Genomic DNA, 53,825 nt, shown 5'->3' with positions numbered 1-53,825 from the left:
GTGCCGGCGCGGCGGATGGCGTCGTCCATGGTCCGCTGCCACAGCTTCCGGGCGATGCCGCGGCCGTGGTAGCGCGTGCCGACGAAGAGCTGCACCAGGTGGCTGTCGTCGCGCATGCCCGATACACCGACCAGCACCGGCCCCAGGAAGGCCAGGTGGAAGCGCTGCCCCGCCAGCATCCGCTCGCGGAAACCGCGGGCGCTGAAGCGCGCCAGCATTGCCCGCCCTACCGCCTCCGGCTGGTCCGGCACCACCCAGCGGCGCGCCACCCGGCGCACCAGCAGGCCGATCGCGCGGGCGTCGCCGGGGCGCCCCAGGCGCAGGCGCAATGGATGGACTTCGCCGGACATGCCGCTCTCCCAGAACACCCCGCACAGTCTGGCAGCGCCGGCGCCGGAAACAAAAAAGCGGCGGACACCGCGAGGTGCCGCCGCTGCTCTTGCGGGCGATGCCGGTCAGACGTTGAACAGGAAGTGCAGCACGTCGCCGTCCTTCACCACGTAGTCCTTGCCTTCCTTGCGCAGGCGGCCCGCCGCGGCGGCGCCGGCCTCACCCTTGAACTGGATGAAGTCGTCGTACGACACCGTCTCGGCACGGATGAAGCCGCGCTCGAAATCGGTGTGGATCACGCCCGCCGCCTGCGGCGCGGTGAAGCCGCGCTTGATCGTCCAGGCGCGCACCTCCTTTACGCCGGCGGTGAAATAGGTCTGCAGCTTGAGCAGGGTGTAGCCGGCGCGGATCACGCGGTTCAGGCCCGGCTCTTCCAGGCCCAGGTCCTTGAGGAATTCGTCGCGGTCGGCGTCGTCGAGCTGCGAGAGCTCCTCTTCGATGGCGGCGCATACCGGCACCACTTCGGCACCTTCCTGCACGGCGCGGGCGCGCACGGCATCGAGGTGCGGATTGTTATCGAAGCCGTCCTCGCGCACGTTGGCGATGTACATCAGCGGCTTCAAGGTGAGCAGGAACAGGTCGCGCACCAGCGCCTTTTCATCCTCGTCCAGGCCCAGGCTGCGCGCGCTCCTGCCTTCGTTGAGGCCGGCGGCGAGCTTCTGCAGCACCGGCTTCCTGGCCAGGGCCTCCTTGTCGTTGGCCTTGGCCGCGCGCTCGGCGCGGTTCAGCGCTTTCTCCACCGAATCGAGGTCGGCCAGGGCCAGCTCGGTGTCGATGGTTTCGATGTCGGCGATCGGGTCGACCTTGCCGGCCACGTGGATGATGTCGGTGTGCTCGAAACAGCGCACCACGTGGGCGATCGCATCCACCTCGCGGATATGCGCCAGGAACTTGTTGCCCAGGCCCTCGCCCTTGGAGGCGCCGGCGACCAGGCCCGCGATGTCGACGAATTCGACCGCGGTGGGAATCACCTTCTGCGGATTGACGATGTCCGACAGCGCCTGCAGGCGCGCATCCGGCACCGGCACCACGCCGACGTTCGGCTCGATCGTGCAGAACGGGAAGTTGGCGGCGGCGATGCCGGCCTTGGTCAGCGCGTTGAACAGGGTGGACTTGCCGACGTTAGGCAGGCCGACGATGCCGCATTTGATGCCCATGGATGGATCCGGGAATAGGGAGTGGAGAATAGGGAATAGTAAAACCAGCAAGAGGCGAAACGCTTTAGCGATTCCCTATTCCCGATTCCCTATTCCCAGGTGTATGCAGCTGCTGCATCGCCTTGTCGAACTGCCCGTCGACCGCCAGCGGCAGCACGTTGAGCGCGCGCGCGATGCCATCCAGGATGGCGTCCTCGTCCTTGGCGGAGGGGCGGCCCAGCACCCACGGCGTGACCTGGTCCCGGTGCCCGGGATGGCCGATGCCGATGCGCAGGCGATGGAACCTGGCGTGGCCGAGGTGGGCGATGGTGTCGCGCAGGCCGTTCTGGCCGCCGTGGCCGCCGTCGAACTTCAGGCGCACGGTGCCGGCGTCCAGGTCCAGTTCGTCATGGGCGACCAGGCATTCGGCCGGTTCGATCTTGTAGTAGCGCAGCGCCGCCGTGACGGCGAGGCCGCTCTTGTTCATGAAGGTGGCGGGCTTGAGCAGCCACACCGGCTCGCCGCCGATGCGCACCTTGCAGGTTTCGCCATGCAGCTTGCCGTCGAAGCCCCAGCGCTCGCCCTGCCCCGCCGCGAGGGCGTCAACAAACCAGAACCCGGCGTTATGCCGGGTTCGGAGATATTCGGCACCGGGATTACCCAGCCCGACAACGAGGCGCAGACCCGCCATGGATAGCCGGCAAGCACGCGGCGGCGACCCGCGCCGGAAAGGCGCGGATCGCCGTGCGACTTACTTCTTGGCGTCCTTGCCGGCGTCGGCGGCCGGAGCGGCCTCGCCTTCGGCCGGAGCCTCTTCGACTTCTTCCTTCACCGTGTTGGCGGTGACCACGGCGATGTCGTGATCGGCGCCCAGGTGCAGGGCCGGGATTTCCACGCCCTTCGGCAGCGACAGCTGCGACAGGTGGACGATCTCGCCCGGCTTCAGGCTGGCCAGGTCGAGTTCGATGAACTCCGGCAGGTCCTTCGGCAGGCAGGAGACTTCCACTTCGGTCAGGTTGTGCGAGATCACCACGCCGGAGGTCTTGCCGGCCGGGGACTTTTCCTGGTTAAGGAAGTGCAGCGGCACGTTGACGCGAACGGCTTCGTTCTCATTGATGCGCAGGAAGTCCATGTGCAGCATCTGCTGCTTGAACGGATGCTTCTGCCAGTCGCGCACCAGCACCTTCTGCACTTTGCCGTCGACGTTCAGGTCGAGCACCGAGGAGAAGAACCACTCATGCTTGGCGGCAAGCAGGATGGTGTTGTGGAAGATCTGGATGCTCTGCGGGGGCTGGCCCGCACCGTAGACGACGGCCGGCACGAAGTCCGCACGACGCAGGCGGCGGCTCGCACCTTTCCCCTCGTCCTTGCGGCTCTCGGCCTTGATTTCATGAATCTGTGCCATGTTGGCGATTCCTACTTCAGGTTGTGATCCGCCTCGCGGCGGTTTGAGTGACTCCCTCGCGACCAAGGGAGTCGGTTTTTTTTGAGTAAATTAGGGAATAGGGAATAGGGAATCGAGGTTGCGCTTCGGCTTTTTCCGATTCCCTATTCCCTATTCCCGATTCCCGCCCCAATCAATCCACGTAGAGCGAGCTGACCGATTCGCCGAACGCGATGCGGCGGATGGTCTCCGCCAGCAGCTCGGCCACCGAAAGCTGGCGGATCTTGGCGCAGGCCTGGGCTTCCGGGCGCAGCGGCAAGGTGTTGGTCACCACCAGCTGGTCGAGCTGGGAGTTCTCCACATTGCTGATCGCCGCACCGGACAGCACCGGGTGCACGCAGTACGCCACCACCTTGCGGGCGCCGCGCTCCTTCAGAGCCGCAGCAGCCGCGCACAGGGTGCCGGCGGTGTCGACGATGTCGTCGACCAGCACGCAGGTCTTGCCGTCCACGTCGCCGATGATGTTCATCACCGTGGCCACGTTCGCCTTCGGGCGGCGCTTGTCGATGATGGCCAGGTCCGCGTCGTCCAGGCGCTTGGCCAGGGCGCGGGCGCGCACCACGCCGCCGACGTCCGGGCTGACCACGATCAGGTTGTCCATCGAGTGGTTGCGCCAGATGTCCGCCAGCAGCAGCGGCGAGGCGTAGACGTTGTCCACCGGGATGTCGAAGAAGCCCTGGATCTGGTCCGCGTGCAGGTCCACCGTGAGCACGCGGTCGACGCCGACGGTGCCGATCATCTTGGCCACCATCTTGGCGGTGATCGGCACGCGCGCCGAACGCGGGCGGCGGTCCTGGCGGGCGTAGCCGAAGTACGGCATCACCGCGGTCACGCTGGCCGCCGAGGCGCGCTTGAGCGCGTCCACCAGGGTCAGCAGCTCGAACAGGTTCTCCGCGCTGGGCGCGCCCGTCGGCTGGATCACGAACACTTCCTGCCGGCGGACGTTCTCTTCGATCTCGATCTGCGTCTCGCCGTCGCTGAAGCGGCCGACCAGCGCCTTGCCCAGCGGCACGCCCAGACGCGTGGCGACATCCTCGGCGAGGGCGCGGTGCGCGTTGCCGGTGAAGAGCATCGGGGTGGACGTGTCCACGGTCATTGCAGTGAGCCTTTGGCCATCTCGGTTTCGAAGTGGCTGGGGCGGCAGGATTCGAACCTGCGCATGCGGGAATCAAAATCCCGTGCCTTAACCAGCTTGGCGACGCCCCAGTGAATTTTTTTGTCCCGGCCCCGCCTCGCGGCGGGCCGGGACCTGTCTCTTGCGGCTCAGGCGGCGCCGCGATGGCGCGCCAGAGCTTCCAGCAACGGGGAGCGCTCCACGCCGAAGGCCACATGGGCCGAGCATGAAGGCGGGCACTGACCGGCGACGAATTCCGCCCGTTCCTGCGACTTGGTCTCGATGAAGATGCAACCGCCGCTGCCGGAAAGCCTTGCCCAGCCGAACTTGTTCAGCCAGCCCAGCGCCGCAGCCACCCGGGGGTGGCGCGCGCGTACGACCGGCTCGAAGGCGTTCTCGGCTGTTTCGCCCGAAGCAAAGGATGAAATTGTGGCTGGCTGAGCATTTCGTGTCAATTCAGACGCTTGAAAAAGCTCGCCGGTGGGCACGTGTTCGTGCGGATCGACCACCACGTACCAGCGCTGCGGCAGCGCGATCGGCTGCAGCCGGTCGCCCACCCCCTCGGCCCAGGCCGAACGTCCGCGCACGAAGACCGGCACGTCGGCGCCGAGCTGGCGGCCCAGTTCGGCCAGCGCGTCCTCGGTCAGGCCGGTGCCCCAGAGATGGTTGAGCGCGACCAGCACCGTCGCCGCATCCGAACTGCCGCCGCCCAGGCCGCCGCCCATCGGGATGCGCTTCTCCAGCTCGATATCCACCCCGGCACCGGCCGGCGCATGCGGCTGCAGCAGGCGGGCGGCGCGGACCGCCAGGTCCTGTTCTTCCGGCACCCCGGGGACGTCCGTGAGGCGCCGCACCAGGCCGTCGCGGCGGGGGCGCAGGCGGATCTCGTCGCCCCAGTCCAGCAGCCGGAACACTGTCTGCAGCTCGTGGTAGCTGTCGGGACGCCGCCCGGTGATGCGCAGGAACAGGTTCAGCTTGGCCGGCGCCGGCCAGACCGTCCAATCCTCCGCCCCCGGCGCCTCGAAGGTACGGCTCATGAACACGCGCAGGTCGTCGGGGAAACCGTTCTCCAAGTCGCGCTCGCGCGCGAAGGCAAAGGCCGGATCGCGCTTGTCGACCTCGACAAAGCCATGCCTGGCATAGAACGGCGCATTCCACGGCACGTCGGCCAGGGTGCCCAGGGTGATCCGCCGATAGCCGGCGGCGCGGGCCCAGGCGCAGGCGTGCTCCAGCAGCGCCGCGCCGATGCCCTGGCCGCCCCAGCCCGGCAGCACGTCGATCTCGGCCAGGCCGATGCCGGCCTCGTCCTCGGTGTCCAGCCAGACAAAGCCCACCGGCTCGCCGCTCGCGTCGCTCAGCGCAACCCATACCAGGCCACGCTCGATCGCCAGCCGCAGCAGGTCGGGCGGCATCACCACCGGCGCGTAGAAGCGCCAGGCGCGATGGCCGCGGAACAGTTCCATGGCCTCGCGTTCGATGGCGCACAGCGCCTCCACCTGCTCCGGCAGCGCGCGCTGGATGCTATAGCTCATGTCGATTCCGGCTGACGGCGCCCGGCCGCGGGGGCGCCAAGCCTAACCGCGGAGCGGTCTTACTGAAACGTCCAGGAGTCGATCGACAGGCGCACCCGGTACGGCGGCTTTTCCGCGAATACCTTCTTCGGCACCGGCGGCTGCCGGGTGGCGTCCCATTCGCGGTAGTCGACATTCCAGCCGTCCTGCTGCAGCAGGGACGGCAGGCGGTCGGTGCCGAAGCTCAGTTCCGCCGGGCCGCCGTCGGCGCGCAGGCCGAGCACCCAGGCGCGCAGTTCGCGCAGCGGCACGTCCCAGCCCAGCGCCTTGAGCATCAGCGATTCGGCGTCCGGCCCGCGGATCGGGCCGCCGTCCACGCCTTCCAGCAGGGCACCGTCGGGGCCGCCGCTGAGGCGGAAGCTCTTGCCGACCACCGGAGAGCGCACGGTGAATTCGTAGCGCTCGCCGTCCTGCGACCAGCTCAAGCTGCCGCTGCCGCCGTCCTTGCCGTCGGAAATGCCCAGCTTGCCCTGCAGCACCCAATGATCGGTGCCGGCCAGGGCGTGCTCGCGCGCTTCCTGCTCGTTGAGCAGGGCGGCATCGCCCTTCATGCGCACGGCCGGCGCGGACACGCAGGCGGCGAGCAGCAGCGGCAGGGCCGCCGCCGCGATACGCAGAAAAGTCCTCATGGATTCAGTCGCTTGAGCGTGTCGTGGAGGGTGCTGCTGTGCGGATCGATGCGGCGCACTTCGTCGAACACGCGGCGCGCGTCGGCCTGGCGCCCCTGCTTCCACAGCACCTCGCCCAGGTGCACGCCGACGTCGGCGTCCTTGCGCGCCTGCCAGGCGGTGCGCAGGGTCTGCTCGGCCTGGTCCAGGTGGCCCAGCCGGTACTGCAGCCAGCCCCAGGAGTCGGCGATGGCCGGGTCGTTCGGCTTGGCGCTGCGCGCGGTCTGGATCAGCTGCTCGGCTTCCGGCAGGTCGCGGTTGGCGTCGGCCAGGGTGTAGCCCAGTGCATTGGTGGCGTCGATGTCGTCCGGCTTGAGCTGCAGCAGGCGGCGGAAATCGGCCACCGCCTTGTCCGTGTCGCCGGTCTCGGCATAGGCCAGGCCGCGGCCGTAGAGCAGCTCCGGATCGTCCGGCACCACCTGCAGCGCGCGGCTGAACGCCGCCTCGGCCTGGGCGAACTTCTGGTCGGCCATGTACAGGCTGGCGTCGGCCTCGTAGGCGCGGCGCAGCTGGGCCGGCTGGTCGAGGTAGTCGGTCTGCATCTGGGTCAGCAGCTCGTGGGATTCCGAAGCCCGGCCCATCTTGTGCAGCAGGATGGCGCTGCGCAGGTCGGCTTCGAAGGCGTGGTCGTCCTCGTCCGGCACCTGGTTGTACCAGTCCAGCGCTTCCTCGTTCTTGTCCAGCATTTCGGCCAGGGTGCCGAGCAGGAAGTTGTTGCTGTCGCGCACGTCGCGCGGCGCGCGCTGCAGCTGGGCGTAGATGCGGGCGATCGCCTTGCTGTCGTTGGCGCGCGCGGCCAGGGTGGCGCGCAGGGCGTAGGTCTCGGTGTTCTGCGGACCGTTGTCGAGCACCTTGGTCGCCCCGGCATAGTCGCCGGCCTGGCCCAGCAGGGTGGCGTAGGCCATGCGCAGGCCGGCGTTCTTAGGCTCGCGGCCCAGCGCCTTCTGGAACATGGCCTGCGCGCCGGCGCGGTCGCCGTTGCGGTACTTCAGCTGGGCGGCCCAGGCGTAGGTCTCGGCGCTGTTGAAGCGCTTGATCGCGGCGTCGACCAACTGCTGCGCGTAGGCGTGGCGGCCGAGCTTGTCGCCCAGCTCGCTCATGGCCAGCCAGGCCTGCGGGTCGGACGGCAGGCGTTTCGGGGTGGCCAGGGCTTCCAGCAGGCGGGCGGAAACGGCGGTATCGCGGCTGCCGAGCAGCACGCGGCCGAACTGGCGCCAGGCGTCCGGATCGCCGCTGGAGATCAGCGCGTCCAGCTGCTTCTGCGCTTCGCCGGTGTCGCCCCGGTCCAGCGCCAGCTGGGCGCGGACCGTGGCCAGGTCGCCCGGCTTGGCGCCCAGCTGCTGCCAGCGCTCGATGGCACGTCCGGCCAGCACGGGATCGTGGATGGCCGTGGCCAGCTCGGTCGCCTGCTGGGCCACGCGCGGGTCGTTGCTCAGCCCCATGGCCTTGGCGTAGGCCGCGGCAGCGGACTTGAGGTCGGTGCGGACGATCGCCATCTCGCCGGCCAGCAGCTGGGCGGTGAGGTCGTGGTCTTCATCGGGAGTGACCACCGCCAGGTGATCCAGCGGCTGCGCGGACGCCGGCTTGGCGGCCTGCTGGCCCGGTACCGTGGCGCATCCGGCCAATACGGCCAGGCCGATGGCGCCGATCGCAAAATGCCGCAGTTGCTTGAACTTGGCCCACCTGCTCAGCACACTATTCTCCGTTCATCCGTCATATAGCCGCCGCTCCCCGGGAACGGCCAGTATCGCGGCCTAGTTTACGCCGCGGATGCCTGCCGCTCCCAAACGATCCTCACCATGCCGCTGATCGCCCTCGGGCTCAATCACCTCACCGCGCCGGTCCAGCTGCGCGAGCAAGTGGCGTTCGACGAGTCGAACGCCGGCGCCGCGTTGCAGGAGCTGACCAGCCAGCCCGGCGTGGAAGAGGCGATGATCCTGTCCACCTGCAACCGCACCGAGCTCTACGTCAGCGTCGCCGCGGGCGCCGAGGCGGTGCCGGAGGCATGGCTGAGCCGGCACCATCAGCTGACTCCCGGCAAGCTCGACGAGTTCCTCTACCGCCACGACGAGGACGACGCCGTCCGCCACATGTTCCGCGTGGCCACCGGCCTGGACTCGATGGTGCTGGGCGAGCCGCAGATCCTCGGCCAGGTGAAGGACGCCTACCAGGTGGCGCGCGACGCGCAGACCCTGCGCGCGCCGATGGACCGCCTGCTGCAGCACACCTTCGCCGTGGCCAAGCGCGTGCGCACGGACACCCGCATCGGCGCGCATACCGTGTCGGTGGCCTTCACCGCGGTGCGCCTGGCCGAGCAGGTGTTCACCGACCTGAAACAGGCCTGCGTGCTGCTGATCGGCGCCGGCGACACCATCGAGCTGGCCGCGCGGCATCTGGCCGACAAGAAAGTGCGGCGCCTGATCGTGGCCAACCGCACGCTGGAAAACGCGCAGGAACTGGCCAGCCGCCACGGCGGCTACGCCATCGGCCTGCACGACCTGCCGCAGCACCTGGCCGAAGCCGACATCGTGATTTCCTCCACCGCCGCGCGGCTGCCGATCGTGACGCGGCCGATGGTGGAGAAAGCCATCGGCGCGCGCCGGCGCAAGCCGATGTTCATGGTGGACATCGCCGTGCCGCGCGACATCGAGCCGGCGGTGGGCGAACTGGAAGACGTGTTCCTCTACGGCATCGACGACCTGCGCCAGGTGATCGACGACAACCGCCGCTCGCGCGAGGCCGCGGCCCGCGAGGCGGACGCCATCATCGACCTGCAGGTCGACCGCTACATGGCCTGGCGCCGCGCGCTCACGCTGCGCAATCCGGCGGTGGACATGCGCCAGCACGCCGAGGCGCACCGCGACGAAGTGCTGGAGAAGGCGCGCGCCATGCTCGCCCGCGGCAGGTCGCCGGACGAGGCGCTGGCCTTCCTCGCCAACACCCTCACCAACAAGCTGCTGCACCATCCCAGCGCCCGCCTGCGCGAAGCCGCGCTGGCCGGCGACATGGACCTGCTGCACGCGGCCGGGCGCCTCTACGGGCTGGACGAGAAGGAACCGGACGCCGAAGGCTAGCGGGCCTGTCCAACGCCGCTGCTTCCTGGCCGTACCGGCCGCGTCCCTTCCCTCCTCCGCGCCCGCCCATGACTCCTTCGATCCGCCGCAAACTCGAATCCCTCGCCGAACGCCACGAAGAAGTCGGCCTGCTGCTCGCGCAGCCGGACGTGCTCGCCGATGGCGGCCGCTTCCGCGATCTGTCGCGCGAATACGCGCAGCTGGAACCGGTGGTCGGCGCGCTGCGCGAGCACGAGCAGGCGCAGCGCGAACTGGACGAATCGCGCGCCATGCTGGCCGATCCGGACATGCGCGAACTGGCGGCCGACGACGTCGCTCGCCTGGAAACGCGCCTGGCCGAACTCGACGCCGAACTGCAGATCCTGCTGCTGCCGAAAGACCCGCGCGACGACGCCAACCTGTTCCTGGAAGTGCGCGCCGGCGCGGGCGGCGACGAGGCGGCGATCTTCGCCGGCGACGTGTTCCGCATGTACGCGCGCTACGCCGAGCGCCAGGGCTGGCGCGTGGAGATCCTGAGCGAGCATGCCGGCGAGCATGGCGGCTACAAGGAGATCGTGGCGCGCGTGGAAGGCCCGATCGTCAACGGCGTGGGCGTGTACTCGCGGCTCAAGTTCGAATCCGGCGTGCACTGCGTGAAGCGCGTGCCGGCCACCGAAGCGCAGGGCCGCGTGCACACCTCCACCGCCACCGTGGCGGTACTGCCGGAGCTGGACGGCATCGAAGAGATCCAGATCGCGCCGGCCGACCTGAAAGTGGACACCTTCCGCGCCTCCGGCGCCGGCGGCCAGCACGTCAACAAGACCGACTCGGCCATCCGCATCACCCACCTGCCCAGCGGCATCGTGGTCGAGTGCCAGGACGAGCGCAGCCAGCACAAGAACCGCGCCCGCGCGATGAGCCTGCTCAAGGCACGCCTGCTCGACGAGGCGCAGTCCAAGCAGACCGCCGAGCAAGCCGAGTCGCGCCGCCTGCAGGTGGGCAGCGGCGACCGCAGCCAGCGCATCCGCACCTACCGCTACAAGGACAACCTGGTCACCGACCACCGCATCGGCCTGGACCTGTACCGCCTGCCCGAGATCATGCAGGGCGACCTGGACGAACTGGTCGCGGCGCTGCTGCGCGAGCACCAGGCGGACCAGCTCAAGGCCTTGGCCTGAGCCTGCTTACGGTGTCACGCACCCGGCGATTGGCAGTGCCCGCAGCGTGGGTTAGCGTGCGCGGATGAAGCAGGCTTCACGATCCGAACTCCTCGCCCTCCATCACCAGCTGGCCCGTCTGCTCGACCGCGCTGACGCGGCCGGCGCCGAGGCGCTGGCGGCGCGCGCGCGCGCGGCATCGCCGCAGGACGTCGAGCTCGCCCGCCTGCATGGCCTGGCCCTGCTCCAGCTGGGCCGCGCCGACGAGGCGCGCGCCGCGCTGGAAGCCGCGGCGGAACTGGCGCCGGACAGCGTCGAAGTGCAATGCAACCTGGCCGGCGTGGAGCTGGAGCAGGGCGATGCCGAAGGCGCCATCGCGCGCCTGCGCGCCGCGCTGCGCAAGCAGCCCGGCCACGCCGCCATCCTGCTGGCGCTGGGCAATGCGCTGATGGCGGTGGGGCGCTACGCGCAGGCGCGCGAGTCCTACGCCATGGCCACGCACGGCGCGCCCCAGCATGCCGGGCTGCGGCTCAATCTCGCCGCGGCCGAACTGGAACTGGGCAATCTCGACCAGGCTGCGCAGCACACCGACGAAGGCCTGCAGCTGGCGCCCGACTACGACGGCGCCTACGCCATGCGCGCCCGCGTGCTGCACGCCATGGGCCGCGTCGACGAAGCGGCCGAGGCCTGGCTGCAGGCCGAACGCTGCGCGCCGGAACAAGCGCTCTACCCGTTCCACGCCGGCCTGCTGCTGGACGACGCCGGCAACCTGCCCGCCGCCGCCGAAGCGTTCGAGCGCGCGCTGCGCCTGGACGCCGCCGCCGGCGCCGCGCTCGCCATGCTGGTCTTCGCCAAGCGCCGCCTGTGCGACTGGCGCGGTCTCGATGAACTGAGCGAACGCCTGCATCGCGCGGTGGCCGAAGGCCGCGACGGCGTCATGCCGTTCGCGTTTCTCGCCGAGGAGGCCAGCGCCGCCGAACAGCGCCGCTGCGCCGCGACCTTTGCCGCAGGCGTGGAAAAGATCGCCGCGCCGTGGCGCAATGTGCTCGCCTTCGAACCCGCGCAGCGCACCGCCATCGACCCGCTGCGCGTGGGCTTCGTCTCCAACGGCTTCGGCGAGCGGCCGATCGGCCAGCTGCTTACCGGCGTGCTGGAAAAACTCGGCGACGAACGGCTCCAGGTCCACGTGTTCTGCTTGGTGCCCGACGATGGCGGCCCGATCCGCCAGCGCCTGGCCGCAAGCACCACCGTGCACGACGTCACCGGCCTGGCCCCGATGGAAGTGGCGCGCCGCGTGCACGCCGCCGGCATCGAGGTGCTGTTCGACCTGCGCAGCTACGGCGGCGGCGCCAACAGCGACCTGTTCGAATTCCGCCCCGCGCCGGTGCAGGTGAACTGGCTGGCCTATCCGGCCACCGCCGGCGCGGCCTGGACCGATTACCTGCTGACCGACGCCGTGGCCCTGCCCGCACCGCTGCGCGAAGGCTTCAGCGAGAAGATCGTGCGGCTGTCGCGCTGCGCGCTGCCGTTCGACGACCGCACGCCGATTGCCGCGCCGCCTTCGCGCGCCGACTGCGGCCTGCCCGAAAGCGGCACCGTGTTCGCCAGCTTCAATGGCCACCACAAGCTCAACCCCGCCAGCTTCGCGCGCTTCATGCTGATCCTGCAGCAGGTGCCGGACAGCGTGCTGTGGCTGTATTCCGGCAACGACGGCACCGACCAGCGCCTGCGCCAGGCCGCCGGCCTGATGGAGGTGGATCCGGACCGCCTGGTCTTCATGCCGCGCCTGCCGCATGCCGAGCACCTGGCGCGGCTGGCGCATGCCGACCTGTTCCTGGACACCCTGCCCTGCAATGCGCAGTCCACCGCGGCCGACGCGCTGTGGGCCGGTTGTCCGGTACTCACCTGGATCGGCCGCACCCTGGCCGGCCGCCAGGGCGCCAGCCTGCTGTTCCATGCCGGCCTGCCCGAGCTGGTGGCCGACGACGAGGACTCGTTCGTCTCCATGGCCGTGCACCTGGGCAAGGACCGCGAGGCGCTGGACACCTTGCGCCGCCATCTGCAGGACGCGCGTGCCGACAGCCCGGTGTTCGATACGGCCGGCTTCGCCAACGACCTGCGCCGCGCCATCCAGGCCATGGGCGCGCGCCATCGCATCGGGCGTCCGCCGGCCGACCTGGATCTTTGATGCCCCGTTGTAGGTTGGGGTGAGCCACAGGCGAACCCCAACGGTGCGAGACTCTTGAAGTTGGCCATATCGGGGTCAGCCCGCGGCTCATCCCAATCTACGCCCCGCACTGCCGGAGACCGACATGAGCAAGAAGGACAAGGGCTACCGCAAAACCATGGAGGAACTGCAGCTGGAGCTGGCCGGCCTGCACCGCTGGCTCAAGCGCAGCGGCCATCGCGTGGTGGTGCTGTTCGAAGGGCGCGACGCGGCCGGCAAGGGCGGCACCATCAAGGCCATCACCGAGTCGATGGATACGCGCGGCTATCGCGTCGCCGCACTGGGCAAGCCCAGCGAGGCGGAGTCGACGCAGTGGTATTTCCAGCGCTACGTCGAACACCTGCCCGCCGCCGGCGAACTCGTGCTGTTCGACCGCAGCTGGTACAACCGCGCGGTGGTGGAGCCGGCCATGGGCTTCTGCACCGAGCAGCAGCGCGAGGACTTCCTGCACGCCGTGCCGCACTTCGAGAAGCTGCTGGCCGACGACGGCATCGTCCTGATCAAGTACTGGCTGGCGGTGGACCAGAAGAAGCAGGAAGAACGCTTCGCCGAACGCGCCGAGGACCCGCTCAAGCGCTGGAAGCTCTCGCCGGTGGACCTGGCCTCGCGCAACAAGTACGCGGAAATGGGCCACCTGCGCGACCAGATGATCGAACGCACCAACCGGCCGTACGCGCCGTGGTTCGTGGTCGACTACAACGACCAGAAGCGCGGCCGCGTCAACCTGATCCGTCACTTGCTGGAACATATCCCGCGCAAGGAGACCAGCATTCCGGAAGTGAAGCTGCCCAAGCTCAAGGGCAAGCCGCGGCGCGAGCACGTCACCGACAAGGCGCAGTGGGTGCCGGATACCTTCGCGGACGAGTAAGCCGCACGGGCGCTCAGCCCGTGCGGAAATCTTCCGGCTCTTCGCCGTTCCACTCGCTGCGCGCGACCTCATCGACCCGCGCCGCCGGCGGCCCCTTGCGCAGCCATTGCTCCAGCGCATCGATGGCGACGGGGCTGCCGCAGGCCAGCACCTCGACGCCGCCGTCCGGCAGGTTCCTGGCATAGCCGGCCAGCCCGCGCACCAGGGCCTGCTCGCGGGTGCAGGCGCGGAAGCAGACGCCCTGCACCTTGCCGCTCACCCGGAACAAGGCCGCGGCCATGGCCTTATTTCCCCGCCTTCGGCAGGCCGACCGCCTCGCCCAGCGAGGCTTCGGTGACCGGGCCGACAAAGCGCTTGGCCACCTTGCCGTCCGGCCCGATCAGCCAGGTGGTGGGCAGGCCGCGCGGTTCGTCGAAATCCTTCGGCGGCTGGTCCAGGGTGACCTGGGCGATCGGGTAGCTGACCGGATGCTTGGCCAGGAAGGCCTGGATATCGGCCTTGTCGGTGTCCTCGTAGGCCAGGCCGATGGCGGCGACCTTGTCCTTGTGCGTGGCGACGAAGCGCGAGATGTCCGGCATCTCCTTGATGCAGGGCACGCACCAGGTGGCCCAGTAATTGACGATCACGTACTTGCCGCGCTGCTGCGCGAGATCGTACGGCTTGCCCTCGAGCGTGCTGATCTTCAGCGTGGGCTGCGCCGGCATGGCGGCCTGCGCGGCGGGCACGCCGGCGGCCAGGGCCGCGGCGAGGACGATGGCGGTGAAACGATTCATGCGACCACTTCCTTCGAAGTTTCTTGCGTAGCGGGGAAAACCTGATCGAGCTTGGCGTCCAGCTTCTCGCGCAGCAGCTTGGCCGTGGAACACAGCAGCTGGAGCAGCTCGTCCGGCAACTTGATGCCGAGCGATTGCGCCTCGCCGGCCGGGTCCAGCGGCAGACGATAACCCGCATATTGGTAAACGCGCAGCAGGTCGGTGGCATCCAGGCTGCGGCTGAGCAGCCAGCCGCCGGATTCGCTGCGCTGGACCAGGTCGGCGCGCTGCAGGTCTTCGAAGAAGGCGGCGATGGAACCGCTGCGCAGGTACGGTTCTTCCAGGCGCACGATCGCCGGGTCGACGCTGTAGCCCTTGCGCTGCGCATCGACGAAATGCCGCAGCACCACCATCAGGCCGAGGAATTCCGAACCCTCGGGCAGGCATTCGGTCGGTATCTGGTATTCGTAGGCCGAGATCGACGCGGCGATCGACGCGCCGAGGATCACGATGATCCACGAAAGATAGATCCACAGCAGGAAGATCGGCAGCGCCGCCAGCGCCGCGCCGTAGATCTGCTGGTAAGTCTGCGCGTGATGCACGAACAGCGCGAAACCCCAGCGCGCCAGCTCGAACAGCACCGCGCCGAGCAGCGCGCCGATCGCCGCGTGCTTCAGCGACACGCGCCGGTTCGGCACCACCACGTAGAGCAGCCACAGCGTCACGAAGGTCACCACGAACGGCAGCGCGCTGAGCAGATAGGTGCCGAAGTTGAAGCTGGCCGCGCTCTTGATCAGCGGCAGCGCGGTGACATACGAGCTTGCGGCCAGTCCACCCACCACCAGGACCGGCCCCAGGGTCAGCGCGGCCCAGTACAGCAGCAGGCGCGAGCCCCAGGCGCGCGGGCGGTGCACGCGCCAGATGCGGTTGAGGCGGTCCTCGATGCTCACCATCATCGACACCGCGCTGAACAGCATCACGATCACGCTGATGCCGGTGAGCTTGCTGGCGTTGTCGGCGAAGGCCAGCAGCGCGTTCTTCACCGTCTCGGCCGCGGCCGGCACCATGTTGAAGACGAAATTGATCAGCGTATTGCGCCATTCGGCGAATACCGGAAACGCCGAGAACATCGCCAGCACCGCCACCACCAGGGGCACCAGCGATACCAGGGTGGTGTAGGACAGCGCACCGGCCGTCTCGAAGCACTTGTCGTCGATGAAGCGCTGCCACAGGAAGCGGCTGAAGCTGGTGGTGCGGTCGCGGTCGATGCGCCAGGCCATGCGGGTCCTCGTCGGCTGCCGCCGCCAGGGGCGCGGCGGCTACATGGGCGGAACGGAACGGTACACTAACCGATCCGCAGCGAACGCCCCAACCCAAGGCGCAAGGCATGAGCCGAGACATCCTGGTCCTCTACTACAGCCGCAGCGGCCATACCGCGCGCCTGGCGCGGCTGGTCGCGCGCGGCGTGGAAGAAGCCGGCCTGCAGGCGCGCCTGCGCCAGGTGCCGCCGGTGGCGCCGGTGACCGAGACCGCGCAGCCGCCGGAACCGGAAGAAGGCGCGCCCTACGCCAGCCGCCAGGACCTGCTCGAATGCGCGGGCCTGGCGCTGGGCAGCCCCACGCGCTTCGGCAACATGGCCGCGCCGCTGAAGTACTTCCTCGACAACACCGGCGCCGAATGGGCCAGCGGCGCGCTCGCCGGCAAGCCCGCCGCGGTGTTCACCTCCACCAGCACCATGCACGGCGGGCAGGAATCCACCTTGCTGAGCATGGCTTTGCCGCTGCTGCACCATGGCATGTTGCTGGTCGGCGTGCCGTATACGGAGCCTGCGCTCACCGCCACGCAGAGCGGCGGCACGCCGTACGGCGCCAGCCATGTGTCCGGCGCGCAGGGCGACAACGCCATCAGCGAACACGAGCGCGAACTGGCGCGTGCGCTGGGGCGGCGACTGGCCGACGTGGCGCGCCGGCTGGCGGACAGCAACTCGTGAGCGCGCCGGTTCCGCGCGCGTACCGCATCGGCCTGGCCGCGTGGGCCGCGCTGGTGCTGCTGCAGTTCGCCTGGCACGGCTGGTTGTTTCCGGCGCAGCTGATGCCGGTGTGGCTGGTGCTGCTGATCACCGTACTGCCGCTGCTGCTGCCCTTGCTGGCGCTGCGCCGCGACGTGCGCCGCGCGCTGCTGTGGGTGGGCATCCTGGCGCTGTTCTATTTCTGCCACGGCATCGCCGAGGGCTGGAGTTCGTCGAGCGAGCGCTGGCTGGCGCTGGTGGAGATCGTGCTGACCTTGCTGCTGATCGGCGCGCTGGGCGCGGGTGTGCAGCGCAGGCCGGCGCGCTGACGAAGGCCGAACAAGCGCCGGCCTATACTCCGCGGGCATTCTCAAGCCCAGGGAGGGCCGCATGGGATTCCTGCAAGAAGCGCCGCAGCTGGCGCATCCGTACCGCGACGACCGCCTGCTGGTCGACCTGCTCGACCGCGTGCTGCCGGCGGAGCGCCGCGCCGCCATCGAAACCGACCTCGACGCTCTAGGCGACTACGCGCGCCTGGCCTGGCGCCGCGTCTGCAGCACCACGCGGCGCAAGCCGGTGCTCACGCAGTGGGACGCCTGGGGCCGCCGCGTCGACCGCATCGAGCTGACGCCCGCCTGGCAGGAAGGCCCGCTGCTGACCACGCGCCACGCGGTGCTCGCCGCCGGCCACGAAGCGCATCCGGAAGCGCGCGTGGAGGAATTCGCCCGCGTCTATCTCTATCACCTGGCCAGCGAGTTCTATACCTGCCCGCTGGCGATGACCGACGGCGCCGCCACCGCGCTGAAGGCTTCCGGCAATGCGCAGCTGATCGAACGCGCGCTGCCGCATTTCCTCAGCCGCGACCCGGCGAACTTCTGGCTCAGCGGCCAGTGGATGACCGAGAACGCCGGCGGCTCCGACGTGGGCAACACCGAAACCGTCGCGCGCCGCGATGCGGACGGCCAGTGGCGGCTGTACGGGCGCAAGTGGTTCAGTTCCGCGGTGGTCGGCGAAGCCGCCCTGGCGCTGGCCCGCCCCGAAGGCGCCGGCAGCGGCGCGGGTGCGCTGGCGCTGTTCTATGTGGAGACCATGGACGATGGCCAGCGCAAACCCGAGCTGGTCATCGACCGCCTCAAGGACAAGCTCGGCACGCACGAGCTGCCCACCGCCGAGATCCATCTCGACGGCCTGCCCGCCTGGCCGGTAGGCGAACTGGAACACGGCGTGCGCCAGGTGGCGCCGATGCTCAACGTCACGCGCAGCTGGAACGCGATCTGCGCGGTGGCCAGCATGGCGCGCGCGCTGCAGCTGGCGCGCGACTACGCGCGCCGCCGCCAGGCCTTCGGCCGCAGCCTCGCCGAGCAGCCGCTGCACGCGCAGACGCTGGCCGGCATGCAGGCGGAATTCGAGGCCGCGTTCGCGCTCGGCTTCGAAGTGGCGCATCTGCTCGGCCGCGCCGAACACCGCGCCGCCACGCCGGACGAAGCCGCGCTGCTGCGCCTGCTCACGCCGCTGGCCAAGCTGTGGACCGGCAAGCTGGCCATAAGCATCTGCTCGGAAGCGCTGGAGTGCTTCGGCGGCGCCGGCTATATCGAGGACACCGGCCTGCCCCAGCTGCTGCGCGATGCGCAGGTGTATGCGATCTGGGAAGGCACCACGAACGTACTATCGCTGGACTCGCTGCGCGCGCTGGCCGGCAAGTCGCCCGAGGCCCTGCGCGCATGCATCGCCCATTGGCTGGCCGACAGCGACGACATGCACGCCGCCAGCGCCGTGCAGCACACGCTCGACGCGGCCATGCGCTGGCTGGACACGCACGGCGCGCAGCGCGACGCGCTGGAAGCAGGCGCGCGCGGCCTGGCCTTGACCCTGGCCCGCTGCGCGGCGGCGGCGCTGCTGGCGCGGCAGGCGACCTGGGCCAAGCGCCAGCGCGGCGACCTGCGGCCAGGGGCGGCGCTGCGGCGCTTCGTCAGCCACGGGCTGGACCGGCTGGATACGCTGGATGCGGCGGATACCGCGCTGCTGGCGTAGGCCAGGGTGAGCCGCAGGCAAACCCCAACATGACCACGTTCAAACGCCTCGCCTCGTTGGGGTTCGCCTATGGCTCACCCCAACCTACACTAATGCCCTTCCTCCACCACGGCCTTTCCCCATGCAGCACCTGACCATCGTCACCACCGGCGGCACCATCGACAAGATCTACTTCGACGACAAGTCGGACTACAAGATCGGCGCGCCGCAGATCGGCGAGATCCTCGGCCAGCTCGGCGTCGCCTTCCAGTTCGACGTGATCCCGATCCTGCGCAAGGACAGCCTGCACATGGGCGCCGAGGACCGCGCCCTGGTGCGTTCCGCCATCGAGGCGCAGCCGCACCGCCACGTGCTGGTCACGCACGGCACCGACACCATGGTGGAGACCGCGCGCGAACTGGCCCAGATCAAGGGCAAGGTGATCGTGCTCACCGGCGCGCTCAATCCGGCGCGCTTCCAGGGCTCGGACGCGGTGTTCAACATCGGCTGCGCGGTGGGCGCGGTGCAGACCCTGCCGGACGGCGTGTACATCGCCATGAACGGCCGCATCTGGGACCCGGCCAAGGTGCGCAAGAACCGCGACGCCAACCGCTTCGAGGAAGCGTAAGCATCCATGTAGGTTGGGGTGAGCCGCAGGCGAACCCCAACAGACGTACGATTGTCGCGATGTTGGGGTTGGCCTCCGGCTCACCCCAACCTACGTGGAAAAAGAAACGGGCCCGGTCTTGCGACCGGGCCCGTTTCATTTTTCTCACTGCACGTTGAGGTTGACGTCGTCCAGCACGAACGAGGTCTGCAGCGAGCTGTCCTCGGTGCCCGTGAACTTGATGGTCACGGTCTGGCCGATGTACGCGCTCAGGTCGAAGGTCTTCAGCGAGTAGCCCGAAGCCTTGTTGAGGTTCGAGTACGTCGCCAGCGTCTTCAGCACGGTGCCGCTGCTGTTGAGCACCTGCACGTTGAGCTTGTCGTACGCGGTCGAGGTGGTGGTCTCGGCGGTGTCGACGTGCAGGTAGAACGTCAGCGAAGCCGAGGTCTTGCCGGCCGGGATGGCCACGCTCTGCGAGACGGTGTCGGTATGGCTGCTGCCATAGCCGTCCAGCCAGGTGAACCAGGTGCCGCCATGGGCGGTCTGGCCGCTGCAGCTGGAGTTGCTGCACAGCGCGCCGGAGCTGATCGACCACGGCGAGGCCGTGCCGGTCTCGAAGCCCGGATTGCCGAGCAGCTGGCTGGAACCGCCGCCGCCGCCGCTGGACACCGTGACCGACGAGCTCTTCGAGCTGGTCTTGCCGCTGGTGCCGTCGGTCACCGTCTCGGTGACGGTGTAGGTGCCGGCCGCCGCGTAGGTGTGGCTGGGGCTGGTCGCGGTGGAGGTGCCGCCGTCGCCGAAGGTCCAGGCGTGCGACGAAATGGTGCCGCCGGTATCCGTGGAGCTGTCGGTGAAGTTGGCCACCAGGCCGCTGGTGGTGAAGCTGAAGTTGGCCGTGGGCGTGCCGCCGGTGCTGCCGCCGCCGGAGACCCAGTTCGCCGCCGCGAAGGCGTTGACCTTGGAGATGTCCAGGCTGCCGAAGCCGGTGGTGTAGTCCCAGCCCGCCGCGGCGTTGTAGCCGTGGCCGCTGTAGCCGTTGTTGCCCGAGGTCACGTCATGCAGCAGCTCGGGGTGGTTCGGGAAGTCGCCGTAGAACTTCGAGGTCGGGAACGGCAGCGCATTGCCGTTGTTCGACTGCAGGCGCGCCCACACGCCGACGAAGATCGGCGAAGCCAGGCTGGTGCCGCCGATGGCGTAGGTGCTGCCCTGGTAGACGATCTGCGCGCCGCTGGACTGCGCCGCGTCGAAGGCCACGTCGGGCAGCACGCGCTTGGTCACCGAGGAACCGAGCGCGGCGGTCTGCCAGCTCGGCGCGGTCTCGAACGAGCTGACGCCGCCGCCGGTGGCCCACAGGCGCTTGCGCGTGTCGGTGGAGCTGACGTTGGCCAGGCCTTCGTTCCACACCGTCTCGCCGGCCCAGGTGGTGCCGTTGGTCGACAGCGTGGTGCCGCCCACCGCGACCACGTACGGCGAAGCCGCCGGCTCGCTCACCGAGTAAGCGGTGAGGTCGGCCGTGACGGTGCCCGAGGAATTGGTCAGCACGCCGCCCTGCGACTCGTACACGCCTTCGTCGCCGGAGGAGATCGAGAAGGTCTGGCCCTGCGCGACGGCCTGCTGGAACACGTTGTCGTCGGCCTGCTGGGTGCCGGCGTTGTGCGCGGCAGTCTCGTCTTCGCCCAGCGACACGTTGACCACCTTGGCCACGTTGTCGGTCACGGCCTTGTTGTAGGCGGCGGTGATGCCGGCGTCGGTCAGCGAGGCGTTGTTGGTGCCGTTGGCCGCCGTGTAGAAGATCAGCTTCTGCACGCCGCCGGTGGTGCCGACGATGGTCTGGCTGTCCAGGTTCCACTCGCCGTCGCCGTCGGTGTCGTCCCACAGCGCGGCCGTGCCCACTTTCACCGTCTGCACGTTGGTGGTCGGCAGGCCGGCGTTGCTGGTGAAGGTGTTGAGGTCGTTGATGGTGGTGGTGGTGGCGCCCCAGGTCACGATGCCGACCGTGGTGTTGGTGGCCGCCGGCACGCTGCCGACGTCGTAGATCGCCGGGAAGTCCTTCGGGTTGTGGCTGGCGACGGTGGCACTGGTCGCGTTCGGGTGGATCTCGGCCGGGGTCAGCTGCTTCAGCACGTGGTGCATGGTGTGCTTGACGCTGACGTCCTGCAGGCCCAGCACCGCCTCGACGGTGTCGGCTAGCGAGGACGGCACCTGCACTTCGCCGTCGTTGGCCACGCGCTGGCGGCCGCGGAACTGGAAGGTCTTCATGGTGGTGCGGAACGCGGCCTGCACGTGGCCGGCATTGCCGTCGGCCTCGACCAGCAGGTTGTTCGGCGACACGGTGACGTTGCCGAAGCCGGCGGCGCGCAGATGCGCGATCACCGCCTGCACCTGCTGCTCGGTCGGCGCATAGGCCGCCTTGAACTGCTCAGGCGTGAGGTACTTGCCGTAGTGCGCGCTGCCCGGCGTGGCCAGCTCGTGCAGGAACTGCTGCAGCTGGTCGGCGTTGCGCAGCTTCAGGCTGACCGCGATGTGCAGCGGCTTGCTCTGCTCCAGCGGGGTGACCAACGCGTTGTCCACGGTGGGATTGCCGCGCATGCGGATGGTCCACTGCGCGGCGCCGCCGGCGGTGGACAGGGTGGAAACGCCGGCGCCGGCGCGGTCGATCGCCGGATGGGTCTTGGTGCCGACCCAGCTGTCGGCGGCCTGCGCCGAACCGGCCAGCATCGCCAGCGAAACGGCGGCCGGCAGAAGAGCCTTGCGATACAGCTTGTTGGTGATGCTCCGCGAGTGATTCAGACTGCTCATTCCGTGACTCCCCAGACATTTTTCAGGCACGAACGGACCCGATGCGGCCGGTCGGCCCCATGATGGAAATGCCGCGCTTGGGTGCGGCGCCTTTGGTGTGTGATTGCCCAGCGATCCTGTGTACGCCCGGCCCGCTGTCCCCTGGTCGCTCCTGACCCAGACGCGCCTGACTCTCTGCGTTGCTATTGAGCGAACCGCTGCCCCGCGGTGGCGCTCACGCATCACCCGTCAACCTCCCCGCCGACGGATTCATTGACGCTAAGGGGCGGCGCACGATTTCGTCAATGCGCGCAAAACCCCTGGAAATAAGTGATTTCCGACACCTTCGCGTCAGCAACTTTTTACGAAGCCGCGACGTTGCGCGAACGCTTGCATGCACGTGTTGCACGCGCACGCGTGATGGCGACCAGTCATGCCCGCACGATATGACGATATGCCCGCCTCGATTTCTTGCGTTTGAAACGAAGCGGCCGCGAGCATGCCTTTCGCCTTGGATAAACGAATGCTGAATAATGGTTGCAGGCGCGACTATCGCGTGCATTTCGAAGACAGGAATCGGTCGCGCGAAACGTGTCGCGACCCACAAAAAAAGCGCCGCGAGGGGCGCTTTTTTCCTAGGTCTTTTTCCTAGCGCAATGCGTCAGAGCATGCCGGTTTCCAGCTTGGCGATCTCCGACATCATCGAATGATTCCACGGCGGGTCGAACACCAGGTCGACGTCGGCTTCCTTCACCGTGGGGATCAGCTCCAGCTTGGTGCGGGCGTCGTCGATCAGGATGTCGCCCATGCCGCAACCGGGGGCGGTCAGGGTCATCTTCACGTAGACCTTGCGGCCGCCTTCGACCGCGTCGAGGCTGACGTCGTAGACCAGGCCCAGTTCCACCACGTTCACCGGAATCTCCGGGTCGAACACGGTGCGCAGCTGCTGCCACACCAGTTTTTCCACGTCGGCGTCGGTGGCGTCGTCGGGCAGCTCGATCGGCGGGGGCGGCTCCTTGCCCAGGGCGTCCGCGTCCTTGCCGGCGATGCGGAACAGGTTGCCCTCCACGTACACGGTGAAGCTGCCGCCGAGCGCCTGGGTGATGTAGCCCACCTGCCCGGCCGGCAGGTTGACCGTTTCTCCCTGCGGCACCATCACGGCGTCGCAATCGCGCTCCAGGGTGAAAGGTTCGCTGCTAAGACTGAAACCGCTCATGCCGATCCTGAGAAAGTCGAAAAGCCCGGGCTTGAGGCCGGGCCAAGCTGCCTATTATGCCGTCCGCTGACCCAGATCAGGCCGCCGGGAGCCGATCTCAAGATGCGGCCGCGCTATGATTCGGGGCTTTCACCCTCAGGGAAGAGCCGCACGTGCCAGCCCCGCTTACCGGTCACCGCCCCTTATGAGCGCGCGCGCGCTGTTCTCCCTGCTTTTTGCCCTGGTCAGCGCGGTGATGCTGGGCCTGGCCTTCGGCGCGGTGTGGATGCTGCCGACCTTGTTCTTCTCGCGGGTGATGCCCTGGCTGGCCCTGCTGATCGGCTGGCTGCTCGGCCGCCTGATCCGCGGCTGGGTGCGCCCCGAGCCGCGCGGCGCCGCGGTGCTGGCCGCCCTGGCCACCGCGCTTTCCTGCGCCTATGTCTGCCTGCTCACCGCCGCCGCGCGCGTGGCCGGCCTGATGGGGCTGGGCCTGGTCGACGCCATGAAGATCGCAGGCTTCGGGCTGCTGACCGATCTGGTGCGGCTGAACCTGGCCGGCCTGGACCTGCTGTGGTTCGCCGTGGGCATCGCGCTGTCCGCCTGGGTGGCCTGGAAGACGGTGCCGAAGCGGGCCTGAGCCCGCGCCGGCAAGGCGGACTCAGGTATCCAGCGTCTTCAGCTCGGCCACCAGCTGGCCCGCGGCCGCCTGGCCGTCGCCGTACAGCATGCGGGCGTTGTCGGCGTAGAACAGCGCGTTCTCGATGCCGGCGAAGCCGGTGCCCTTGCCGCGCTTGACCACGATCACCTGGCGCGCGTTCGCCACGTCCAGGATCGGCATGCCGTAGATCGGCGAGGCCGGATCGGTCTTGGCCAGCGGGTTGACCACGTCGTTGGCGCCGATCACCAGGGCCACGTCGGTGGCCGGGAATTCCGGGTTGATGTCGTCCATGTCGGCGATCAGGTCGTAGGGCACGCCGGCTTCCGCCAGCAGCACGTTCATATGCCCGGGCATGCGCCCCGCCACCGGGTGGATGGCGAACTTCACTTTCACCCCGCGCGCGATCAGCAGCTGCGCGAACTCCCACACCTTGTGCTGCGCCTGCGCCACGGCCATGCCGTAGCCGGGCACGATCACCACGCGCTCGGCGTAGGCCATCATCACGGCCGCGTCGGCCGGCTCGATCGGCTTCTGCGCGCCGTCGATCGCCTGCGCCGCGCCGCCGCCCGCGCCGAAGCTGCCGAACAGCACGTTGCCCAGCGAGCGGTTCATCGCCTTGGCCATCAGCTGGGTGAGCAAGGTGCCCGCCGCGCCGACCACGGTGCCCGCGATGATCATCGCCTCGTTCTGCAGCACGAAGCCTTCGAAGGCCACGGCCAGGCCGGTGAAGGCGTTATAGAGCGAGATCACCACCGGCATGTCGGCGCCGCCGATCGGCAAGGTCATCATCAGGCCGAACAGCAGGGCCAGCACGAAGAACGCGGCGATCAGCCCGAAGCCCAATTGCCCGCAGGCCAGCGCCACGCCCAGCGCCACCGCGGCGGCCAGCACCAGCATGTTCACCGTGCGCTGGCCGGGGAACACGAAGCGCCGGTCCAGCCAGCCCTGCAGCTTGGCGAAGGCGATCAGCGAACCGGAAAAACTCACCGCGCCGATCAGCGCGCCCAGCACCGCCAGCACCAGCTGCGCCGTGCCCGGCGCGGCGCCGTCGGCCGTGAAGCGGCCGCCGTCCAGCAGGGTGATGCTGCGGCTGGCGTAGCCGATCAGCTCGACCGCGCCGATCGCCGCCGCCGCGCCGCCGCCCATGCCGTTGTACAGCGCCACCATCTGCGGCATCGCCGTCATCGCCACGCGGCGGCCCGACCACCACGCGGCCGACACGCCCAGCAGCACCGCCACCAGGATCAGCGTTCGGTTGTGCATGTCCGGCAGCGCAAAGGTGGCCAGCACCGCCACCAGCATGCCGACGCCCGCCCACACGATGCCGCCGCGCGCGGTGCGCGGCGAACTCATGCGCTTCAGGCCCAGGATGAACAGCAGGGCGGCCAGGAAATAGCAGGCCTTGATCAGGGTCGGCAGCCAGGCCATCACTTGGCCTCCTTGCCGCCGGCGGACTTGCTGGTCTTGAACATCTCCAGCATGCGCTCGGTCACCACGTAGCCGCCGGCCGCGTTGCCGGCGCCCAGCAGCACGCCGATGAAGCCGATCGCAAGTTCAAACGATGTCTGCGCATGCCCTAGCGCGACCATGGCGCCTACCAGCACAATGCCGTGCACGAAATTCGAACCGGACATCAGCGGGGTGTGCAGGATCACCGGCACTCTCGCGATGATCTCGTAGCCGGTGAACGCGGCCAGCATGAAGATGTAAAGCGCCAGGAACCCGTCGATCATGACCCCTCCCTGCCTGCCTGCGGTTGTCGGCGCATCATACGGTTGCGGGTCAACCCGTGCGAGCGTGCCGCGTTGAGGCGGGGAGTCGAACCGATGGAGTCTGCCGATGTCCGATCCGACGAACCGGACGACAGCGCCATGAACAGCGCCGTCTCCACGCTCGAAGCGGAACTGCTGGCCAATGACGTCCAGGCAGTCCCGACCTCGCTGGATGCCTTCCTGGCCCAGGTGGAACGCCGCGCGTTCCGCCTGGCCGAAATGAGCCTGGGCCACCGCGAGGACGCCATGGACGCGGTGCAGGACGCGATGCTGCGCCTGGTCCGCAACTACCGCGACAAGCCCGCGCAGGAATGGACCCCGCTGTTCTGGGGCATCCTGCGCCGCCGCATCGTGGACCTGCAGCGCCGCCGCAAGGTGCGCTCCATCGTGGTCGGCTGGCTGGGCGGAGGCCGCGACGACGACGGCGACGAGCTGCCGGCATGGGAACCGGCCGATAACGGCCCCGGACCGCTGGACCGGTTGCAGGACGCGCAGTCTTATGAAGACATGGCCGCCGCCGTGCGCAAGCTGCCGCGGCGCCAGCAGGAGGCCTTCATGCTGCGCGTGCTCGAAGGATTGGACGTAGCGGAGACGGCCCAGGCCATGGGCTGCTCCGAAGGAAGCGTGAAAACCCATCTGTCGCGCGCGATGCACAACCTGCGCGACCAATTGGAGGACTGGCGATGAATGCGCCCGACAACCTGGAACGCCGCGCCCGCGCGCTGTACCGCGAGGCCAGCCGGCAGATCGATCCGGCCACCGCCGGCAAGCTGCGCGCAGCCCGCCGCGAGGCGCTGGCCGCCGCGGCCGCGCCGGCGCACGCACGCTTCGCCCGCATGCTGGTGCCGGCCGGCGCCTTCGCCGCCATCGCGGTGGCCGCGCTGATGGTGTTCTCGCCGCGCGACAGCGTGCCGCTGCCGCCCGCCGGCGCCGCGCAGACGCTGGAAGCCGACGGCGACCTGCCGCCGGACCTGAGCAATACCGATCCGTCGCTGATGCAAAACCTGGACTTCTACGATTGGCTGGCCACCAACGACGCCAGCCAGGCGAGCCGCTGATCCATGCATCCAGGCCGTATCGCCCGTTTTCTGTTGCTTGCCGCACTGTTGTTGTCCGGCGGTCTCGCCGCGCCCGCCTGGGCGCAGCAGGGTCCGCCGCCCGGCGCGCCGCGTTCGTGGGACAGCCTCTCGCCTTCCGAGCGCGAGATGCTCGCCCCGCTGCGCAACGAATGGAACAGCACGCCGCCGGAGCGCCAGGCGCGCATGCTCGACCGCGTGCACCAGTGGAGCACCCTGCCGCCGGACAAGCGCCAGGAAATCCGCCAGCGCATCGAGCAATGGCAGCAGATGACGCCGGAGCAGCGCGACCAGGCGCGCGAGAACATGCGCAAGTTCCAGCAGCTCAGCCCCGACCAGCGCGCCCAGCTGCACGACGCCTTCAAGCGCTACCAGCAGCTGCCGCCGGAACAGCGCCAGCAGCTGATGCACCAGTTCCGCCAGGAACACGGCATCCCGCCGCACCGCCCCCCGCCGCCGGGCATGCCGCGGCCGATGGGCGGCTTCGGATCGCCGCCGCACGGGCCCAAGCACTGATAAAAAAGCCCCGCACGTGCGGGGCTTTTTTTGTCGCGCCGAAGGCGCCGCTCAGGCGTTGAAACGCACCTCGCCAGCCTGCGTCACGCAGCTCTTCGCCACCAGCTCGTCGCCGAAGTCCGGCGCCAGCGCGCCGTCCTTCACCAGCAGCTCGACGAAGTTGTAGACGTTGCGCGCATACATCTCCGACGCATGCAGCGGCGCGCCGGCCGGCAGGTTGAGCGGACCGAGCACCACCACGCCGCCCTGCTCCACCCGTTCGCCCGGCCGGGTGAGCTCGCAGTTGCCGCCGCCTTCCGCGGCGAGGTCCACGATCAGCGCGCCCGGCTTCATGCCCTGCACCATCGCGGCGGAAAGAATCTTCGGCGCGGGACGTCCGGGCACGGCGGCGGTGGTGACGATCACGTCCACCGACTTCAGATGCTCGGCCAGCGCCTGCTGCTGCGCGGCGCGTTCTTCCGCCGACAGCTCGCGCGCATAGCCGCCGCTGCCGGCCGCGCTCACACCGAGATCGAGAAACTTCGCACCCAGCGATTCCACCTGCTCGCGCGTTTCCGGGCGCACGTCGTAGCCCTCGATCTGCGCACCCAGCCGGCGCGCCGTGGCGATCGCCTGCAGGCCGGCCACGCCGGCGCCGATCACCAGCACGCGCGAGGGCCGGATGGTGCCGGCCGCGGTGGTAAGCATGGGAAAGAATTTCGGCGCCGCTTCCGCCGCGATCAGCATGGCGCGATAACCGGCCACCGCCGCCTGCGAGCTGAGCACGTCCATCGCCTGCGCGCGCGTGGTGCGCGGCAGCAGTTCCAGCGCGAACGAAGTCAGCTTGCGCGCACCGAGCGCGGCGACGCGCGAGGCCGCGCCGTAGGGCCGCAGCTGGCCGACCACCAGGCTGCCTTCGCGCAGGCCGCTCCACACCGCGTCGTCCGGCGGCAGCACGCAGGCCAGCAGGTCGGCCTGGGCCAGCACGGTGGCGGCGTCGGCGAAATCGACGTCCGCATAACTCGCATCGGGAAACCCGGCCGCCGCGCCGGCATCCCGCTCCAGCAGGACGCGCAGGCCCTTGCCGCGCAGCTTCTTCGCCACTTCGGGCGTGATCGCCACGCGGCGTTCGCCGGCGGCGGTCTCTCGCAATGCGGCCACGGTGATCGGCATCGTGCGGGTCCTCGGGCGGAAGATGGGGCGATCTTACGGGATCGGGGAACGGGGAACAGGGATCAGGGAACGAAGGAGCGCGCGCTTCACCCGGTCCCCGCTCCCTGTTCCCCGTTCCCCGCTCCAGAGCTAGAATGGCCCACCGCCGTTCACCCGGCGCCCGTGCGCCGGCCTGCCGCGGGGGTCCCATCCGGAGATCCCGATGCCTGTGCAACCCGTGACCGATCCCCTGGTCGAACTCGCCCGCGAAGCCCGCGAGCGCGCCTATGCCCCGTATTCCCGCTTCCTGGTCGGCGCCGCGCTGCTCACCCGCGACGGCCGCCATTTCCTCGGCTGCAATGTGGAAAACGCTTCCTACGGCCTGTGCAACTGCGCCGAGCGCACCGCGCTGTTCACCGCCATCGCCGCCGGCTGCAAGCCGGGCGATTTCGTCCGCCTCGCCGTGATCGGCGACACCGAAGGCCCGATCAGCCCCTGCGGCGCCTGCCGCCAGGTGATGGACGAGCTGTGCGACCAGTCGATGCCCGTGCTGCTGGCCAACCTGCACGGCAAGCTGCAGGAAACCACGGTGAAGGAGCTGCTGCCCGGCTCGTTCCGCCTGCCGCTCACCGCGTAGCGAACGCGAGTCGCCTCCCCGGTCACAGGCGGTTAGCATGGACGCTTTGCTTTTGCAGGAATCCCGCATGTCCTCCCCGCTCCAGCCGCTGCTGCAACGCCACTCCGCGCCCACCGCCCAGCTGGGCGAACCGGCGCCCGACGCGGCCACGCTGCGCGCCCTGCTGGAGGCAGCCATCCGCGTGCCGGACCACGGCAAGCTGGTGCCGTTCCGCCTGATCCTGCTGCGCGGCGAAGACAAGCTGCGCTTCGGCGAGCGCCTGGCCGCACTGGCCGAAACGCGCGACCCGGACCTGCCCGATTCCAAGCGCGAGAAAGAGCGCCGCCGCTACACCTATGCGCCGCTGGTCATCGTGGTGGTCGCGCGCATCGATGCCGGCAGCAAGGTGCCCGAGATCGAGCAGCGCCTCAGCGCCGGCTGCGTCGCCTACAACCTGCTGCTGGGCGCCTCGCAGCTGGGCCTGGGCGCGCAGTGGCTGACCGGCTGGGCCGCCTATGACGAACAAGTCGCCGGCATGCTCGGCCTGGCCGCGCACGAACACATCACCGGCTTCGTGCACCTGGGCACGCTGCAGCTGGACGTGCCGGACCGCGACCGCCCCGCGCTCGACGACCTGCTCAGCACGTGGCGGGCATGAGCACGCTGGCGGCCCATCTGGTCGACGGAAGCCTGTACGTGTTCCGCGCCTGGCATTCCATGCCGGACGAGTTCACCGACACGGAAGGCCACCCGGTCAACGCGGTGCACGGCTTCACCCGCTTCCTGTGCGAACTGCTCGAACGCACCAAGCCCGAACACATCGCGGTGGCGTTCGACGCCTCGCTCACCACTTCGTTCCGCAACGCCATCTACCCGGCCTACAAGGCCAACCGCGAATTGCCACCGCCGGATCTGGAACACCAGTTCGTGCTGTGCCGCGAAATCACCGCGGCGCTGGGCCTGGTCACCCTGATCGACCACAGCTACGAAGCCGACGACCTGATCGGCAGCTCGCTGTGGAGTCTGCGCGGGCACGGCTTCCGCAGCGTGATCGTGTCGGCCGACAAGGACTTCGGCCAGCTGCTCGGCGAGCACGACGAGCAATGGGATTACGCGCGCAACCTGCGCTGGGGCCCGGCCGGCGTGCACGAGCGCCTGGGCGTGCATCCGCACCAGGTGGCCGACTACCTCGCGCTGTGCGGCGACGCGGTCGACAACATCCCCGGCGTACCCGGCATCGGCGCCAAGACCGCCGCCGCCCTGCTCGCGCATTTCGGCAGCCTCGACGCGCTGCTGGAGCGCGTGGACGAAGTGCCGTTCCTGCGCATCCGCGGCGCCGCCAGCTGCGCGCAGAAGCTGCGCGAGCACAAGGACGCCGCGCTGCTGTACCGCCGCCTTACGCGCATCGCACTGGATGCGCCGGTGTCGATGGCCGCTGACGCACTGGCCTGGAACGGCGCGAACGCGGCGGCGCTGGACGACCTGAGCGAACGCCTGCGTTTCGGCCCGCTGACGCGCCAGCGCCTGAAAGCGCTGGCGTAGGGCGTAGGTTGGGGTGAGCCATAGGCGAACCCCAACATCGAGCGCCTCGCATCGTTGGGGTTCGCCTATGGCTCACCCCAACCTACATCATCGTGCGGCGCGCTCGATCGAACGCGCGACCTCGTCGGCGCCCTGCTCGTGCGCGATGGAAGCGGCGGTGCGCCCTTGCGCATCCTTCATGGCGAAGTTCGCGCCGCGCTTGCGTAGAAGATCCAGCAGCCGCGCATTGCCCGACAGCGCCGCATACATCGCCGCCGTCTGCCCTTCGCGGTTGCGGTCGTCCGCCTTCGCGCAGGGCTGATCCAGCAGCAGCTTCGCCACCGACAGCTCGCCCTTGAACGCGGCGCCCATGGTCGCCGTGCTGCCGCGGTGGTCGCGCGCGCAGGCGTCGGCGCCGAGTGCGATCAGTTCGCGCACGGCCGCCTCCTGCCCGTGGTAAGCGGCGAGAATCAGCGCGGTGTAGCCCTGCGGTGTGCGCACGTCGACCGGAAAGCCGGACTTCACATACTCGCGCAGCAGCACCACGTCGCCCTGGCGCGCCGCTTCGAAGAAATAGGTTTTCAGTTCCGCCTCGGCTTCCGCGCGGCGCGCGGCTTCCGGCGTAGCAGCGGCGGCCGTGGCCGCGGGCGGCGGCGGCGAGCCGCAGGCGGCAAGCAGCAGGCACGAAGCCAGCATCAAGTGCTTCATCGCGCGTCTCCTGAAGTGATGAAACCTGAAGTGATGAAAGGTGCCGCACGGCCCGGGAGCTGAGAGCGTGACTCCCGGGCCGGCGGCCACTGCAAGCGAGAGTGCTTACAGTGCTCGCGCGAGGCGTTCGATCTGTGCCGGCTGGGCGCCGACGGCCTTGGCGATACGCGTGCCGTAGTCCGCGTCGGCCTTGTAGAAATAACTGAGCATGGTGTCGCGCACGCGGGCGTCCTTCACCTGCCCGAGATCACCGGCGAGATTGGCGATCAGGTTGCCCTTCTGCTGCGGCGACAGGCTGCGGTACAGCTCGCCGGCCTGCTCGAAGTTCATGCTGCGCGCGATGCGCTGCTGCTGCGTGGTGCCGCTCAAGGGCAGCTGGCTGGCCTTGTAGCGCGCATCGTCGGCATAGGCACCGGTGGTTTCACTCGGCTGGTAGTTGACGTCCGAATCCGTGGCGCCGGCATTCATCGCGCCGTCCTGGTGATACGCACGCACCGGAACCAGCGGCCGGTTGATCGGCAACTGCTGGTTGTTCACACCCAGGCGATAGGTCTGCGTGTCGGCATACGAGAACAGGCGGCCTTGCAGCAGGCGGTCCTCCGAGGCTTCGATGCCCGGCACCATGCGCACCGGCGCGAACGCGGCCTGCTCGGTTTCCTGGAAGAAGTTGGCGGGAACGCGGTCGAGCGTCATGGTGCCCAGCTTCGTCTCCGGCACGTTCGGCCAGACCTTGGTGGCGTCCTGCGGATCGAAGGCGAAGCCGGCCAGCTGCTCGGGCTTCAGCACCTGCACGTACAGATCCCACTGCGGATAGTTCTTCGCCGCGATGGCGTCGTACAGGTCGTGCGTGAGGTTGTTGAAGTCCTTGCCCTGCATCGCCTCGGCTTCTTTGCCGCTGAGGTTCCTGATGCCCTGGTGGCTCTTCCAGTGGAACTTCACGTAATGCACGTCGCCCTTGGCGTTGACGAACTTGAAGGCGTGCACGCCGAAGCCGTCCATGGTGCGGTACGAGGCCGGCGTGCCGTTGTCGCTGTACACCCAGGTCAGCATGTGGGTGGCTTCGGGCACGTGCGAGAAGAAATCGAAATAGCGGTTCGGATCCTGCCGGTTGGTCACCGGCGAGGGCTTGAGCGCATGCACCATGTCCGGGAACTTGATCGCATCGCGGATAAAGAACACCGGCAGGTTGTTGCCCACCAGATCCCAGTTGCCCTGGTCGGTATAGAACTTGGTGGCGAAGCCGCGCGGGTCGCGCAGCGTTTCCGGCGAGCCCGAAGGATGGATCACCGTGGAGAAGCGCACGAAGACCGGCGTGGTCTTGCCGGCGGCGGCGAACAGCGAGGCGGCGGTCAGTTCGCTGAAATCGCCGGCGGAGACGAAGCTGCCATGCACGCCGGTGCCGCGCGCATGCACCACGCGCTCAGGGATGCGTTCGCGGCCGAAGTGCTGCAGCTTTTCCACCAATTGCGCGTCCTGCAGCAGGGCCGGACCGGCCGGGCCGGCGGTCTGCGAGTTCTGGTTGTCGCCGACCGGGGCGCCGTTGGCGCGGGTCAGCGTGTTCTGCGCATGGGCGTGGGCCACGAGCAGGGCAAGGCCTAGCAGCGACGCGCCCAGGGCACGTACGTAGCGGTGGAATGGCATGGGTTCTTATCCTTAGGGTTTGGCAGCGCTCTCCCACCGCCAGCTCTCCTGGGTGAGACTACGTAAGACTTTTCCATATGCCCATTCGATATTTCCTAACGAATCGATAGAGCGTATATATCCAAATCTTCCCGGCAGAGCCCGCGACCCACGTGCAAGGCGTCCCTCACGCATTCGAGCATCTCCGCGATTGCGCGGAGTTCCGCCTGCCCTCCCACCGCGAGGGCATCGAGCTCTATCGCGCGCATATCGTGCGGCACGCGTTCGAGCCGCACGTGCATGACGGCTTCGGCCTGGGCGCGATCGAATCCGGCGTGGAACGCTTCCGCTACCGCGGCGCCGAGCACCTGGCGCCGCCCGACTCGCTGGTGATGATGAATCCCGACGAGCTGCACACCGGACGTGCCGAGACCGAAGGCGGCTGGCACTACCGCATGGTCTACGTCGAGCAGTCCGCGGTGGACGCGATCACCGGCGAAGCGGGCTGGTGGTTCGGCGACGCGGTGCGCGCGGATGCGGCCGGCGCGCGGCGCATCACCGTGCTGCTCGATGCGCTGTGGCAGGCGCGCGAGCCGCTGGCCTTCGACGGTCTGATGCTGCAGCTGCTGCAGGCATTCCGCCGCCACGCGCGCACGCCGCAGCCGCTGCGGACGGAGGCGCTGTCGCGCTTCGAGCCGGTGATCGACTACCTGCGCGAGCATCTGGCCGAACGCCTCACCCTGGAAGAGCTGGCCGCCGTCGCCGGCCTCAGCCCCTTCCATTTCCTGCGCCAGTTCCAGGCGCGCCACCACGCCACGCCGCAGCAGATGCTGATGGCGTTCCGGCTGTCCGAAGCCAAGCGCCGCCTCACCGGCGGCGAAGCACCGGCGCAGGTCGCCGCCGCCACCGGGCTGGCCGACCAGGCGCACCTGACCCGCGCCTTCGCGCGCCGCTACGGCGTCACGCCCGCGCGCTACCAGCGCCAGCTGCAGCGATAGCAATCTCGTACAAGACCACCGCGCGCCGCACCTGCAAGCTGGCCGGATGTGGACTGGAACGCTCTATGCACTCGTCGCCGGCCTGATGTGGGGCCTGGTCTTCGTCGGCCCGCTGCTGGTGCCGGAATACCCGGCCGCGCTGCAGTCAGTCGGCCGCCATCTGGCCTTCGGCCTGATCGCGCTGCCGCTGGCCTGGCTGGACCGCGCCGCGCTGCGCCAGCTCGCGCGCACCGACTGGATCGAGGCGCTGAAGCTCGCCGCGGTCGGCAACCTGCTCTATTACCTCTGCCTGGCCAGTGCGATCCAGCGCGCGGGCGGCCCGCTGCCGACCATGATCATCGGCACCCTGCCGGTGGTGATCGCGGTCAGCGCCAACCTGCGCAATGCGCGCCGCGACGGCCGCCTGCCGTGGGCACGGCTGGCGCCTTCGCTGCTGCTGATCGGCGCCGGCATCGCCTGCGTCAACCAGGCCGAGCTGGCCGCGCTGCGGGCGCAGTCCGGCGCGGACCTGAGCCGCTACGCCACCGGCGCCCTGCTCGCCTTCGGCGCCGTGGCCTGCTGGACCTGGTACCCGCTGCGCAACGCCGACTGGCTGCGCCACCACCCCGGCCGCAGCCCGCGCACCTGGGCCACCGCGCAGGGCGTGGCCACGCTGCCGCTGGCGCTGGCCGGCTATGCGCTGCTGTGGCTGCTGATGGGCGCCGGCGGCAACCCGTTCCCGATGCCGTTCGGCCCGCGTCCGCTGTTTTTCATCGCGCTGATGGCGGCGATCGGCCTGTTCGCCTCCTGGCTCGGCACGCTGTGCTGGAACGAAGCCAGCCAGCGCCTGCCTACTGCACTGGCCGGACAGCTGATCGTGTTCGAGACGCTGGCGGCGCTGAGCTATGCGTTCATGCTGCGCGGCACGCCGCCGGGTGCGCGGACGCTGCTGGGCATCGGCCTGCTGGTGGCGGGCGTGGCGTGGGCGACGCGGGTGAAGCCGGTGCCGGTGGAACATCCCGAAGCCGAGCGGTTGTAGCCGTCATGCGGGGACGGCACCATGCGGGGCTTCCTTCCAGCACTGGCTGCCCATGCACTCGAACGACCGCATCCCCAAAGACGCCCAGGCCCCGGTGGAAACGCTCTACGAGGGCCGCTGGCTCAGCCTGCGCAAGCGCGGCCGCTGGGAATACGCCGAGCGCAACAACCCCGCGGGCGCGGTGATCATCCTGGCGGTGACGCCGGACGACAAAGTGCTGTTCGTCGAGCAGTACCGCGTGGCCATCCTCAAGCACACCATCGAGATGCCCGCCGGCCTGATCGGCGACGAAGCCGGCCACCACGGCGAGAGCGCGCTGATCGCCGCGCAGCGCGAGCTGGAGGAAGAAACCGGCTACCGCTGCGCCCGCGTGGAATTCGTCCACGAAGGTCCGTCCTCCTCCGGCATGAGCACCGAGATGATCGCCTTCGTGCGCGCCTGGGACCTGGTGAAGGTAGGCCCGGGCGGCGGCGATGAGAGCGAGAACATCGTGGTGCACGAAGTACCCCGCCGCGAGGCCGGCGCCTGGCTGTTCGCGCGGGCGGCACAGGGGTATTCGATCGACCCGAAGCTGTTTGCCGGCCTGTGGTTTATCGAACACGGCCGCCCCCAGGCCTGAAAGCCCCACCCACCGGCGTAGGTTGGGGTGAGCCGCAGGCGAACCCCAACCTACGCCAGGCGCTGCCCTAAAGTTTCATCCGGCCCGGCCGATCTGTAGGACGTCGTTCCTTATCAACGATTTCCCATCGATCGGACCCGCCCATGAAAACTCTCCTCGTCGTCGCCCTGCTGCTGGCCCCCGTCGCTTCGCACGCGGCCTGCGCCGCCACCGATTTCGCCATTTCCGACTTCAAGATGAAGTCCTCCGGTTCGGGCACCGGCATGCGCCTGAGCCTCGCCGGCCAGCTCACCAATCATTGCGGCTCGGCCGCCGCCGCGCAGATCCGCATCGAAGCCAAGGATGCCGGCGGCAAGGTGCTGCAGAGCAAGCAGGGCTGGCCGGCCGGCACCGCCAATATCGGCCCGGGCCAGTCGGTCAGCTTCGACCTCGGCCGCCTGTTCCGCTACGAGTCGGACATGCAGGACTACACCGTCAGCGTTTCCGAAGTGAAGACCTGGTAATACGGCACCGCAAGCCCACCGGAACCATTGCTTTTCTTTGAGGCCCCGCGAGGGGCCTTTTTTTGCGCCCGGAGAAACCAGGCGCCGGGAAAATCCAGGCAAAAAAAGAGGCGGTCCCCGGCAGAGACCGCCCCGCTCACCCAACCGTCCGCTTACCCGTTCAGTGCAGCACGAACAGCTTGTCGAAGCCCGCCACCCGCAGCGTGCCGCGCAGCTCGCTGCCGGCATTGACGATGCGGATCTCCGAACGCTCGCCGCCGGCGTGCTCGCGCAGCAGCAGCAGCATGCCCAGCGCGGAGCTGTCCATGCGGCTCACCTCGCCCAGGTCGATCACATAGCTGCGCGCGGCGCGGCCGCCCAGGCAGGCATCGTGGAAGTCGCGGTGCACGGTGAAGTCGAAACGCTCGCCCAGCTGCAGGGTGAGGCAGTCTTGCTCGGTGTCGTGATGGATGGTCAGGCTCATGGCTTGGTCCTTGAATCGGGAACGGGGAACGGGAATGGGGAACATGAAGGTAGGAACAAGCCCGAACGTCACAGGTATCCGCAACCCGCATGTTCCCCGTTCCCTATTCCCCGTTCCCCGCTCCACTCAAAACAGCTCGATCTCGCCGGCGTCCATCGAGTTCTGCAGGGCCGGGCCGCGCGAACGCAGGCGGGCCTTCTCGCGCTGCATGGCAAGGCGGGAACGCACGCGCTGCGCGTGCGCGGCCAACGCGCTGGCTTCCACGTCTGCGCAGGCCAGCTCCTCGATGTCGCGCGTGCATTCGGCGGTCACGTCCTGCAGCTCCACCAGGCGCGTGCGGGTCTGGTTGATCAGCTGGCTGAGGATGTCCTCGAACTGCAGCGAGCGGATGGTGGTGGACACGTCGCTGCCCAGGCCGCGGTTGATCTCCACCACCTGGTCGGCGACCTGGCTGGTGCGCGCGTCGCTCTCGGTCACATGCGCCAGCATGGCGTCGATGCCGCCCTTGGTCGACAGCGCCATGTTGAGGTCCTGCGAGGCCATCGCGCCGACCAGGCCGCGCAGCTGCTCCATCGCGGTGCGCGCGCGCTCCACGTGGCTGCCGATCTGCTCGTTGAACTGGTTGGAATGGCTCGCCAGGTTGCGGATCTCGCCGGCCACCACCGCGAAGCCGCGGCCGGCCTCGCCCGCGCGTGCCGCCTCGATCGAGGCGTTCAGCGCCAGCAGGTTGGTTTCCTCAGCGATGGTATTCACGTTCTTCAGCAGGCCGAACACCGCGTCCATTTCCTTGGCCATGCCGTCGATGCGGTAGACGATGCGCAGGCTGTCGCGCGACAGCTGCACGATCAGGCCGACGAAATGCTCCAGCAGGTCGCTGGTGCGCGCGGCGAAGTCCTGCACCGACACGCCGTCCTTCTGCCCGTCGATGATCTGCTTGAGCAGCGACTGCTGCTGGCCGGTCTTGTGCGACAGGCCGTCGAAGCCACCGCCCAGCTCGGACACCGCGTCGCGCAACAGGTCCAGCGCCTGGTGCAGTTCGCGGGTGGCGTGGCCGAGTTCCTCGACCAGCGCCTCGCGCACGTCTTCCAGCGCTTCGCGCACGGGTGCGTTGTCGGGCTGCGGCGCGGCGATCGTCACCACGCGCGCCGGCGTGCGGCGCTGCTCGACGATCCAGGCTGCGGCGGTGGCGAGGATCGCCAGCGGCGCCAGCCAGGCAGGCTGCCACAGCAGGCACAGCAGCAGCGCCGCGGCGCTGACGCTAAGGCCGAGCGGCAGGCGGGGAAAGGACGGGGCGGGAATGGCAGACATGACAGCGTCCAGGTCAGCGGGTGGCGGCGCGCAGCGCGTTCGCCACAGGTTGGCGCGCCAGTTCCAGCAGGCGCGCGGCGATATGTTCCAGCGGTTGCATCTCGGCCGCCGCGCCCAGCTTCCAGGCGGCGCCGGGCATGCCCCACACCACCGAGCTGGCTTCGTCCTGCACCACGGTGGCGGCGCCGGCTTCCTTCAGTTCCAGCAGGCCGCGCGCGCCGTCGTCGCCCATGCCGGTGAGCAAGGCGGCGATGGTGGTGCGGCCGACGGTGGCGGCCATCGAGCGGAACAGCACGTCCACGCTCGGCTTGTGGCGGTTCACCGGCGGGCCGTCGTGCAGGCGGCAGACGTGGCGCGCGCCGTCCCACATCACCAGCAGGTGCTGGCTGCCCGGCGCGATGTACGCATGGCCGGGCTGGATCGGCTGGCCATCGCGCGCTTCGCACACGCGCATCGCCGAGCAGTTGTCCATGCGCGTGGCGAACGGGCCGCTGAAGGCGGCCGGGATGTGCTGGGTGATCACGATCGGCGGCGCGTCCGGCGGCATCGATTCCAGCACCACGCGGATCGCCTCCGTGCCGCCAGTGGAGGCGCCGATGGCGATGATCGGGCTGCCGCCGCGGCTGTCCGCCGTCTGCGCGCGCGGCAGCACCGCATCGGCGGAAAGCCGCGGCGCCACTTCCAGCTTGCGCACCGCGGTGCGCACGCGCGGGCGCGCCAGCGCGGCCAGCTTCACCTTGGCGCAGATGTCCTGCGCACCCTCGGCGAAGGTGCTGGCCAGGTCGCTGCTGGGCTTGGTGAAGAAATCCACCGCGCCCAGTTCCAGCGCGCGCAGGGTCACTTCCGCGCCCTGCTGGGTCAGCGAGGACACCATCACCACCGGCATCGGCCGCAGGCGCATCAGGTTCTCGAGAAACGTGAGGCCGTCCATGCGCGGCATTTCCACGTCCAGCGTGAGCACGTCCGGCTCCAGCTGCTTGATCTTTTCGCGCGCGATGAAGGGATCGGCCGCGGTGCCCACCACTTCGATCATCGGATCGCAGGAGAGCATGGTCGTCAGCAGCTTCCGCACCAGGGCGGAATCGTCGATCACCAGGACTCGGACTCGGGACATGCAGGCTTCTCTTCAGTGATGCGAGGGTGGAAGGTCGTCGTGCTGAGGGATGAGCAGTGAGGGCGCCACGCCGGCTCGCGCGGCAGCCCCCTGTTCCTGGCCGTCTCCGGCTTGCATCTGCTGCCGCGCGGGCGCCGGTCGCACGCCCTCACTGCTCGTCCCTGCGAACCGGTCAGAACAATTCCACCTCTCCCTTTATCGGATCGTTGGCCAAACGCTTGAGGTACTTCCGCTCGCCGTCCACCAGCACGCTGGCGTGGTGGCCGCGCAGCTGGCGCACGCGGGCCTTGCCGCTGCACGGGAAGAACTGCACCTGGCGCGGGTAGACGTCGCCCACGTCCTCGGCCACCAGCTCCAGCCGCTCGGCGGCCAGGTAGCGGCGCACGAAGGCGATATTGCGTTCGCCGATGTCGGTCATCTGGGTCAGCACGCGGCCGCCGCCGAAGATCTTCACCTCCAGGTCTTCGCGCCGGCCGCCGGCCTTGAGGATGGCGTTGATCAGCTGCTCCATGGCGTCGTTGCCGTAGCGCGCGGCGCGGCCCACGGTGGACGACCAGGCGTCGCGCTCGCCCATCGGCTCGGGCAGCATGAAATGGTTCATGCCGCCGATGCCGCGGCGGCGGTCGCGGATGCAGGCCGACACGCAGGAGCCGAGCACGGTGGCGATCAGTTCCTCCTGCCGGCTGACGTAGTACTCGCCGGGCAGCACCTTGGCGGTCATGCTGGCCTGGGCCGGGTCCCAGTAGCGGCGCACGTGCTCGAAACCGGGCAGCACTTCGCCGGTGGGCGCGGGGCGCGTCTGGGCGTTCATGCGGGCTTCTTCCGGTAGACGGTGCGGCCGACCAGGGCGAAGTCGTCGTTCAGTCCGTGCATGGATTCGGAGTGGCCCAGGAACAGATAGCCCTCGGCCACCAGCTTGCCGGCGTAGCGCCGGAACAGGCGCTCCTTGGTCGGCTTGTCGAAATAGATCACCACGTTGCGGCAGAAGATCGCATCGAACACACCGCTCATCGGCCATTCGTGCAGCAGGTTCAAAGGCTGGATCGCCACCAGCTCGCGCAGGCGCGGATGCACGCAGGCCAGGCCCGCATAGCTGCCTTCGCCGCGCAGGAACCAGCGCCGGCGCCGCTCGGCGCTGACGCCGCCGAGCTTGTCCAGCGCGTAGACGCCTTCGCGCGCGCCGGCCAGCGCCTGCGGCGAAAGGTCGGTGGCGAGGATCTTCGCGTCCACGCTGGAACCGTGCTTCTCCAGCGCCTCCGCCAGCACCATCGCCAGCGCATAGGGTTCCTCGCCGGTGGAGCAGCCGGCCGACCAGATGCGCAGGCGTTCGCCGCTGCGGCGCTTCTCGGCCAGCCACTGCGGCAGCAGGGTCTGCTCCAGCAGGTCGTAGTGGTGCGACTCGCGGAAGAACGAGGTGACATTGGTGCTGATCGCGCTGGCCAGGTCGCCCATCTCGGCGTCCGGATCGCGGCGCAGCAGCTCGCAATATTCACCGAACTCCTTCAGGCCCAGCGCGCGCAGGCGGCGCAGCAGGCGGCCCTGCACCAGCTGGCGTTTCTGCTCGCTGAGCGCGATGCCGCAGTGCGTGAGCACGAATTCGCGCAGGAAATCGAAATCGCGGTTGCCGAGCAACGGGCCGCCCACGCCTGGCGCAGCGGCTTCCTGGGAAAGGTTCGCGGCCATGTTTCAGCCCCCCTTCCCGCCGTTGGAAACACTCCCCCTGCGAACACTCACGACACACCTCTTATCGTTGTCTTGCTGCTGACTTCCCTTACTTCCCCAGTCCCCAAACTGGAATCCTTCTCCCGCCGGGAGAAGGTGGCGGCAGCCGGATGAGGGTTCGGGCGGAGCGGTGCACATCACTCTCGCGCTCCGCCCGAACCCTCACCCCAACCCCTCTCCCCGTGCACAAATTGGTAAACGGGGAGAGGGGCTTTAAATCCCGCCTCCTCAGAACTCTTTCCACACCCCAGCGTCGGCCGTCTCCACCGCGCGCTGCGCACGCACCGGCGCGGAACTGCGCACCGCCGCGAACACCGCCTCCGCTTCCGCGCTGGCCGTGGCTGCCGCCTTGCGCGCCGGAGCCGCCACCGCCGCTTCGTCGCCCAGGCGGAAGAAGCCCACCTGGCGCGACAGCTCGCCGGCCTGTTCCTGCATGGCGCGGGCGGCGGCCGCGGCTTCTTCCACCAGCGCGGCGTTCTGCTGGGTCATCTCGTCCATCTGGGTCACGGCGTTGTTGACCTGGTCGATGCCAGCCGACTGTTCCTGGCTGGCCGCGGCGATCTCCGCCACGATGTCGGTCACCTTCTTCACGCTGTCCACGATCTCGGCCAGCGCCTTGCCCGACTGGTCCACCAGCGCGGTGCCGGTACGCACCTTCTCCGCGCTGTCGGCGATCAGGCCCTTGATCTCCTTCGCCGCACCCGCGCTGCGCTGCGCCAGGTTGCGCACTTCGGTGGCCACCACCGCGAAGCCGCGGCCCTGTTCGCCGGCGCGCGCCGCTTCCACCGCGGCATTGAGCGCCAGCAGGTTGGTCTGGAAGGCGATCTCGTCGATCAGGCTGACGATGTCGGAAATCTTGCGGCTGGAGTCGTTGATCTCGCGCATCGCGCCGACCGCCTGGGTCACCACTTCGCCGCCGCGCTCGGCCTGCTCGCGGGCGCCGCGCGCCAGCTGGTTGGCGTGGCTGGCGTTCTCGGCGTTCTGCTTCACGGTGGAGGTCATTTCCTCCATCGAAGAAGCCGTTTCCTCCAGGCTCGACGCCTGCTCCTGCGTGCGCTGGCTCAGGTCGTCGTTGCCGCGGGCGATCTGCTGCGCGGCGGTGCTGACCGCGCCGGAACCGTGGCGCACTTCGCCGACGATGGCGGCGAGGCGCTGGTCCATGCTGCGGAAAGCGTTGAGCAGCTGGCCGAGCTCATCATTGCGGCCGGCCTCGATGTCGTGGCCGAGCTTGCCTTCGGCGATCTCGTTGGCGATGCGCACGGCGCGGTTCAGCGTACCGATGATCGAGCGGATCAGCATCACCGCGGCGACGATGGCGATCAGCAGGCCGGCGATCAGCGCGATCAGGCTGGCCGCGCGGATCCAGCCGAAGCGGGCGAGCTGGGCGTCGTAGATGTGCTTGGCTTCGATGCGCTGCGCTTCGGTCAGCTTGGCCAGCGCATCCTGGCGCTCCATCAGGAGCGGGCGCACCTGCATCTCGAGCACGTCCGACGCGGCCGGGTCCTTCTGGTTCAGCGCGTCGAGCATGTCCTTCTTGGCCTGGGCGTAATCCTCGTCGGTGGAACGCCACTTCTTGTACAGCTCATCCAGCTCCGGCGAGCGCGACATGGCGGCGTACTGCTTCTTCAGCAGGGCCATCTCGTCCTGGTACTTCTGGAACTCGCCGAGCTTCTGCTTGAGCGCGTCGGGCTTGTCCAGCAGGTTGCTGGATTCGCCCAGCACGATGAAGGACATCAGCGAACGCGTGTTGATGCGGCTGACGATTTCCGACGGCACCATCTCGTCGTCGTACATCTGGCGCATGCCCTCGTTCTGCAGGTGCATGGCGCCGAGGCCGATGGCGGCGCCGCCGATCAGCATGAGACCGAGCAGGCCGAGCACGCCGCGCAGGCGGTTGCGGACGGTCATGGCGGGAAGCTTGAACTTGATTGCGGGGATCTTCATCGGAATTCCTTAGGCCACGGCCTTCTCGTCGATAGCCGCGGGCAAGGCGGCCTCCAGCATCTGCGCGTCCTGCGGTTGCAGCAGTTTGTCCACGTCCAGCAGCAGCACCATGCGCTCTGCCACGGAGGTGAGTCCCTTGAGGTATTCGGTATCTACGGAGGTGCCCATGTCCGGCACCGGGCGCACCGCGCCGGCGTTGACGTCGAGCACGTCCGACACGCTGTCGACCACCACGCCGAACAGGCGGCCGGCGACGGTGACGATCACGGTGACGGTGGTCTGCGTGTATGCCTCGCTCGGCAGGCCGAAGCGCAGGCGCAGGTCCAGCACGGGCACGATGGCGCCGCGCAGGTTGAGCACGCCCAGCACGTAGTGCGGGGCCTGCGGGATGCGGGTGACCGGGGTCCAGCCGCGGATTTCGCGGACGGCCAGGATGTCCAGGCCGTATTCCTCGGGGCCGAGGCCGACGATGAGGTATTGGGTGGGGGCCGCTTCGGCGGCGCCGGGCGATGGCTGGCTCATGGGGGTCTCGTTTGCGCGGGTGACCGCGCCTGTATTGCCGTTATCGGCAGGTGAACGCGGGGCTTGAGAGTTTTCCTAGGGGGATTTGGCGCCCCCCTCCCCTGCTCGTCATCCCGGCGTAGGCCGGGATCCAGTTTCTGTATCGCCTGGTTGTCGCGGTGGCGCGACTCTTTGGCTCGTCATCCCAGCGGAAGCTGGGATCCAGTGACTGTGTCGCTTGGTTTTCGCGATAGCGCGAACTGGCCGCTTATGCAGCGGGCATTTCGGACGCCTGCCGGCGCCCGAGTCACTTTTTCTTTGCTGGCCCAAAGAAAAAGTAACCCAAAAGAAATGGCCTTAGAGCAACGGCTCGCGACGCGACTAGAAGGAGCGGTGGGCGGCTGCGGTAACTTGATTAACCTGGGCCTACACGAAACGACGGTGCGTTTACGTAGCGGGTGCTTCAACGTGCCGTGGCGAAGAGGATGTTCAAGAACCGAGGCCAGCTTTTGTTCTTCGTTCCTGCCTGCCTCACGACACCCCCCCTCTCCCCTCCGGGGAGAGGGCAGGGTGAGGGGCCGGGCGGAGCGTACCGTGCGGCGTACCTCATTCTTTTGCTCGTCAGGCCGCGCGGCGGCGGGACAGTTGGCGTGACAAGCCGGCCACGTCGACGATCAGGGCGACGGAACCGTCCGCCAGGATCGTTGCGCCGGAGATGCCGGAGACGCGGCGGTAGTTGGCTTCCAGCGACTTCACCACCGCTTGCTGCTGGCCGATCAGTTCGTCGACGAACAGGCCGAGGCGGGAGCCGTCGCCTTCGACGACGACGACCAGGCCTTGTTCGATCGGGCGGCGGGTGCCGTGGCAGGCGAAGGCATCCTGCAGGCGCAGGACGGGGAGCCAGCCGTCGCGGAAGTGGAACAGTTCGCCGCCGCCGGTGACGGTGCGCAGATGTTCGCTGCGCAGCTGTACGGTTTCGACGATCGAGGCCAGCGGCACGATGTAGTGCTCGCCGCCGACCAGGGCGGTGAGGCCGTCGATGATGGCCAGGGTCAGCGGCAAGGTGATGGTGAACACCGAACCCTTTCCGGCGACGCTGCGGATCTGGATGCTGCCGCCCAGATCCACCACGTTGCGGCGGACCACGTCCATGCCGACGCCGCGGCCGGACAGGTCGGTGGTGACGGCGGCGGTGGAGAAGCCGGGCTGGAAGATCAGGTCGGCGACGGCTTCGTCGGTCAGGCCCTCGGCGCTGGCGATAAGGCCGCGCTGCAAGGCCTTGGCGACGATGGCTTCGCGATTGAGGCCGGCGCCGTCGTCGCTGATTTCCACCACGATCGAGCCGTTGCGGTGGGAGGCTTCCAGGCGCAGGGTGCCGGTGTCGCCCTTGCCGGCGGCGCGGCGGCGGTCGGGGGTTTCCAGGCCGTGGTCGATGGCGTTGCGCACCAGATGCACCAGCGGGTCGCCGATCTTCTCCAGCACGGTCTTGTCCAGCTCGGTCTGTTCGCCGACCAGGTCCAGCTTCACCTGCTTGCCGAGTTTCTGGCTCAGGTCGCGGACCATGCGCGGAAAGCGGTTGAACACCGAGCCGATCGGCAGCATGCGGATGCCCATCACGCTTTCCTGCAGCGTGCGCGTGTGGCGCGCCAGCTGGGCCAGGCCTTGCTGCAGCATTTCCAGGCGCGAGGCGTCGAAGTCCTCGCGGAAGGTGTCGAGCATGGACTGGGTGATCACCAGCTCGCCCACCAGGTTGATCAGGCTGTCGATCTTGTCGATCCCCACGCGCACCGAGGATTCGGTGGCGGCGGCTTCGCGCGCGGCGGCCTTGGGTGCCGCGGCCGCGGGAGCGGGTACGGCAGCCGCTGCTTCGGCGACGACGGGCGCGTGATGCACCTGCGCACCGGGCAGCGCTTCGATAGTGAGATCGCATTCGTCCTCGACCCAATCGAACACGCTTTGCACCGCGGCGCGGGTCACGTCGCCGCGCAGTTCCAGGCGCCAGCCCAGATGGCATTCGGACGGATCGAGCGCGGCCAGGCCGGGCAACCGGTCCAGCTCGGCCTCGGCTTTCAGTTCGCCCAGCTCGCCGAGTTCGCGCAGCAGGCGCAGCGCGTCGTTGCCGCCGGCCAGCATGCCCCGGTGCGGGCGGAACGCGATCGACCAGCCGGTGGAGGCGTCGTCGCTGCGCCGCGCCGGCGCGGCGGCCGGCGCGAGCGTGCGGCCGACCATCGCGGCCAGTTCGTGCCGCAGCGCCTCGCTGTCGGCGTCGGCCAGCGGCTGGCCGGACTGCACGCGGGCGAACATGCCGCGCAGGCAGTCCACCGAGCGCAGCAGCACCTCCACGATGCCGGCGTCGACCGCGCGGCGGCCGTCGCGCAGCTCGTCGAGCAGCGATTCGGCTTCGTGGGTGAAGGCCGCCATGTCCGGGAAGCCGAACGTGGCGGCGCCGCCCTTGATCGAATGGGCCGCACGGAAGATGCCGTGGACCAGTTCCTTGTCGCCGCCGCCGTCCAGCGCAAGCAGCGCCGTCTCCATGGCGTCGAGGCCTTCGTGGCTCTCGTCGAAGAAGGTCTGATGAAACTGCGCCAGGCTCACCGTGCTCATAAGAATGCCCTTAGCCGAGCACGCGCTTGACCGTGGCCAGCAGCTGCTCCGGATCGAACGGCTTGACCAGCCAGCCGGTGGCGCCGGCCGCCTTGCCTTCCATCTTCTTGTCCGTGTGCGACTCGGTGGTCAGCATCAGGATCGGCACGCCCTTGTACTCGGGCATGGTGCGCAGCTCACGCACCATGCTGATGCCGTCCATCACCGGCATGTTCACGTCGGCCAGCACCAGGTCGAAACGCGCGCCCTTGGCGGCGTCCACCGCCAGCTGGCCGTTCTCCGCCTCGCTCACATCGTGGCCAGCGCCGCGCAGGGTGAAGGCGACCATGCCGCGCATGGAAGCCGAATCGTCTACCGCCAGGATCTTTGCCATCGTCTACCTCGTCAGGCCGGCATCGCTGCCGGCAGTTCCAATGTCTGTGCCAGGCCCAGCCGGGCCGCCCCGTCGCGCAGCACGTCGCTGGCGCCCGCCCACCGCACCGCCACGCCGCGCGCCGCCGCCTCGCGGCGGAATACCGCCAGCAGCTGCAGTGCGGCCGTGTCCACGCGTTCCACCGCGGCGCCGTCCAGCTCCGCGGCGGGTGCGGACAGGGCCGCTTCCAGCGCGGCCTTCACCGCCGCCAGGTCCGCGATGCGGCAGTCCGCCGGCAGCGCCACGCGCCCGTCCGCCTTGTCCGTCTTCGCCTTGCCCATGTCCCGCCGTCCTGCCTGTGTGATGGCTTACAGGGCGGTTATCGGCGGGGACGCGGGCGTCTTTAGGCCGGGTGCGCGGCTTTTTTTCCGTGGCCGGCACGGAATGTGCTCCCACTTTCCGGATGGCCTGGCGCGGCGTCGGAAAATCGCCGCTCAAGTTCCTGCGCATCCGGCCGAAGACATGCGTGTAGCGATGGCAAAGGCGTCAAACCGGTGACGCTCATAGCCCAGGAGCCGAAGTGATCATCCAGCCAACCAGCCTTGCCGCATTGACCTGGGCCGGCGCCGCTTCCGGCGCCAGCGCGGACAGCTGGCGCGTCGGCGCCGTGCTGGCCGCGCGCACCCTGGGCTACAGCGAACAGGCCAAGCTGGTGCTGCAGATCGGTTCGCTCACGGTCGAGGCCGAACCGCCGGGCACTCAATTGCCCTCGCAGTTCCAGGTGCGCGTGCTGAGCCTGGGCGCGGAACCGAAGCTGGAAATTCTCGGCGGCCCGCCGCTGGACCAGGCCGTGAGCCGCGCCCTGCGCGAACGCCTGCCGCAGCAGAACGGCTACGCACCGCTGCTGGCCACGCTGGGCGCGCTGGCCCAGCGTCCGCTGCTGCGCCAGCTGCCGCCGCCGCTGCGCGCGGCGCTGGCCTTGCTGGAACACAGCATCCGCACGCCGGTGGAGATCGCGCATGCCGCCGGCCTGAAAGAAGCGGTGAAGCGCAGCGGCCTGTTCCTGGAATCCCAGCTCGCCCATCCGCAGACCGACCTGGGCGAGCTGGGCGAGGACGACTGGAAAGCCGCCCTGCTGCGCCTGGCCGCCACGCTGGATCGCGGCAGCCCGCCGCAACCGAACAGCGACCACGCCGAAACCGCTCCGCCGCTGGCGCAGCGCGGCCTGGTGGCGCAGCCGCGCGCGCCGATGCCCGAATCCGCCCAGCCCGGCGAAGTCGACAGCCTGCTGGTGCGCCTGCACGGCGAAGTGCATGCCGCGCTGGCGCGGCTGGAAGTGGCGCAGCTGGAGACCCAGGCCAGCGGCGCGTGGATGATCGAGATTCCGCTGCAGGGTGAAGGCGGTCAGGACATCCTGCAGTTGCAGATGACGCCGCATGAGGACGATCCGGAGCAGCCCACCTCGTGGGTGCTGGGCTTCGCCATCGACCTGCCGCGGCTGGGGCCGGTGCAGGGCGAGCTGCAGTTGCGCGGCCTGCGTCTTTCAGTGCGGCTGTGGGCGCAGCGGGCCGAGACGACGATACGTCTGGAGCGGCTGTTCGGCGATCTCAGCCATCAGCTCACGGCCAATGGCCTGCTGCTGGATCAGCTCACCTGCCAGACCGGCATGCCGCAGCCGCCGGGTTCGCGCAGCGCGGTGCTGCTGAAGGCGACCGCATGACGCAGGCCTTGCCTCCGCCGAGCCGCAAGGTGAGTTTGCGCGTGGCCGCGGGTGGGGCTGCGTCGCCTGCGTTGCCGCCGGAGGCGTTGGAGCAGTTGTTGGCGCGGGCGCGGGGGTTGGGGATTGCGTTGCATCATGATGCGCAGGTGGGGGCGTTGCTTGCTGCGCTTAAGTTGCGCGCCGATATTCCGGTGGAGTTGTATGCGGCTGCCGCGGCTGTCTTGAGCAGCGTTTATCGCGCTTCTGAGGAGGGGTGAGGCTGCGCCTCGCTTTGCTCGTCATCCTGGCGTAGGCCGGGATCCAGTTTCCGTATCGCTTGGTTTTCGCGTTATCGCGAATGGGCCGCTTATGCAGCGGGCATTCCGTGCGCCTGCCGGCGCCCGGGTCACTTTCTCTTTGCTGGCCCAAAGAGAAAGTAACCAAAGAGAAATGGCCTCAAGTCAAAGGCTCGCGACGCGACTAGAAGGAGCAGTGGGCGGCTGCGGTAACTTGATTAACCTGGGTCTACACGAAACGGCAGTGCGTTTACGTAGCGGGTGCTTCAACGTGCCGTGGCGAAGAGGATGTTCAAGGACCGAGGCCAGCTTTTGCTCTTCGCCCCTGCCTACCTCACCACTACACCCCTCTCCCCTCCGGGGAGAGGGCAGGGTGAGGGGTCGGGCGGAGCGTGGCGTTGAATCTCGTGGTGAAGTTCTCGCTGTTGGGCTGCGGCGAGTTTTGCTTACACGCTTTTCGGGAGCCCCCGATGGAAGCGCTGGGCGTTGATGGTCGAGAGTGTGGATGGCGCTGCTGCACTCGATCAGGCGCTCCGACTCATAGCCAATTGTCCTAAAAGCACGCTGGTGCGGTCGGCCTTATTGACGTCATCGCAATTTGCGATAATGTGTCTGGGCGGGCGCAACGTATGAGAGTCGTATCCAATCGGCGGCTGATGGAGTTTTCGGCCAGGCATCCCGATGCGCACGCTGCACTGCAGGCCTGGCGCAAGTTGATGGAGTCCACTGACTTCGGTGGTTTCGCGGATATCAAGCGAAGCTTCGGTTCTGTGGACGTGGTCGGCGGCAAGTACGCGTTCGATATTCGCGGCAATCGCTACCGATTGATCACAGGCGTCAGCTTCCAACTGCAGATCTGCTACATCAAGGCGGTTCTCACGCAGGCCGAATACGATCGAGGAACCTGGAAATGAACGCCCTGCTCGCCCCCGTCTTCGACGCCTGGGAAACCTTCCAGGAGATCTCCGGCGTACGCCATATCGAGACCGAAGCCGATTACACCGAGGCCACGGATCTCGCCGACGCCCTGCTGGACGACGGCGCCATGGACGAAGCCCATCCGCAGCATTCGCTGTTCATGGTGCTGAGCGACCTGATCTACGCCTACGACCAGACGCACTACCCCCAGCAGGGCGTAAGCGGCGTCGACATGCTGCGCTTCCTGATGGAACAACACGACCTGCGCCAGAACCAGCTGCCGGAAATCGGCACGCAAAGCGTAGTCTCCGAAATCCTCTCCGGCCGCCGCGACCTCACCGTCAACCACATCCGCGGCCTCTCCAAGCGTTTTGGCGTAAGTCCCGCGGCGTTCTTCTGATAAGCGCGAGCCACTTGCAGGTCACTGCCTTCAGGCTTTTGCGAGTGAAGTACAACCAGCGCAACGCTCCGCCCGCCCCCTCACCCTGCCCTCTCCCCGGAGGGGAGAGGGGTGAAGTCGTGAGGTAAGCAGGAACGAAGAGCAAAAGCCGGCCTCAGTCCTTGAACATCCTCTTCGCCACGGCACGTTGAAGCAGCCGCTACGTAAACGCACTGATGTTTCGTGTAGACCCAGGTTAATCAAGTTACCGCAACCGCCCACTGCTCCTTCTAGTCGCGTCGCGAGCCGTTGCTCTTAGGCCATTCTCTCTTTGGTTACTTTCTCTTTGGGCCAGCAAAGAGAAAGTGACCCGGGCGCCGGCAGGCGTCCGGAATGCCCGCTGCATAAGCGGCCAGTTAGCGGCCAGCGACAACCGAGCGATACCGTTACTGGATCCCGGCCTACGCCGGAATGACGAGTAGGAAGCCCCCCACCTCAGATCAGGCGACAGCCTCCAACCCCTCCGGCAAGCGGCAAAGCCGCCTCACATCCAACAACGCAACAAACCCACCCGCGCAAGGCGCCACCCCCTCCACCGGATCGTCCTCACGAACCACCCTCCCCGGCGGCGCCGCCACCACCTCCCCACTCACATCGAGCAGATCGCCAACGGCATCCACACGCAACCCGACAAGGTGCCCCTGGTGCGACAACACCACAATCCGCCTCCGCGCACTCTCGCCAGCATCAACCGGCAAGCCCAACCGCCGGCACCCATCCAGCACCGGCACAATGCGCCCGCGCAACTGGCGAATGCCAAGCAGATCCGCCGCCGCCCCCGGCACCGGCGTGATATCCCCATCGCGCACCACCTCGCTCACCTGCGTCAGCGGCGCCGCATACGGCTGCCCGGCCAGATGAAAGATCAGCCAGCCGCGTTCGGCGGGCGGCGCGGAAGCGCGGTCCTGATTCATGCGTAAGTCTCTTGATAAGTCATGGCGGCGCCCAACTCAGCCGTTCTCGGCAGGCGCAATCTGCACGGCGCGCAACTTAGCAGCCACCGGCAAACTTCCGGTCGGCACCGCGGGCACGGCGACCGCGGGCATCGCTTCCGGCAACACGGCATGTTCCGCCGGTGGCGCAACAACGTGCATGACCGGCGCCGGCGCATCCGGCGCGCTCGCCGGCGCGGCCTGCGCCACCGCCGGCTCCGCGCGATCGGCATCGCTGTAGAAGCGCGCCGGACCCTGCTGGTCGCCCAGCACCACCACCAGCACGCGGCGGTTGCGGTTGCGGCCTTCTTCGTTCGCATTGTCCGCGGCGGGGCGGTACTGCCCCCAGCCCATGATGCCGATGCGGTTCGGATCCACGCCATTGTCGGCGAACAGCCGCGCCACGCTCGCCGCACGCGCGGCGGACAGCTCCCAGTTCGACGGAAAGACCGAGGTATTGATCGGCTTGTCGTCGGTATAGCCTTCCACCCGCAGCGGATTGGGGAACGGCGACAGAATGCCGGCCACGCTGCGCAGCGTGGTGTCCGCCTCGGGCGACAGCCGCGCCACGCCGCTGGGGAACAGGATGTCGGTGCGGATCTCGATCTCCAGCCAGCTCTGCGTGCGGCGCACCACCACCAGGCTCCGGTCGATCAGCGGCTGCAGCGCGTGCTGCACTTCGTCCTGGATCTTCTGCAGGTTTTCCTGCGCATTCTCGCGCGTGGTCAGCGCGCCCTGGGTCATCTGCGGCGGCAGCGACTGGCTCGGCAGCGCCACGGCCAGGCGCGGGCGCAGCGACGGCGGCGTGGTGCTGGTGGAGCGCTTGGCCGGCACCGGCGCGGGCGCGGTCGCGCTGTTGGTCTGTACCGGCTGGATCTGCTTGTTGTTGCCGTTGAAGGCTTCGATGATCGACTCGGACATCACGCGGTACTTGCCCTCGTTCACCACCGACACCGCGTACATCACCACGAAGAACGCGAGCAGCAGCGTCATCAGGTCGGCGTAGGGGATCGCCCAGGCCTCGTGATTGACGTGGTCCTCGTGCTTCTTCTTCCTCATGTGAGGTAGCCCTGCAGGCGGCTTTCGATCTGGCGCGGGTTGTCGCCGCGGGCGATCGAGACCAGGCCTTCGATGATGATCTCGCGCATCTTGCCCTGCTTGTGGATCATGCCCTTCAGGCGCGAGGACATCGGCAGCATCAGCAGGTTGGCCAGCGCCACGCCGTAGATGGTGGCGACGAAAGCCGCGGCGATGCCGTGGCCCAGCTTGCTGGGGTCGGCCAGGTTCTGCATCACGGCCATCAGGCCCATCACGGCGCCGATGATGCCCATGGTCGGCGAGTAGATGCCGGCCTGCTCGAACACTTTCGCGCCGGCCAGGTCCTCGTGCTCGCGCGTGTCCTGCTCCACTTCCAGCACGCCGCGGATCGCTTCCGGCTCGCTGCCGTCGACCAGCAGCTGCAGGCCCTTGCGCACGAACGGATCCTGCTCGGACTCGATCTGCGGCTCCAGGCCGAGCAGGCCCTGGCGGCGCGAGATCTCGCTCCAGCCGATCACGCGGCTGATCAGATCGTTGGGCACGTGCCTGGGCGGCTTGTAGATCATCGGCAGCATGCCCATCGCATGCTTGAGCACCTTGCCCTGGGTCTGCACCAGCAGGGCGGCGATGGTGCCGGCAAAGACGATCACGAAGGCCGCGGGGTTCCACAGCGCTTCCACGCTGGAACCCTTGAGGATGGTGCCGAGGATCACGACCACGAAGGCCAGGATCGTGCCGACGATGCTAACCAGATCCATGTCAGACCACCGCTTCTAAGGTTGGGGATAGCCGCGGCGCCAGCTGCCACGGACCGCCTTCGCCGGCCAGGCCCGCCAGGTCCAGCACCAGGGCCAGGCGCCCGTCTCCGGTGATGGTCGCGCCGGCCACGCCGGCGGTGCCGGCGAACAGCGGGCCCAGCGGCTTGACCATCACGTCCTCGCGGCCGAGCACGTCGTGCACCAGGCAGCCCAGGCGCTGGTGGCCGATATGCAGCACCACCACGTGGCGGCCCGCCGTCGGCGCGGCCGCCGACCATGCGGCCAGGTCGCCCAGCGGCAGCGCGCGGTCGCGGTGCGCGGCGATCAGGCTGCCGTCGAGCAGGCGGTCCTGCCCGGCGGAGAGTTCGAACACTTCGTCCACGTTGCTCAGCGGCATCGCGAACAGGCGCGCGCCGACGCGCACCATCAGCACGCGCACGATCGCCAGCGTCAGCGGCACGGTCAGCTCAAGCTCGCTGCCCTGCCCCAGCTTCGAGCGCACCTGCAAGGTGCCGCCCAGTTCGGCCACGCGCGTCTTGACCACGTCCATGCCGACGCCGCGGCCGGAGATGTCGGACACCTGCGCGGCGGTGCTGAAGCCTGGGCGGAAAATCAATTCCAGGCATTCGGTCTCGGACAGGCGCGCGGCCTGCGCCGCGTCGATCACGCCCTTCTCCACCGCCTTGCGGCGCAGGATGTCCGGATCCATGCCGCGGCCGTCGTCGGCCACCACGATCACGATGCGCTCGCCGCGCTGGCTGGCCGCGAGGCGCACGCGGCCCTTGCGCGGCTTGCCGGCGCTTTCGCGAACGTCCGGCGTTTCCAGGCCGTGGTCGACCGCGTTGCGCAGCAGGTGAATCAGCGGATCGGCCAGCGCCTCGACCAGGCTGCGGTCCAGGTCGGTGTCCTCGCCTTCCAGCACCAGCTCGATCTCCTTGCCGAGCTGGCGGGCGAGATCGCGCACGATGCGCGGGAAGCGCTGGAACAAGCGGCCCACCGGCTGCATGCGCATGCCGAGCACGGCGCCCTGCAGTTCGTCGGCCACGCGATCGAGTTCGCCGGCCGCGGTGTTGAACGGTTCGTCGCCGCTGCTGGCAGCGAGGCTCAGCAATCGATTGCGCACCAGCACCAGTTCGCCGGCGCGGTTGACCAGCGCATCGAGGCGGCCGGTGTCCACGCGCACGGTGGCTTCCGGCGGCGGCGCGGCCTTTGCCGCGGCTTTGGCCGGCGCGGGCGCTGCGGCAGCCTTCGCCGCGGCGCCGGGTGCGGCGCCCTTGCCATGCAGGCTGTCGAGCAGCGCTTCGAATTCGCTGTCGTCGATGGTGCCGGCCGACGGCTGCACCGGCGCGCCGGGCGCCTTGCCCTTGCCGTGCAGGTTGTCCAGCAGGTTTTCGAATTCGGCGTCGTCGATCGTCTCGGACGCCGGCGGCTGCACCGGTGCGCCCGGCGCGCCGCCCATGCCGTAGAGACTGTCGAGCAGCGCCTCGAATTCGCTGTCGTCGATGGTGCCGCCCTCTTCCGCCGCCGGCGCGGGTGCCGGCACGGGGGCGGGCGCCGGAGCCGGCGCTCGTGCCGCATGCGGCTGCAGCCGCACCAGCAGCGCCGCGGGCGCCACCGGCATGTCGCCGGACGCGGCGAGCGCGGCCATCATCGCGTTGACCAGGTCCAGCGCTTCCAGCAATGCGTCCATCCGCGCCGCATCGATCAGCACGTGGCCGGCGCGCGCTTCGTTGAGCAGGTCCTCGGCGTGATGGCACAGCTGCACCATCGGGTCGATGCCGAGGAAGCCCGCGCCGCCTTTCACCGTGTGGAAGGCGCGGAACACCGCATTGAGCAGTTCGGCGTCGCGCGGCGCCTCCTCCAGCGCCACCAGCTGTTCGCCCAGGCGCTGCACCAGTTCCCCGGCCTCGACCAGGAAATCGTCGCGCAGCTCGCTGTCGAGTGACGGATCCATCGGAACCCCGCGCTCAGAAACCGAATTCGCTGAGCAGACGGTCCGCCTC

General features: G+C 68.7%; 56 protein-coding genes and 1 tRNA gene (2 of these 57 only partly in view). 23 read left to right on the top strand and 34 right to left on the bottom strand.

Annotation, left to right across the window (positions count from 1 at the left end):
• From FHW84_RS14995 to FHW84_RS14955, 9 genes are all read right to left on the bottom strand, one after another.
• Positions 1-350, bottom strand: the 5' portion of a protein-coding gene (locus tag FHW84_RS14995; RefSeq protein ID WP_167256771.1) for a GNAT family N-acetyltransferase. Its footprint begins 160 nt before the window's first position; only the first 350 of its 510 coding nucleotides appear in the window; its start codon is at positions 348-350; its stop codon lies off the left edge, out of view.
• A gap of 105 nt (positions 351-455) precedes the next feature.
• On the bottom strand, positions 456-1,547 hold the full coding sequence (ychF, locus tag FHW84_RS14990) for a redox-regulated ATPase YchF (protein ID WP_167256770.1): 1,092 nt from the start codon (positions 1,545-1,547) through the stop codon (positions 456-458).
• A 64-nt stretch (positions 1,548-1,611) separates the two neighbouring features.
• On the bottom strand, positions 1,612-2,217 hold the full coding sequence (pth, locus tag FHW84_RS14985; protein ID WP_167256769.1) for an aminoacyl-tRNA hydrolase: 606 nt from the start codon (positions 2,215-2,217) through the stop codon (positions 1,612-1,614).
• 60 nt (positions 2,218-2,277) lie between these two features.
• The gene (locus FHW84_RS14980) at positions 2,278-2,931 is read right to left on the bottom strand and encodes a 50S ribosomal protein L25/general stress protein Ctc (RefSeq protein WP_167256768.1); all 654 of its coding nucleotides are present in this window, start codon (positions 2,929-2,931) and stop codon (positions 2,278-2,280) included.
• 172 nt (positions 2,932-3,103) lie between these two features.
• Positions 3,104-4,042: a ribose-phosphate diphosphokinase gene (locus tag FHW84_RS14975; protein WP_167256788.1), complete on the bottom strand. Its 939-nt coding sequence runs from the start codon at positions 4,040-4,042 to the stop codon at positions 3,104-3,106.
• A 57-nt stretch (positions 4,043-4,099) separates the two neighbouring features.
• Positions 4,100-4,176, bottom strand: a tRNA-Gln gene (locus tag FHW84_RS14970).
• A gap of 57 nt (positions 4,177-4,233) precedes the next feature.
• Positions 4,234-5,616 carry a 4-(cytidine 5'-diphospho)-2-C-methyl-D-erythritol kinase gene (gene ispE, locus FHW84_RS14965; RefSeq protein WP_167256767.1) on the bottom strand — a complete coding sequence of 461 codons (1,383 nt, stop codon included), beginning with the start codon at positions 5,614-5,616 and terminating at the stop codon, positions 4,234-4,236.
• Between the two features lie 59 nt (positions 5,617-5,675).
• On the bottom strand, positions 5,676-6,284 hold the full coding sequence (lolB, locus tag FHW84_RS14960) for a lipoprotein insertase outer membrane protein LolB (RefSeq protein ID WP_167256766.1): 609 nt from the start codon (positions 6,282-6,284) through the stop codon (positions 5,676-5,678).
• Positions 6,281-8,017: a tetratricopeptide repeat protein gene (locus tag FHW84_RS14955; protein WP_343203606.1), complete on the bottom strand. Its 1,737-nt coding sequence runs from the start codon at positions 8,015-8,017 to the stop codon at positions 6,281-6,283. Before FHW84_RS14955 ends, lolB begins: the two co-directional genes overlap by 4 nt.
• A gap of 105 nt (positions 8,018-8,122) precedes the next feature.
• On the opposite strand from FHW84_RS14955, the gene hemA reads away from it, so the two are divergent.
• From hemA to ppk2, 4 genes are all read left to right on the top strand, one after another.
• Positions 8,123-9,397, top strand: coding sequence for a glutamyl-tRNA reductase (gene hemA, locus FHW84_RS14950; protein ID WP_167256765.1), 1,275 nt, complete (start codon positions 8,123-8,125; stop codon positions 9,395-9,397).
• A 68-nt stretch (positions 9,398-9,465) separates the two neighbouring features.
• Positions 9,466-10,554, top strand: a complete 1,089-nt coding sequence (gene prfA, locus FHW84_RS14945; protein WP_167256764.1) for a peptide chain release factor 1 — start codon at positions 9,466-9,468, stop codon at positions 10,552-10,554.
• Positions 10,555-10,618: 64 nt separating this feature from the next.
• Positions 10,619-12,721 carry a tetratricopeptide repeat protein gene (locus FHW84_RS14940; protein WP_167256763.1) on the top strand — a complete coding sequence of 701 codons (2,103 nt, stop codon included), beginning with the start codon at positions 10,619-10,621 and terminating at the stop codon, positions 12,719-12,721.
• A gap of 124 nt (positions 12,722-12,845) precedes the next feature.
• Entirely contained in the window at positions 12,846-13,628 is a 783-nt protein-coding gene (gene ppk2 / locus FHW84_RS14935) for a polyphosphate kinase 2 (protein ID WP_167256762.1), read from the top strand.
• 13 nt (positions 13,629-13,641) lie between these two features.
• Here ppk2 and FHW84_RS14930 read toward each other — a convergent pair whose 3' ends face one another.
• The 3 genes from FHW84_RS14930 to FHW84_RS14920 are packed head-to-tail and all read right to left on the bottom strand — an operon-like array spanning position 13,642 to position 15,660.
• On the bottom strand, positions 13,642-13,908 hold the full coding sequence (locus FHW84_RS14930; RefSeq protein ID WP_167256761.1) for an acylphosphatase: 267 nt from the start codon (positions 13,906-13,908) through the stop codon (positions 13,642-13,644).
• 4 nt (positions 13,909-13,912) lie between these two features.
• Positions 13,913-14,401, bottom strand: a complete 489-nt coding sequence (locus FHW84_RS14925; protein WP_167256760.1) for a TlpA disulfide reductase family protein — start codon at positions 14,399-14,401, stop codon at positions 13,913-13,915.
• Positions 14,398-15,660 carry a YihY family inner membrane protein gene (locus FHW84_RS14920; protein ID WP_167256759.1) on the bottom strand — a complete coding sequence of 421 codons (1,263 nt, stop codon included), beginning with the start codon at positions 15,658-15,660 and terminating at the stop codon, positions 14,398-14,400. The genes FHW84_RS14925 and FHW84_RS14920 overlap by 4 nt, the downstream gene beginning before the upstream one ends.
• A gap of 107 nt (positions 15,661-15,767) precedes the next feature.
• On the opposite strand from FHW84_RS14920, the gene wrbA reads away from it, so the two are divergent.
• The 4 genes from wrbA to FHW84_RS14900 all read left to right on the top strand — a co-directional run bounded on the left by wrbA (position 15,768) and on the right by FHW84_RS14900 (position 19,026).
• A complete protein-coding gene (gene wrbA, locus FHW84_RS14915; RefSeq protein ID WP_167256758.1) occupies positions 15,768-16,370 on the top strand; it encodes an NAD(P)H:quinone oxidoreductase in 603 nt (200 codons plus the stop codon).
• Positions 16,367-16,717: a DUF2069 domain-containing protein gene (locus tag FHW84_RS14910; protein WP_167256757.1), complete on the top strand. Its 351-nt coding sequence runs from the start codon at positions 16,367-16,369 to the stop codon at positions 16,715-16,717. The genes wrbA and FHW84_RS14910 overlap by 4 nt, the downstream gene beginning before the upstream one ends.
• Positions 16,718-16,778: 61 nt before the next feature.
• Positions 16,779-18,419, top strand: a complete 1,641-nt coding sequence (locus FHW84_RS14905; protein WP_167256756.1) for an acyl-CoA dehydrogenase family protein — start codon at positions 16,779-16,781, stop codon at positions 18,417-18,419.
• 121 nt (positions 18,420-18,540) lie between these two features.
• A complete protein-coding gene (locus FHW84_RS14900) occupies positions 18,541-19,026 on the top strand; it encodes an asparaginase domain-containing protein (protein WP_167256755.1) in 486 nt (161 codons plus the stop codon).
• Positions 19,027-19,170: 144 nt separating this feature from the next.
• On the opposite strand, the gene FHW84_RS14895 is transcribed toward FHW84_RS14900, so the two are convergent.
• Together FHW84_RS14895 and sufT are read right to left on the bottom strand one after the other, a co-directional pair.
• Positions 19,171-21,804: a protease pro-enzyme activation domain-containing protein gene (locus FHW84_RS14895; RefSeq protein WP_167256754.1), complete on the bottom strand. Its 2,634-nt coding sequence runs from the start codon at positions 21,802-21,804 to the stop codon at positions 19,171-19,173.
• Positions 21,805-22,444: 640 nt separating this feature from the next.
• Positions 22,445-22,999 (bottom strand): putative Fe-S cluster assembly protein SufT, encoded by a 555-nt coding sequence (gene sufT, locus FHW84_RS14890; protein WP_167256753.1) that lies wholly within the window; start codon positions 22,997-22,999, stop codon positions 22,445-22,447.
• Positions 23,000-23,183: 184 nt separating this feature from the next.
• Between sufT and FHW84_RS14885 the strand changes: the two genes are divergently transcribed.
• The gene (locus FHW84_RS14885) at positions 23,184-23,615 is read left to right on the top strand and encodes a hypothetical protein (RefSeq protein ID WP_167256752.1); all 432 of its coding nucleotides are present in this window, start codon (positions 23,184-23,186) and stop codon (positions 23,613-23,615) included.
• A gap of 21 nt (positions 23,616-23,636) precedes the next feature.
• Here FHW84_RS14885 and FHW84_RS14880 read toward each other — a convergent pair whose 3' ends face one another.
• Together FHW84_RS14880 and FHW84_RS14875 are read right to left on the bottom strand one after the other, a co-directional pair.
• Positions 23,637-25,064: an NAD(P)(+) transhydrogenase (Re/Si-specific) subunit beta gene (locus tag FHW84_RS14880; RefSeq protein ID WP_167256751.1), complete on the bottom strand. Its 1,428-nt coding sequence runs from the start codon at positions 25,062-25,064 to the stop codon at positions 23,637-23,639.
• Positions 25,064-25,369: an NAD(P) transhydrogenase subunit alpha gene (locus tag FHW84_RS14875; protein ID WP_167256750.1), complete on the bottom strand. Its 306-nt coding sequence runs from the start codon at positions 25,367-25,369 to the stop codon at positions 25,064-25,066. The genes FHW84_RS14880 and FHW84_RS14875 overlap by 1 nt, the downstream gene beginning before the upstream one ends.
• A gap of 138 nt (positions 25,370-25,507) precedes the next feature.
• Between FHW84_RS14875 and FHW84_RS14870 the strand changes: the two genes are divergently transcribed.
• Genes FHW84_RS14870 through FHW84_RS14860 form a run of 3 tightly spaced genes read left to right on the top strand, consistent with a single transcriptional unit; the run spans position 25,508 to position 27,000 of the window.
• A complete protein-coding gene (locus FHW84_RS14870) occupies positions 25,508-26,095 on the top strand; it encodes an RNA polymerase sigma factor (protein WP_167256786.1) in 588 nt (195 codons plus the stop codon).
• The gene (locus FHW84_RS14865; RefSeq protein ID WP_167256749.1) at positions 26,092-26,466 is read left to right on the top strand and encodes a hypothetical protein; all 375 of its coding nucleotides are present in this window, start codon (positions 26,092-26,094) and stop codon (positions 26,464-26,466) included. The genes FHW84_RS14870 and FHW84_RS14865 overlap by 4 nt, the downstream gene beginning before the upstream one ends.
• Before the next feature lie 3 nt (positions 26,467-26,469).
• Complete coding sequence (locus FHW84_RS14860; protein WP_167256748.1) at positions 26,470-27,000, top strand: DUF3106 domain-containing protein; 531 nt, start codon at positions 26,470-26,472, stop codon at positions 26,998-27,000.
• Between the two features lie 51 nt (positions 27,001-27,051).
• On the opposite strand, the gene FHW84_RS14855 is transcribed toward FHW84_RS14860, so the two are convergent.
• Positions 27,052-28,152 carry an NAD(P) transhydrogenase subunit alpha gene (locus tag FHW84_RS14855; protein ID WP_167256747.1) on the bottom strand — a complete coding sequence of 367 codons (1,101 nt, stop codon included), beginning with the start codon at positions 28,150-28,152 and terminating at the stop codon, positions 27,052-27,054.
• Positions 28,153-28,354: 202 nt separating this feature from the next.
• On the opposite strand from FHW84_RS14855, the gene cdd reads away from it, so the two are divergent.
• The 3 genes from cdd (at position 28,355) to FHW84_RS14840 (ending at position 30,289) form a co-directional block, all read left to right on the top strand.
• Positions 28,355-28,768 carry a cytidine deaminase gene (cdd, locus tag FHW84_RS14850; RefSeq protein ID WP_167256746.1) on the top strand — a complete coding sequence of 138 codons (414 nt, stop codon included), beginning with the start codon at positions 28,355-28,357 and terminating at the stop codon, positions 28,766-28,768.
• Between the two features lie 67 nt (positions 28,769-28,835).
• The gene (locus tag FHW84_RS14845; protein ID WP_167256745.1) at positions 28,836-29,405 is read left to right on the top strand and encodes a nitroreductase; all 570 of its coding nucleotides are present in this window, start codon (positions 28,836-28,838) and stop codon (positions 29,403-29,405) included.
• On the top strand, positions 29,402-30,289 hold the full coding sequence (locus FHW84_RS14840; protein ID WP_167256744.1) for a 5'-3' exonuclease H3TH domain-containing protein: 888 nt from the start codon (positions 29,402-29,404) through the stop codon (positions 30,287-30,289). The genes FHW84_RS14845 and FHW84_RS14840 overlap by 4 nt, the downstream gene beginning before the upstream one ends.
• Positions 30,290-30,376: 87 nt before the next feature.
• On the opposite strand, the gene FHW84_RS14835 is transcribed toward FHW84_RS14840, so the two are convergent.
• The gene (locus FHW84_RS14835) at positions 30,377-30,976 is read right to left on the bottom strand and encodes an ankyrin repeat domain-containing protein (RefSeq protein ID WP_167256743.1); all 600 of its coding nucleotides are present in this window, start codon (positions 30,974-30,976) and stop codon (positions 30,377-30,379) included.
• Positions 30,977-31,081: 105 nt separating this feature from the next.
• Positions 31,082-32,617 carry a catalase gene (locus FHW84_RS14830; protein WP_167256742.1) on the bottom strand — a complete coding sequence of 512 codons (1,536 nt, stop codon included), beginning with the start codon at positions 32,615-32,617 and terminating at the stop codon, positions 31,082-31,084.
• Between the two features lie 152 nt (positions 32,618-32,769).
• Here FHW84_RS14830 and FHW84_RS14825 point away from each other — a divergent pair, with 152 nt between their 5' ends.
• The 4 genes from FHW84_RS14825 to FHW84_RS14810 all read left to right on the top strand — a co-directional run bounded on the left by FHW84_RS14825 (position 32,770) and on the right by FHW84_RS14810 (position 35,734).
• Entirely contained in the window at positions 32,770-33,594 is an 825-nt protein-coding gene (locus FHW84_RS14825) for an AraC family transcriptional regulator (RefSeq protein ID WP_167256741.1), read from the top strand.
• 46 nt (positions 33,595-33,640) lie between these two features.
• The gene (locus FHW84_RS14820; protein ID WP_167256740.1) at positions 33,641-34,612 is read left to right on the top strand and encodes a DMT family transporter; all 972 of its coding nucleotides are present in this window, start codon (positions 33,641-33,643) and stop codon (positions 34,610-34,612) included.
• A 52-nt stretch (positions 34,613-34,664) separates the two neighbouring features.
• Entirely contained in the window at positions 34,665-35,231 is a 567-nt protein-coding gene (locus tag FHW84_RS14815; RefSeq protein WP_167256739.1) for an NUDIX hydrolase, read from the top strand.
• A 143-nt stretch (positions 35,232-35,374) separates the two neighbouring features.
• Positions 35,375-35,734, top strand: a complete 360-nt coding sequence (locus tag FHW84_RS14810) for a hypothetical protein (RefSeq protein WP_167256738.1) — start codon at positions 35,375-35,377, stop codon at positions 35,732-35,734.
• Between the two features lie 160 nt (positions 35,735-35,894).
• On the opposite strand, the gene FHW84_RS14805 is transcribed toward FHW84_RS14810, so the two are convergent.
• The 10 genes from FHW84_RS14805 to FHW84_RS14760 all read right to left on the bottom strand — a co-directional run bounded on the left by FHW84_RS14805 (position 35,895) and on the right by FHW84_RS14760 (position 46,083).
• Positions 35,895-36,197, bottom strand: a complete 303-nt coding sequence (locus FHW84_RS14805) for an STAS domain-containing protein (RefSeq protein ID WP_208399793.1) — start codon at positions 36,195-36,197, stop codon at positions 35,895-35,897.
• Positions 36,198-36,323: 126 nt separating this feature from the next.
• Positions 36,324-37,505 carry a methyl-accepting chemotaxis protein gene (locus FHW84_RS14800; RefSeq protein ID WP_167256737.1) on the bottom strand — a complete coding sequence of 394 codons (1,182 nt, stop codon included), beginning with the start codon at positions 37,503-37,505 and terminating at the stop codon, positions 36,324-36,326.
• A gap of 13 nt (positions 37,506-37,518) precedes the next feature.
• Positions 37,519-38,619, bottom strand: a complete 1,101-nt coding sequence (locus FHW84_RS14795; protein WP_167256736.1) for a chemotaxis response regulator protein-glutamate methylesterase — start codon at positions 38,617-38,619, stop codon at positions 37,519-37,521.
• A 172-nt stretch (positions 38,620-38,791) separates the two neighbouring features.
• A complete protein-coding gene (gene cheD / locus FHW84_RS14790) occupies positions 38,792-39,430 on the bottom strand; it encodes a chemoreceptor glutamine deamidase CheD (protein ID WP_167256735.1) in 639 nt (212 codons plus the stop codon).
• A complete protein-coding gene (locus FHW84_RS14785; RefSeq protein ID WP_167256734.1) occupies positions 39,427-40,302 on the bottom strand; it encodes a protein-glutamate O-methyltransferase in 876 nt (291 codons plus the stop codon). Before FHW84_RS14785 ends, cheD begins: the two co-directional genes overlap by 4 nt.
• 267 nt (positions 40,303-40,569) lie before the next feature.
• Positions 40,570-42,285, bottom strand: a complete 1,716-nt coding sequence (locus FHW84_RS14780) for a methyl-accepting chemotaxis protein (RefSeq protein WP_167256733.1) — start codon at positions 42,283-42,285, stop codon at positions 40,570-40,572.
• Positions 42,286-42,294: 9 nt separating this feature from the next.
• Complete coding sequence (locus FHW84_RS14775) at positions 42,295-42,807, bottom strand: chemotaxis protein CheW (RefSeq protein WP_167256732.1); 513 nt, start codon at positions 42,805-42,807, stop codon at positions 42,295-42,297.
• A 600-nt stretch (positions 42,808-43,407) separates the two neighbouring features.
• Positions 43,408-45,390 (bottom strand): chemotaxis protein CheA, encoded by a 1,983-nt coding sequence (locus FHW84_RS14770; protein WP_167256731.1) that lies wholly within the window; start codon positions 45,388-45,390, stop codon positions 43,408-43,410.
• A gap of 10 nt (positions 45,391-45,400) precedes the next feature.
• Positions 45,401-45,763 (bottom strand): response regulator, encoded by a 363-nt coding sequence (locus FHW84_RS14765; RefSeq protein ID WP_167256730.1) that lies wholly within the window; start codon positions 45,761-45,763, stop codon positions 45,401-45,403.
• Between the two features lie 11 nt (positions 45,764-45,774).
• Positions 45,775-46,083: an STAS domain-containing protein gene (locus FHW84_RS14760; protein ID WP_167256729.1), complete on the bottom strand. Its 309-nt coding sequence runs from the start codon at positions 46,081-46,083 to the stop codon at positions 45,775-45,777.
• 239 nt (positions 46,084-46,322) lie between these two features.
• Between FHW84_RS14760 and FHW84_RS14755 the strand changes: the two genes are divergently transcribed.
• The 4 genes from FHW84_RS14755 (at position 46,323) to FHW84_RS14740 (ending at position 49,055) form a co-directional block, all read left to right on the top strand.
• The gene (locus tag FHW84_RS14755) at positions 46,323-47,462 is read left to right on the top strand and encodes a flagellar hook-length control protein FliK (RefSeq protein ID WP_167256728.1); all 1,140 of its coding nucleotides are present in this window, start codon (positions 46,323-46,325) and stop codon (positions 47,460-47,462) included.
• Positions 47,459-47,719, top strand: coding sequence for a flagellar biosynthesis protein (locus tag FHW84_RS14750; protein ID WP_167256727.1), 261 nt, complete (start codon positions 47,459-47,461; stop codon positions 47,717-47,719). The genes FHW84_RS14755 and FHW84_RS14750 overlap by 4 nt, the downstream gene beginning before the upstream one ends.
• Before the next feature lie 647 nt (positions 47,720-48,366).
• Positions 48,367-48,651, top strand: a complete 285-nt coding sequence (locus tag FHW84_RS14745; protein ID WP_167256726.1) for a type II toxin-antitoxin system HigB family toxin — start codon at positions 48,367-48,369, stop codon at positions 48,649-48,651.
• A complete protein-coding gene (locus FHW84_RS14740; protein ID WP_167256725.1) occupies positions 48,648-49,055 on the top strand; it encodes a transcriptional regulator in 408 nt (135 codons plus the stop codon). Before FHW84_RS14745 ends, FHW84_RS14740 begins: the two co-directional genes overlap by 4 nt.
• Positions 49,056-49,534: 479 nt before the next feature.
• On the opposite strand, the gene FHW84_RS14735 is transcribed toward FHW84_RS14740, so the two are convergent.
• The 5 genes in view from FHW84_RS14735 to FHW84_RS14715 are tightly spaced (at most 36 nt apart) and all read right to left on the bottom strand, a layout consistent with a single transcriptional unit that may run on beyond the window.
• On the bottom strand, positions 49,535-50,008 hold the full coding sequence (locus FHW84_RS14735; RefSeq protein WP_167256724.1) for a chemotaxis protein CheW: 474 nt from the start codon (positions 50,006-50,008) through the stop codon (positions 49,535-49,537).
• A gap of 36 nt (positions 50,009-50,044) precedes the next feature.
• Positions 50,045-51,085 carry a flagellar motor protein MotD gene (motD, locus tag FHW84_RS14730; protein WP_167256723.1) on the bottom strand — a complete coding sequence of 347 codons (1,041 nt, stop codon included), beginning with the start codon at positions 51,083-51,085 and terminating at the stop codon, positions 50,045-50,047.
• Positions 51,082-51,822 (bottom strand): flagellar motor protein, encoded by a 741-nt coding sequence (locus FHW84_RS14725; protein ID WP_167256722.1) that lies wholly within the window; start codon positions 51,820-51,822, stop codon positions 51,082-51,084. The genes motD and FHW84_RS14725 overlap by 4 nt, the downstream gene beginning before the upstream one ends.
• Position 51,823: 1 nt before the next feature.
• Entirely contained in the window at positions 51,824-53,776 is a 1,953-nt protein-coding gene (locus tag FHW84_RS14720; RefSeq protein ID WP_167256721.1) for a chemotaxis protein CheA, read from the bottom strand.
• 13 nt (positions 53,777-53,789) lie between these two features.
• Positions 53,790-53,825 carry the final stretch of a protein phosphatase CheZ gene (locus FHW84_RS14715; protein WP_167256720.1) on the bottom strand. 597 nt of this gene lie beyond the right edge of the window, so only the last 36 of its 633 coding nucleotides appear in the window; the start codon falls outside the window, past its right edge; it ends in the stop codon at positions 53,790-53,792.

The organism is Dyella sp. SG562, assembly GCF_011759495.1.
Classification (GTDB): domain Bacteria; phylum Pseudomonadota; class Gammaproteobacteria; order Xanthomonadales; family Rhodanobacteraceae; genus Dyella_D; species Dyella_D marensis.
The sequence above is the reverse complement of the archived record's forward strand: the minus strand, read 5'-3'. Positions and strand labels throughout refer to the sequence as shown.

Excerpts from the sequence above, each read along its gene's own strand:
- ychF (WP_167256770.1), bottom strand. The coding sequence starts at position 1,547 with ATGGGCATCAAATGCGGCATCGTCGGCCTGCCTAACGTCGGCAAGTCC.
- pth (WP_167256769.1), bottom strand. The coding sequence starts at position 2,217 with ATGGCGGGTCTGCGCCTCGTTGTCGGGCTGGGTAATCCCGGTGCCGAA.
- FHW84_RS14980 (WP_167256768.1), bottom strand. The coding sequence starts at position 2,931 with ATGGCACAGATTCATGAAATCAAGGCCGAGAGCCGCAAGGACGAGGGG.
- FHW84_RS14975 (WP_167256788.1), bottom strand. The coding sequence starts at position 4,042 with ATGCTCTTCACCGGCAACGCGCACCGCGCCCTCGCCGAGGATGTCGCC.
- ispE (WP_167256767.1), bottom strand. The coding sequence starts at position 5,616 with ATGAGCTATAGCATCCAGCGCGCGCTGCCGGAGCAGGTGGAGGCGCTG.
- lolB (WP_167256766.1), bottom strand. The coding sequence starts at position 6,284 with ATGAGGACTTTTCTGCGTATCGCGGCGGCGGCCCTGCCGCTGCTGCTC.
- hemA (WP_167256765.1), top strand. The coding sequence starts at position 8,123 with ATGCCGCTGATCGCCCTCGGGCTCAATCACCTCACCGCGCCGGTCCAG.
- prfA (WP_167256764.1), top strand. The coding sequence starts at position 9,466 with ATGACTCCTTCGATCCGCCGCAAACTCGAATCCCTCGCCGAACGCCAC.
- FHW84_RS14940 (WP_167256763.1), top strand. The coding sequence starts at position 10,619 with ATGAAGCAGGCTTCACGATCCGAACTCCTCGCCCTCCATCACCAGCTG.
- ppk2 (WP_167256762.1), top strand. The coding sequence starts at position 12,846 with ATGAGCAAGAAGGACAAGGGCTACCGCAAAACCATGGAGGAACTGCAG.
- FHW84_RS14930 (WP_167256761.1), bottom strand. The coding sequence starts at position 13,908 with ATGGCCGCGGCCTTGTTCCGGGTGAGCGGCAAGGTGCAGGGCGTCTGC.
- FHW84_RS14925 (WP_167256760.1), bottom strand. The coding sequence starts at position 14,401 with ATGAATCGTTTCACCGCCATCGTCCTCGCCGCGGCCCTGGCCGCCGGC.
- FHW84_RS14920 (WP_167256759.1), bottom strand. The coding sequence starts at position 15,660 with ATGGCCTGGCGCATCGACCGCGACCGCACCACCAGCTTCAGCCGCTTC.
- wrbA (WP_167256758.1), top strand. The coding sequence starts at position 15,768 with ATGAGCCGAGACATCCTGGTCCTCTACTACAGCCGCAGCGGCCATACC.
- FHW84_RS14905 (WP_167256756.1), top strand. The coding sequence starts at position 16,779 with ATGGGATTCCTGCAAGAAGCGCCGCAGCTGGCGCATCCGTACCGCGAC.
- FHW84_RS14900 (WP_167256755.1), top strand. The coding sequence starts at position 18,541 with ATGCAGCACCTGACCATCGTCACCACCGGCGGCACCATCGACAAGATC.
- FHW84_RS14895 (WP_167256754.1), bottom strand. The coding sequence starts at position 21,804 with ATGAGCAGTCTGAATCACTCGCGGAGCATCACCAACAAGCTGTATCGC.
- sufT (WP_167256753.1), bottom strand. The coding sequence starts at position 22,999 with ATGAGCGGTTTCAGTCTTAGCAGCGAACCTTTCACCCTGGAGCGCGAT.
- FHW84_RS14885 (WP_167256752.1), top strand. The coding sequence starts at position 23,184 with ATGAGCGCGCGCGCGCTGTTCTCCCTGCTTTTTGCCCTGGTCAGCGCG.
- FHW84_RS14880 (WP_167256751.1), bottom strand. The coding sequence starts at position 25,064 with ATGGCCTGGCTGCCGACCCTGATCAAGGCCTGCTATTTCCTGGCCGCC.
- FHW84_RS14875 (WP_167256750.1), bottom strand. The coding sequence starts at position 25,369 with ATGATCGACGGGTTCCTGGCGCTTTACATCTTCATGCTGGCCGCGTTC.
- FHW84_RS14870 (WP_167256786.1), top strand. The coding sequence starts at position 25,508 with ATGAACAGCGCCGTCTCCACGCTCGAAGCGGAACTGCTGGCCAATGAC.
- FHW84_RS14865 (WP_167256749.1), top strand. The coding sequence starts at position 26,092 with ATGAATGCGCCCGACAACCTGGAACGCCGCGCCCGCGCGCTGTACCGC.
- FHW84_RS14860 (WP_167256748.1), top strand. The coding sequence starts at position 26,470 with ATGCATCCAGGCCGTATCGCCCGTTTTCTGTTGCTTGCCGCACTGTTG.
- FHW84_RS14855 (WP_167256747.1), bottom strand. The coding sequence starts at position 28,152 with ATGCCGATCACCGTGGCCGCATTGCGAGAGACCGCCGCCGGCGAACGC.
- cdd (WP_167256746.1), top strand. The coding sequence starts at position 28,355 with ATGCCTGTGCAACCCGTGACCGATCCCCTGGTCGAACTCGCCCGCGAA.
- FHW84_RS14845 (WP_167256745.1), top strand. The coding sequence starts at position 28,836 with ATGTCCTCCCCGCTCCAGCCGCTGCTGCAACGCCACTCCGCGCCCACC.
- FHW84_RS14840 (WP_167256744.1), top strand. The coding sequence starts at position 29,402 with ATGAGCACGCTGGCGGCCCATCTGGTCGACGGAAGCCTGTACGTGTTC.
- FHW84_RS14835 (WP_167256743.1), bottom strand. The coding sequence starts at position 30,976 with ATGAAGCACTTGATGCTGGCTTCGTGCCTGCTGCTTGCCGCCTGCGGC.
- FHW84_RS14830 (WP_167256742.1), bottom strand. The coding sequence starts at position 32,617 with ATGCCATTCCACCGCTACGTACGTGCCCTGGGCGCGTCGCTGCTAGGC.
- FHW84_RS14820 (WP_167256740.1), top strand. The coding sequence starts at position 33,641 with ATGTGGACTGGAACGCTCTATGCACTCGTCGCCGGCCTGATGTGGGGC.
- FHW84_RS14815 (WP_167256739.1), top strand. The coding sequence starts at position 34,665 with ATGCACTCGAACGACCGCATCCCCAAAGACGCCCAGGCCCCGGTGGAA.
- FHW84_RS14810 (WP_167256738.1), top strand. The coding sequence starts at position 35,375 with ATGAAAACTCTCCTCGTCGTCGCCCTGCTGCTGGCCCCCGTCGCTTCG.
- FHW84_RS14805 (WP_208399793.1), bottom strand. The coding sequence starts at position 36,197 with ATGAGCCTGACCATCCATCACGACACCGAGCAAGACTGCCTCACCCTG.
- FHW84_RS14800 (WP_167256737.1), bottom strand. The coding sequence starts at position 37,505 with ATGTCTGCCATTCCCGCCCCGTCCTTTCCCCGCCTGCCGCTCGGCCTT.
- FHW84_RS14795 (WP_167256736.1), bottom strand. The coding sequence starts at position 38,619 with ATGTCCCGAGTCCGAGTCCTGGTGATCGACGATTCCGCCCTGGTGCGG.
- cheD (WP_167256735.1), bottom strand. The coding sequence starts at position 39,430 with ATGAACGCCCAGACGCGCCCCGCGCCCACCGGCGAAGTGCTGCCCGGT.
- FHW84_RS14785 (WP_167256734.1), bottom strand. The coding sequence starts at position 40,302 with ATGGCCGCGAACCTTTCCCAGGAAGCCGCTGCGCCAGGCGTGGGCGGC.
- FHW84_RS14780 (WP_167256733.1), bottom strand. The coding sequence starts at position 42,285 with ATGAAGATCCCCGCAATCAAGTTCAAGCTTCCCGCCATGACCGTCCGC.
- FHW84_RS14775 (WP_167256732.1), bottom strand. The coding sequence starts at position 42,807 with ATGAGCCAGCCATCGCCCGGCGCCGCCGAAGCGGCCCCCACCCAATAC.
- FHW84_RS14770 (WP_167256731.1), bottom strand. The coding sequence starts at position 45,390 with ATGAGCACGGTGAGCCTGGCGCAGTTTCATCAGACCTTCTTCGACGAG.
- FHW84_RS14765 (WP_167256730.1), bottom strand. The coding sequence starts at position 45,763 with ATGGCAAAGATCCTGGCGGTAGACGATTCGGCTTCCATGCGCGGCATG.
- FHW84_RS14760 (WP_167256729.1), bottom strand. The coding sequence starts at position 46,083 with ATGGGCAAGGCGAAGACGGACAAGGCGGACGGGCGCGTGGCGCTGCCG.
- FHW84_RS14750 (WP_167256727.1), top strand. The coding sequence starts at position 47,459 with ATGACGCAGGCCTTGCCTCCGCCGAGCCGCAAGGTGAGTTTGCGCGTG.
- FHW84_RS14745 (WP_167256726.1), top strand. The coding sequence starts at position 48,367 with ATGAGAGTCGTATCCAATCGGCGGCTGATGGAGTTTTCGGCCAGGCAT.
- FHW84_RS14740 (WP_167256725.1), top strand. The coding sequence starts at position 48,648 with ATGAACGCCCTGCTCGCCCCCGTCTTCGACGCCTGGGAAACCTTCCAG.
- FHW84_RS14735 (WP_167256724.1), bottom strand. The coding sequence starts at position 50,008 with ATGAATCAGGACCGCGCTTCCGCGCCGCCCGCCGAACGCGGCTGGCTG.
- motD (WP_167256723.1), bottom strand. The coding sequence starts at position 51,085 with ATGAGGAAGAAGAAGCACGAGGACCACGTCAATCACGAGGCCTGGGCG.
- FHW84_RS14725 (WP_167256722.1), bottom strand. The coding sequence starts at position 51,822 with ATGGATCTGGTTAGCATCGTCGGCACGATCCTGGCCTTCGTGGTCGTG.
- FHW84_RS14720 (WP_167256721.1), bottom strand. The coding sequence starts at position 53,776 with ATGGATCCGTCACTCGACAGCGAGCTGCGCGACGATTTCCTGGTCGAG.